A 47,687-nucleotide genomic window follows, 5' to 3' on the forward strand; every position below is an offset into this window, starting at 1 on the left:
CCAGCCCCGGCCCCGAGCCAGTCCAGACAGACGACGACGGCGTCGTCACGCAGGTCGGTCTCGGCGTGGTAGGCGAACAGCTCGCGCATCACCGTACCAACCGCCTCGGTCGCCGGCTGCAGCCGCGTCGACCGCATCGACCGCGCCATGGCCCGCTCGCCGTACGCCTCCTGGCCACCCGGCTGTGCGGCGTACACCCCGTCACTGACCACGAACAGCCGGTCCCCCGGTTCCAGGTCGAACTCCTGCACCGTGTACCGGGTCTCGGCGAACATGCCCAACGGCAACTGCTGCTCCAGTTCGATCCGGCTGACCGCCGCGCCGCGCAGCCGCAGCAGGTGTGGCGATCCGGCGTCCACGGCACGGACCCGACCGGTCGTCGTCTCCACCGCCAGCAGCAGCGTGGCCACGTGCCGCCGCCCACGATGCTGGTAGAAGATCGTGTCCGAAGCCAACTCGGCCTGCTCCACCAGGCCGCCGCCGGAACGGCGGGCGTTGCGCATCGCGTTCACGGTCAGGGCGGTCAGCAGGGACGCCCCGATCCCGGCCCCGGTGCCGTTGAGCACGCTCAGGGTGAGCAACCCCTCGTCGACCGCCCAGTCGAAGTGGTCACCCCCCACCGTGTACGCCGGTTCGAGCTGCCCGGCCACCAAAAACGCCTCGTGCCGGAGGCTGCGCCCCGGCAGCAGGTCCCACTGCATCTCGGCGGCCATGCTCAACCGTTCCCGCCGCCGTACCCGCCGGTAGCGGTCGGTCTCCCGGTCGGCGGCGCGCAGCGCGGTGGCGAGGTCGCCGGCGACCTCGCCGAGCTGGGCGACCGTACCGGCCTGCGGTGGGGCGGTCAGCTCGACCAGCAACACGCCCAGCCGCTCACCCCAGGCGGTCACCGGCAACCAGAGCCGGCAGTGACCGTCCTCCCGGCCCTCCAGCACCGGCTGCTGGCTGCTGAAACAGCGCTGCGCCTGGCCCTGGCAGGCGAGGAAGCCGGCATCCGGCAGCTTCGGGTCGAGCACCGGCCACAGCCCGCTGATCCGGTAGTCGGCGAGGAGCACGTCCACCCTGGACGCGTCCAACAGCGACCGCAGGACCCGGTCGGCGGCTTCCACCAGTTGGTCGGGTGGGGCCCCGCGCAGCGCACGGGACACCGCCGCGGACGCGTCCGGCATGTTCGTCCTTCCAAGGGATTCTTGCTGTAGGGCAAGAATCATACGGAGGCTCCGACCGAACAGCGCACCGACCGGGGTCAGCCTGCCGTTGACGGCCAGCCCGCCGTAGAGCGCGTCCGGCACCGCCCCCGGTTCGCCGCGCGGCCGCCACCGCGACACCGCGACGATGCCGTCATCGGTCGGCGTCCACCGGCCCAACAGCGGCCGGAACGCCCCCGGGTCACGCATCCGGAACTGCGGCCCCACCATGGCCAGCGACGTCCACGCGGAAGTGGTGCGTCCCGCCAGCCAGAAGTCGATCATGCAGGCGGTGCTCGGCTGCTCCGGATCGGCCATCGACGAAAGGCTCCCTTCCAACGGCTGGCCGAAACGTAGCGACGCGGCCGTACCCACGGTATCGGCCCGGTGACACCCCGCAGACCGCGATACTGGCCGACAGGAGGTGGGCGGACGTGAACTCGGCGGACGGCGCGGCCGTGGTGGTGGGTGTGGACGGGTCGGAACCGGCGCTGCGGGCCGTCCGGCTCGCCGCCGTGGAGGCCGACCGCCGACGCCGGCCGCTGCGGGTGGTGCACGGGTTCATCTGGCCCCTGCTGCGGGTCCCGGTCGGCCAGCCCCCCGACGGCCCGCCCGGCAGCGGGCTACGCCACCAGGCCGAGGACCTGGTGGCGCGGGCGGTCGCCGAGGCGGAGGCGACCCGGCCCGGGTTGCGGACGACCGGGGAGATCATCGACGGTGAGGCGTCGGCGGTGCTGCTGGGCGAGTCCCCCACCGCGGCCATGATCGTGCTGGGTGACCGTGGGCTGGGCGGATTCACCGCCCTGCTGGTCGGCTCGGTCGCCGTCCAGGTCGCCACGCACGCCGACTGCCCGGTGCTGGTCGCCCGGGGCGAGGAACGCCCGGGCGGGCCGGTGGTGGTGGGGGTCGACGGCTCGCCGTTGTCCCGGCCCGCGCTGGACTTCGCCGCGGAGCAGGCCGCCTTCCGGGGCACGACCCTGCACGCGGTGCACGCGTACCGGCACCCCACCTCCGGGGGCCCCGGGGACATGCAGCCCCTGGTCTATGACCAGAACGAGCTGCGCGACGAGGAACAGCGGGTGCTCACCGAGTCGCTCGCCGGCATCGCGGAACGCTACCCGGACCTGCCGGTCACCCGGGAGGTGGTACGGGACCGGCCGGTGCCCGCGCTGACCGCCGCGTCCCGCCATGCGGCGATGGTGGTCGTCGGCAGCCGGGGACGCGGCGAACTGACCGGCCTTCTGCTCGGCTCCGTCAGTCACGGGCTGCTGCACCACAGCGCCTGCCCCGTCGCCGTGGTCCGCGCACCGGACTGAGGGTGCCGTGGTCCGCGCACCGGACCGAGCGGTTGGCGCGCGCCCAGACGGGTAGACGGCCCGGGTACGGCAGACGGTGACCGCGACCGAGGAGGCGGCGATGCCAGGACCACGGCCCGGAAGCAACGCCTACGACAAGGAACGGGCACGGCTGCGCGATGTCATCGAGCAGTCCGGCCGGGCGGCCGACCAAGAGGCGAACCAGGTCGCCAACCGGATCCTCCAGGAGGATCGCGGACAGCGGGGCGTTGTCCGGGGCGACCGGACCTTCGGCCCCAAGGGTGAGCGCGAGCCCGGCGACCCGAAGTGAGGGCACCCGGCGCCGGCCGGCTGATCGGGGTCTGGCGAACGTGGACCCCGGGCCCGAGGACCGGGCGGCCAACCGCCGCTCGGTCCTCGGTTCGCTGCTCGGTTACGAAATGGGTGCCGCCTTACGGAATGGCGGCCGCAACCACCTGGAATTGGCTGCGGCCGCCCTCGGGGCGACACCGTCAGACGTCGCTGTCGTCCTCGGCCACCGGCTCACCGGCCGGGCCGTAGGGCGAGACCTGTCCCTTGGGGACGGGCCTGCCCCGGTCACCGGTCGAGTGGGTCTTGTTGCGCGGATGGCCGGTCGGCCGGGGCCCCTTGCTGTCCTGGCTGGTGGCTCCCTTGTCGTTGCGGCGAAACTCCTCCTGCTGCGGTTGCACCACATGTCTCCTTCCGGTGGGAGCACGCGACCGGCGAGGCCGCGCACCAGTTCGGCATACCCGCCGGCGTGGCCGGCATTCTCCCCGCCGCCGGCCGGGCTGATCCGCCGCGCAGCGGGTAGACCAGGCGGATGGGGGACGAACACCGGGTGGCCCGGGCGCTGCTGGACCGGCAGGCACGCACGTACGCCGAGGAGGCCGGCATCGATCTCATCGACCGGCCCGGGCCGCTCTACCAACTGCTGGTACTCGCCACGCTGCTGAGCGCCCGGATCCGGGCGCAGGTGGCGGTGGCCGCCGCCCGGGAACTGTTCGCCGCGGGCTGGCGGACCCCGCAGGCGATGGAGGCGGCGAGCTGGCAGGAGCGGGTCGACGCCCTCGGCCGCGGGCACTACCGGCGCTACGACGAGCGGACCGCGACGATGCTGGGCACCGGGGCCCGGCTCTGCCTGGACCGTTGGCACGGTGACCTGCGGCGGCTGCACCGCGAGGCGGACGGGGAGGCGAGCCGGCTGCGCCGGCTGCTGACCGAGTTCCCCGGCATCGGCCCGACCGGCGCGGACATCTTCCTGCGCGAGGCGCAGGCGGTCTGGCCGGACGTGCGCCCGTACGCCGACCGCCGGACCCTGGCCGGGGCGAGACGGCTGGGACTGCCGGCCGACCCGCGCGGGCTGGCTGGGCTGGTCGGGGAGGCGGAGTTCGGGCGGTTCGCCTCGGCGCTGGTGCGGGTCGCGCTCGGTGAGGAGTCCGCCGGCGAGGTCAGCCGGACGGCGACGGTCGGCTGAGCGGACCCGGCCTCGTCAGTCGACCGGCTGGCCCGGCTTGGTGAGGTGCCAGACCAGCAGCGCGGCCAGCAGGGCGAGCAGCACGATCCCGCCGGAGATCCCGCCACCCTCCGCGCTGGAGTCGCGCCCGGTCATCCCGAAGTAGATCACCGCGAGCCCGGCGAGCACCGCCAGGAACGTCCGCATGCCTCGGTCCTTCACGCCCCGCACGCTACGACAGCCGGGCGGCCGAGCCGCGTGGTTGCGGGGGCGGTCACCCGTCCGGGTCAGCCGGCGACGGCAGGGCCCCGCACCCGCACCTGGCGCACCGCCCGGTCGGCCACCTCGACCACCTCGACGATCAGCCCGGGCAGCCGGACGATGTCCCCCGGACCGACCGGCAGCCGCCCCAGGCCGGCCAGGACCAGCCCGGCGACGGTGGTGTAGTCGCGCGGCAGTGGGAAGGTCAGCCGCACGCCGACGTCCGGCAGGTCGTGCAGCGGAAAGTCCCCGGGCAGCAGCAGCGCCCCGTCGGCCTCCCGGACCACCCCGCGCACGTCCCGGTCGGTCTCGTCGTACAGCTCACCGACCACCTCCTCCAACAGATCCTCCATGGTGACCAGGCCGTCGACCCCGCCGTACTCGTCGACCACCAGGGCGAGCTGTTCGTGACGTTCGCGCAGCTGCCGCATCGCCTCGGCAACCGGCAGCGTGCCGGGCAGCAGGACCGGCGGACGGGCCCGCCGTCCGGTCGTGTCCCCGTCGACGCCGACCAGGTCCCGGATGTGCACCACGCCGCACACGTCGTCCAGCCCACCGGGGCCGACCACCGGCGCCCGGGACCGGCCGGCGGCGGCGAGCCGTCGCATCGCCTCGGGCGGGGACAGATCGGCGGGGAGCATCGTCACGTGCCGGCGGGTCACCAGGACCTCACGCAGGGTACGTCCGGCGATGTCGAACGCGCCGGCGAGGATCTCCCGCTGCTGCGCCGACAGGCCCCGCTGGCTGGCCAGCATCTCCCGCAGCTCGTCCTCGGTCACCTCAGCCCGGCCGGCCCGGGGGTCGCCGCCGGCGAGCCGGACCAGCAGGTCGGTGGTGCGGCTGAGCAGCCAGACCGCCGGCCGGGACACCCCGGCCAGCAGGTCCAGCGGCACCGCGCTGAGCAACGCCCAGCGTTCCGCCCGCTGCATCGCCAGCCGTTTCGGGACCAACTCCCCGACGACGAGCGTGACGAAGGTGAGCAGCACGGTCACCAGCACCACCGCCGCCGGGCGGGCAGCCGCGCCGAGGAAGCCCAGCGGGCCGACCAGCGGCTCGGCGAGGGTGACCGCCGCGGCCGCCGAGGCGAGGAAACCGGCGAGCGTGATGCCGAGCTGGATGGTGGCCAGGTAGCGGTTCGGCTCGCGGGACAGCCGGGCCAGCCGGACGCCGGAGCGCCCCGCCCGGCCAAGCCGGCGCAGTTGCCCCTCGCGCAGCGTCACCAGGGCCATCTCGCTACCCGACAGGGCGGCGTTGACCAGTACCAGCACGACCACCAGCGCGAGCTGACCGCCCATCGCACCCCTTTCCGGTCAGTCGGTCTCCAGGTCGTCCAGGGAGATGGCGTGGGTCATCAGCCAGCGGGCCAGCGCCGCCATGCCGAACAGCCACAGCGGAGCGGACTCGGTGGTGCCGTTGGTGGCGAAGATGGCGAACCTCAGGTCCGGCGCCCGGTACGCCTCGATCCGCCAACGGTGGTTCTTGTCCCGCCAGACCGCTGAAGGGTCCATGGCGTCACGGTAGGCGACACGGAGGCACCGGCGGAGCGGCTTCGGCGCAGACGGCCGGGACGGCGCCGGGCAGGGTACGCGGCGGCGCGACCAGCCGCCGGGCGTTGTCGGGAAGCCGGCGGGTCGCCCCGAGCCGGTCCAGCAGCTCCAGCAGCGGCACCGTCACCCGGCGGGTGGTGTCCAGCGCCTGCCGGACGGCGCTGAGCGTGAACGGCTGTGGCAGGGCCGCCAGCACGCGGACCGCCTCGTCGAGCGCGCCGGGCAGCAGCACCACGTTGTCGGCGAGCTTGAGCAGCTCGCCGGCGCGGACCGCCGCGCCGACCTCGCGGGGGCCGAGGCCGAGGGCGGCGAGCCGGTCGGCCTCCGGCGCGCGGAACGGGTGGTCGACGTTCTCGGCGCGGAGCCGCCGCACGGCCCGGGCCACGCCGCTCACAGGCGGATCGGTCCAGTGACTCAGTGGCTGGGAACCATCCACCTGACTCGGCTACTGGGCCGTGCCGGCTGCGGGCACGCCGAAGTCGACCGCTGGCCGGCACCCCGTGCGGGGTGCCGGCCAGCGTGTGCGCATGTGGGTGTGGGTCAGCTGTTCCAGTGCTCGGCGACGAGGTCGGCGGCCTGCTGCTCCCACTGGGCGTAGTGGTCCGGGTAGGCCGAGACCTGCACGGTCTGCGCGGCCCGGGTCAGCGGCATGTCCTGCCAGCCGTCGACCTGCTTCAGGCCCTTCAGGAACGCCGTGGTCGAGTACTCGGGGTCGGTGATCTGCTCCACCGTGCCCCAACCCGAGGACGGACGCTGCTGGAACAGGCCCTGCGAGTCGTGGTCGTTGCGGTCACCCAGGTGACCCAGGTTCTCCAGCTTCGACTCCTGCAACGCGGTCGCGATCGACACCACCGCGGCCCGCTCGTCCATCCCGGCCTTCTTCGTCGCCGCGATGATCGCCTTCACGTTGGCGCTCTGCTCGTCCGACAGGTCGATCCGCGACTGCGTGCCCTGCACACCGTGCGGGATCAGCCGGCCACTGTCGGGCTTGTCGGCCTGCGCCACCGCGACCAGCCCGCTGCCGACGGGGGCAGCGTGGGCCTCGGCCACCGGGCCGGCGAACACGCCACCGGCGAACGCCAGACCAGCGATACCCAGAACGCTCCTACGCATGATCGTGTTCATCAGGAAGCTCCTTCACGGGGGTCGACACACACGAGCCGTGGGGGACGACATCGCGTGCGGGCACCTCGACAGGCGCTCAACCAAGGGGAAAAGTCGATGTCCGGCTCCTCGCAAACCCCGAAAGGGCTCGCGGTCACGCCAAGCACGAGGCTCGCGGCGCCGGGACCATGTGTAACGACCGCCGGCCCACCATCATTCCGGCCCGGCACCACCCCGGGCCGACCCTCGGGCCAGACAGCGAGGCGTGCTGCTGCGGTCGTACGCAGGGTGTAACGACCTCGGGCCCGCCACCATTCCGCCACCGGGGTGCCGCCGGTCACCGGACGCCGAGACCCACGTGGCCCGAACCGGGCACAGGCACCCCGAAGACGCGACCGTCCGAGACGAGCACGGCCGATCCACGTACCCAGGAACCGACAAAGCGGACGCCACGCGCACCGGTGCGCAACCGATCACGACGGGCGGTGTCGCCCAGCCGGCCACAGGGGCAGGCAAACCAGACCCCTCCGGGTACGGCTGGCAGCAGGACCGGCAGCAGGGGACATGGTTCATCCTCGGGGTCTGGCCCAGGTGAGGAAGCGTTCCGTCAGGTCGGCGTGCTGGTCGGGGTTGAGTTGGGTGAGTTGGTCGCGTGCCTCGGTCATCTGTTGGGCGAGGTAGACCATCAGGGCGGTGCGGTCGTGCCGGTACTCGACCAGCAGGGAGAGTCGGGCCGGCTGGCACGGCCACTGCGCGCCGCAGTTGCGGCACCGCCACAGCGGGCGCATCGGCAGGTGGGGGATCATCCGGCCGGCCATCAGCGCATCCGCAGGGCGATGGCGCGGGCTTCCTCATCATTGAGCGGCAGGAACCACAGGAAACGTTTCACGATCTCCGGCGGCTGCGGTCCCTCCGGTCGGCCCCGCAGGTCGCGGATGGCGCGGCGCAGCACGCACGACATCACCGGGATCAGGGCCGTGCCGTCGAGCCGGTCCCGCGGGATCGCCCGGAAGGACGGGCAGGGCCACGGCTCGCCGCAGGTCTCACAGTCCCAGCTCGGGTGGTAGCCGATGTGGCCGGTTACCGCAAGCACGGTGCCGAACACACTCACCAGCGGCCCCCGTTGGCCCGGAACTGCCGCCCCGGCGTCAGCCAGCCGGCGCGGCCGGGACTCTGCACCGGTATCGGTTGGGCCGACTGGCGCATCCACTCGGGCAGGTTGGTGCCGGCCTTGCGTTTCGGCAGGGCGGGCAGGGCATGGGATCGGCACCGAAACCACCGGATACGCACGTCGACCTCCTTCACGAGTGGGAAAGGGGCCGCCCCTGCACGGGGGGAGCACGAGCGGCCCCGGGACGGAGTCCGCCCCAGCCCTCCTCGGCGTGGAGCGGGTCCGCATGAGTGACAGTCTGGTGAGGACAGGACTACTGTCGGAAGGCATAGACGCTGGTCCAGGCGATGGTCCGGCGATCACACGCCGTAGCCGGCGACACTTGGCGATCTTGGCGAATCTCTGGAGGTTCGATGGAAGGTGAGCAGACGGTCGATTTGATCCGCGCCCAGCTCCGCAGGCAGCGGACCTTGGCCGGAATGAATCAGGAGGAGTTCGGTAAAAGAACGAACTACTCGGCGTCGACCGTGTCCGCCGTTGAGACGGGCACCAGGCCCATCGACCTGCCGTACGCCCGCCGGGCGGACGAGATGCTGGAAACCGGAGGACTGTTCGAGTCCCTGCTGCGGATGGCGGAGCGGGACGGCCAGCCAAGCTGGTTCAGGCCCTGGCTGGAGGCTGAACGCTCCGCCAAGCAACTCCGCTACTTCAACCCGACACTGATCCCCGGCCTACTCCAGACGGAGAACTACGCGCGCGCGGTGCTGCGCTTCGACGCCACCAGGCCGGAGGAAGAGGTCGAGAAGCATGTGGCCTCGCGGCTCGAACGGCAGGAGATCCTGACAAGGGACCACCCGCCCCTGGTGGTCGCGGTCATCGATGAGTCGGCGCTCCGCCGCCGGGACGCGATCATGGGCGAGCAGCTTGCCCACCTACTGCGCATGGCCGAGCGACCGCACATCCAGATGCACATCATCCCCGCCGACGCGGGCCTGCATGTGGGGCTCTCCGGGCCGCTGGCGCTGGCCAGGTCAGCCGAAGGCGGCTGGGTCGGACACCTAGAGAACCAGCTTGCAGGGCTTGTTGTCGATGGAGAGGATGGGATGGCTACGCTTCTGGCCAGATGGGAAGGCGTGCGGGGCGTCGCCCTCCCGCAGTCCCTGTCGATCGCCCTGGTGAAGGAAGTCGAGAGCCAGCATGGACCTCAGTAACGCAATCTGGAAGAAGTCCACCCGCAGTGGCACGAGCGGCGGCGACTGCGTTGAGGTCGCGGACAACCTGCCCGGCGTCGTCGCCGTGCGCGACAGCAAGGACCCGGCGGGCCCGGTGCTCGCCTTCGACCCGAAGACCTGGAAGTCGTTCGTCGGGTTCGCCAAGCAGCACTGACCCGGGGAACGCCGGAGCGGCCCCTCAGCCTTCGCTGGGGGGCCTCCTTCGTTCCGCCTACCTCACACGGGAGCCACCCGCACATTCCTCGTCGATGCCGTCAGCCATCAGCGTGTTCGTGGCCGCGCGGAACATGACGCCGCCCGCGCCTGCTACCGACCAGACCGCAGGATCCCGCTGGAGAACCTGAGTACCCATACGGGTCAACCGGCGGACGGACGGGGGACTCCGCAGGCGTCGTCGCGCTGAGATCATCACGCGGTGCATGTGAAGAATCGTCGTGTCGCGCTCGTCGCCGGGGTGGTGGCGCTTTTCGCCGTCGGCGGTTTCGTCCTCGGTCCGACGCCCCTGCGCGTCCCGGTCGGCGCGGCCGTCGGGGCCACCGCCCCGACCGGCGGCACAGCGGATGGCTCCTGGCAGGACGCCGGCCCCGGGACCAGCCCTGGCTCGCCGCCAGCGAATCCGGCGCGGACCCCGGGGCCCGTCCGGTCGACGGACGGTGGGACCGCGCCGGGCGGAACCGCCACCGGCCCGGCGGTGCCGGGCGCGACCGTGCCGGGCAGTCTGCCGCCGGTGGTGGACCACGGGCCGCGTACGGGCCGGAAGGTGGCCCTCACCTTCGACGCGGACATGACCGACGCGATGCGCCGGCAGTTGCGCGGGCCGAACCCGCCCTCGTACGCGAACCTGGCGATCGTGGACCTGTTGGAACGGCAGGGCGTGCCGGCGACCTTCTTCCTCACCGGCAAGTGGGTGGAGGAGTACCCGCAGCTGACCCGGCGGCTGGCCGCCAATCCCCGGTTCGAGCTGGCCAACCACAGCTACGGGCACGACGCGTTCACCCCGGACTGCTACCACCTCAAGCCGCTGCCCCGCCGGGAGATGACCGCCGACGTGGCGCGCACCTTCGACACCATCACCCCGTACGGCGGCCGACAGACCCGGTACTTCCGCTTCCCGGGCCTCTGCCACGACCGGACGGCGCTGACCGAGCTGGCCCCGCTCGGGCTGACCGTGGTCGACGGCGACGTGGTCAGCGGCGACCCGTTCGCCCGGTACTGGCAGCCGATCGTCCGGGCGGTGCTGAGCCAGGTCCGCCCCGGCTCGGTGATCGTCCTGCACGTGACCGAGGCGAACGCGCCGATGACCGACGAGGCGCTGCCGCACATCCTCGCCGGGCTGGCCGAGCGTGGCCTGGAACCGGCCCCGCTCTCCGAGGTGCTGGGGGGCACCGCCCCGGGTGCGTCCCCGTCCTAGTGCACAAGTACGAAAGTGGGTCGGGAGCGTGTCCGCCGGCCGGCTCTCGCCAGCCGGCCCTCGCTGGTTCTCCCCGGGCCCGCCCTCGCCGGCTGGCCCGCGCTGCCGTGCGCCCGTCAGGTGGCCGGCGGTCACGGGTTCCGGCTGTGGTTGTCCGTGCCGGGGTGCGGGTGGCCCTGAGTCATCTGTGTACTCAAGTCCACTGGGGAGACAGGAGCCGACCTGCGGTCATCCGTCCGAGCCGATCACGGCACCGAAGAGCGCCCATCAGCTACGACGGCTCTGCCGGCCGGCGCTTGACGCCGTACCGGGTGACGACGGGCCGAAGCCGCCCGACAAAACCCTGCAAATGCCTACCATCGGGGCAGAAGATGAGAAGGAGGGCCGTCATGACCGCTGCCATCGAGATGCCCCGGGTCGAGGAGTGCGTCGTCTCGTCCTGCGCCTACAACCACACCAACGACTGCCACGCGTTCGCGATCACCATCGGCAGCAGGGATCACGCCCACTGCGGCACCTTCATCGAGCTGCCCGTTCGCGCCGGAATCGAGCAGCTCATCGCGCAGGTCGGCGCCTGCCAGCGGGCGGACTGCCGACACAACTCCGAGCTGGAGTGCCACGCTCCGGCGATCACCGTCGGTCCCGACACTGACCTGGCCGACTGCATGACGTACCAGAGCCGCTGAACGGCCCGACCCGGGAGCGACCCGACCCGGCCCGCCGGCCCCGGGGACGCGGGGCCGGCGGGCCGCTCAGCCGGCCAGGCCGTTGGCCTCCCGGATCACGCTGACCAGCTCGTCGATGATGCCGGTCAGGGCGAAGTCCTTCGGGGTGAAGACCCGGGCCACCCCGGCCGCGCGCAGCGCGTCGGCGTCCCTGGCCGGGATGATGCCGCCGACCACCACCGGCAGGTCACCCCGCCCGGCGGCGCGCAGCCCGTCCAGCACCGCCGGCACGGCGGCCAGGTGCGAGCCGGAGAGCACCGACAGGCCGACCAGGTCCACGTCCTCCTCGACGGCGGCGGCCACGATCTGCCCGGCGGTGAGCCGGATGCCCTGGTAGACCACCTCGAAGCCGGCGTCGCGGGCGCGTACCGCGATCTGCTCGGCGCCGTTGGAGTGCCCGTCCAGGCCGGGCTTGCCGACCAGCAGTCGCAGCCGGCCGCTGCCCAACTCCCGGGCGGTGGCGACGACCCGCGCACGGACCGCGCCCAGCGTCGCGTCGCCGCCGACCCCGGCCGCGCCTGCCAGTCCGGTCGGCGCCCGGTACTCGCCGAAGACCTGCCGCAGCGCGCCGGCCCACTCGCCGGTGGTCACCCCGGCCCGCACGCACTCCAGCGTCGCGTCCATCAGGTTCGTCGTGGTCGCGGCGTCCGCGCGGAGCCGGGCCAGCGCCGCGTCCACCGCCGCGCCGTCCCGGCCGTCGCGCCACCGGCGTACGGCCGCCGCGGCGGACGCCTCGACGGCCGGGTCGACCTGCTCGACGGCCTCGGCGCCGGCGGCGGTCAGCGGCGACGGCTCGGTCTCGGTGAACCGGTTGACCCCGACCACCACGTCGGTGCCCACCTCCATCCGGCGACGCCGGTCGGCCAGCGAGGCGACCAGCGCGCTCTTGAGGTAGCCGGTCTCCACGGCGGCGACCACGCCGCCCATCTCCAGCACCTTCTCCAGCTCGACCCGCGCCCCGGTGACGATCTCGTCGACCAGCGCGGTCATCACGTGCGAGCCGGCGAAGAGGTCCGGGTACTCCAGCAGGTCCGACTCGTACGCGAGCACCTGCTGCATCCGCAGCGACCACTGCTGGTCCCAGGGGCGGGGCAGGCCGAGCGCCTCGTTCCAGGCGGGAAGCTGCACGGCGCGGGCCCGGGCGTCGCGGGAGAAGGTGACGCCGAGCATCTCCAGCACGATGCGCTGGATGTTGTTCTCCGGCTGCGCCTCGGTCAGGCCGAGCGAGTTGACCTGGACGCCGTAGCGGAACCGGCGGTGCTTCGGGTTCTCGACGCCGTAGCGCTCGCGGGTGATCTCGTCCCACAGCGCGCCGAAGGCACGCATCTTGGCGACCTCCTCGACGAAGCGCACCCCGGCGTTGACGAAGAAGCTGATCCGCGCGACGACGTCACCCATCCGTTCGGCGGGCACCTGGCCGGAGTCTCGCACCGTGTCGAGCACGGCGACCGCGGTGGCGAGCGCGAAGCCGACCTCCTGCACCGGCGTCGCGCCGGCCTCCTGGAGGTGGTACGAGCAGATGTTGACCGGGTTCCACTTCGGCATCTCGCGCAGCGTGTACGCGATGATGTCGGCGGTGAGCCGCAGGGACGCCGCCGGGGGAAAGATGTACGTCCCCCGGGACAGGTACTCCTTGATGATGTCGTTCTGGGTGGTGCCGGCGCAGCGGGCCAGCTCGGCGCCCTGCTCGGCGGCGACGGTGCCGTAGAGGCCGAGCAGCCACATCGCCGGCGCGTTGATCGTCATTGAGGTGTTCATGTCGGCGGTCGGGATGCCGTCGAACAGCGCCCGCATGTCGCCCAGGTGGGCCACCGGCACGCCGACCCGGCCGACCTCGCCGGCGGCCAGCTCGTGGTCCGGGTCGTACCCGGTCTGGGTGGGCAGGTCGAAGGCGACCGAGAGCCCGGTCTGCCCCTTCGCCAGGTTGCGGCGGAAGAGCGCGTTGGTGGCCGCGGCGGAGGAGTGCCCGGCGTACGTGCGCATCACCCAGGGGCGGTCGCGCTCCGGCAGCCGGCCCGGGAGAGCCTTCTCGTCCATGGCCGGAGTTTAAGTTACCGTTCAGTAAAACGGGCTGTGGAAAATTGCACAGGTCCACGCAGCCGACCACCAGGGACAGCCGGCGCAGGCCGTCCGACACCACCACACCCCGGCGCCAGGCCGAGCCCCGCCTGGTCGCACACTGGACGACATGGATGACCAGCTCGCGATCTCCGTTCGGGGACTGCGCAAGGCGTACGGCGACACCGTCGCGGTCGCGGGAGTCGACCTCGACGTCCACCGGGGCGAGGTGTTCGCCCTGCTCGGCCCGAACGGCGCCGGCAAGACGACCACGGTGGAAATCCTTGAGGGCTTCCGGCAGCGCGACGCCGGTGAGGTACGCGTGCTCGGCAGCGACCCGGCCAACCCCGAGGCGAACTGGCGTGCCCGGGTCGGCATCGTGCTCCAGGGCACCGGCGAGTTCGACGAGCTGACCGTCGGCGAGGTGGTCCGGCACTTCGCCGGCTTCTACCCCGACGCCGACGACCCGGACAAGGTCGTCGAGCGGGTCGGTCTGGCCGGCAAGGCCAAGGCCCGCACGCACACCCTCTCCGGCGGGCAGAAGCGCCGGCTCGACGTGGCGTTGGGCATCATCGGCCGCCCCGAGCTGCTCTTTCTCGACGAGCCGACGACCGGCTTCGACCCGGAGGCCCGGCGCGAGTTCTGGGAGCTGATCCGGGATCTCGCCGCCGCCGGCACCACCATCGTGCTCACCACCCACTACCTGGACGAGGCGGAGGCGCTCGCCGACCGGGTCGGCGTCATCGTCGGCGGGCGGCTGGTCGAGGTGGCTCCGCCGAAGGAGCTCGGCCACCGACAGGAGGCTCTGGCGACAATCTCCTGGCGTACTCCGGACGGGACGCCGGAGACGGCGCAGAGTGCCACGCCGACGGCGCTCGTCACGGAGCTGGCCGCGCGTTTCGGCGGTGAGGTTCCCGGCCTCACGGTGACCCGGCCGACCCTGGAGGATGTGTACCTGACGATGATCGGACACCGATGACGACCACGACGAAGCCGGCCACGCCGGTCGCCGCCCCAACCCGGAGGCTCGGCGCAGGCGCCCTGGCGCTGCGGCAGGGCCGGTTGGAGATCACCCAGTTCCTGCGCAGCCGGGAGTCCGTCGTCTTCACGCTGGGCTTCCCGATCATCATGATCGTTCTCTTCGCGGCGATCTTCAGCGGGGAGATCGCCCCGGGGGTCAGCTACACCCAGTACTTCATCACGGGCATGATCGCGACCGGCCTGATGACGGTGAGCTTCCAGAACCTCGGCATCTGGATACCCACCGAACGGGACCGGGGGGTGCTCAAACGCTACCGGGGCACACCGATGCCGAAGTGGGTCTGGTTCGCCGGCAAGGTGCTCATGGTGGTGGCGATCGGTGTCGCCGAGACCGCGCTGCTGCTCGCCGTATCGGTGGCGCTGTTCGACCTGACCCTGCCAGCCACCGTCGGCAGGTGGCTCACCTTCGGCTGGGTCTCCGGGCTCGGTGTCACCGCCTGCACCCTCTGCGGCATCGCCATCTCCTCGCTGGCCCGCACCGCCCGCAGCGGCTCCGCGGTGGTCACCCCGGTGGCGCTGGTGCTCCAGTTCGTCTCCGGGGTGTTCTTCGTCTTCACCAACCTGCCCGGCTGGATGCAGCAGGTGGCGGCGCTCTTTCCGCTCAAGTGGATGTGCCAGGGGCTGCGCGCGGTTTTCCTGCCGGACAGCTTCGCCGCCCGCGAACCGGGCGGGTCGTTCGAGCTGGACCGGGTCGCCCTGGTGCTCGCCCTCTGGTGTGTCATCGGTCTGGCGCTCTGCCTGACGACCTTCCGCTGGACCACGAAACGCGACGGCTGAGCCATGGCACACGGCAAGGGGCCGGGCGCGTCCGGCCCCTTGCCGTGCCATCTGGTTCCGGCCCGTGGCCGGCAGCCCCGGCTCCGGCCCCGGCCCGATGTTGCCGCCGGGCTCGGCCGGGGGCTCAGTACTGGTAGAAGCCCTGGCCGGTCTTGCGGCCCAGGTCACCGGCGGTGGCCATCCGCTGGAGCAGCTCCGGGGGGAAGAACTTCCCGTCGGCGGTGTCGGTCCAGATGTTCATGGTGGCGTTCAGCAGCACGTCCACGCCAGTCAGGTCGACCGTGGCCAGCGGGCCCATGGCGTGGCCGAAGCCCAGCTTGCACGCGGTGTCCAGATCCTCGGCGGAGACCACGCCGGACTCGACCAGCTTGACCGCCTCCATGGCCAGGGCGCAGATCAGTCGGGTGGTGACGAAACCGGCGATGTCCCGGTTCACCACCACGACGGTCTTGCCGATCCCCTCGGCGAACGCCTTCGCCGAGGCCAGGGTCTCGTCGCTGGTCTTGAAGCCGCGGACCAGCTCGCAGAGCCTCATCATCGGCACCGGCGAGAAGAAGTGGGTGCCGACGACCGCCTCCGGCCGCTCGGTCACGGTGGCGATCTGGGTTACCGGGATGGCCGAGGTGTTGGTCGCCAGAATGGCGTCGGACTTGCAGATCTTGTCCAGCGCGCGGAACACCTCGTGCTTGATCTCGATCTTCTCGAAGACCGCCTCGATCACGATGTCCGCGTCGGCCGCCGCCTCCAGGTCGGTGGTCGTGGCGATCCGACCCAGGGTCGCCTCGACCTCGGAGTCGTCGATCCTCCCCTTCTCGGCGAACTTCTCCAGCGACTTCCGGATGCCGGCGACGCCCCGCCGGGTGGCCGCGTCGTCCAGGTCGCGCAGCGTCACCTGCCAGCCCGCCTGGGCCGCCACCTGGGCGATCCCCGAACCCATCAGCCCGGCACCGATGACCGCGAGTCGACCCGCCATCTGCTTCTCCCTCGCTGCGATGTGAGTGTCTGCCAGCACCCTAGTCGCCAACGCTGAACGAGGGCTAAGGCCCTGGGCGGCTCAGATGGTCAGCTCCGGCGTCCGCGCGACGCTGCCCCGCTCGACCTCGACGCCCAGCGCCCGCAGGTCCGCCACCAGGTCCGGGTACCCCCGGTCGACGTGGTGCACGTCGGAGACCTCGGTGATCCCGTCCGCGCAGAGCCCGGCGATGATCAGCCCGGCGCCGGCACGGATGTCGGTGGCCCGCACCGGTGCGCCCGAGAGCCGTTCCCGCCCACGCACCACCGCGTGGTGCCCGTCGGTCTTGATGTCCGCGCCCAGGCGCATCATCTCGTTGGCGAACATGAACCGGCCGTCGAAGATGTTCTCGGTGATCAGCGAGGCCCCGTCGCTCACCGCCGCCAGCCCGATCGCCATCGGCAGCAGGTCGGTGGCGAAGCCCGGGTACGGCAGGGTGACCACGTCCACCGCCCTCGGCCGGTCGTCGGCGCGAATCCGGAAGGCGTCACCGCGGGTCTCCACCAGTGCACCGGCCGACACCAGCTTGTCCAGTGCCACCTCCAGCAACACCGGGTCGATGCCGCTGACGGTGACGTCCCCCCGGGTCATCGCCGCGCCGAACGCCCACGTCCCGGCGACGATCCGGTCCCCCACCGTGACGTGCCGCACCGGACGCAGTTCGGGCACCCCGACGATGCGCAGCGTGGAGCTGCCGGCGCCCGAGATCCTGGCGCCCATCTCGTTGAGCATCGTGCAGATGTCGACGATCTCCGGCTCGCGGGCGGCGTTGTCGATGACCGTCACGCCCCGGGCCAGCACCGCCGCCATCACCAGGTTCTCGGTGGCACCGACGCTGGGGAAGTCCAGCACGACCTCCGCGCCGCGCAGCCCGTCCGGGGCCGCGGCGATGACGAAGCCGTGCTCGCCGGAGATGTCCGCGCCCATCCGGGCCAGCCCGCCGATGTGCATGTCCAGGCCACGGGAGCCGATCGCGTCCCCACCGGGATGCGCCACCCGGACGTACCCCCGGCGGGCCAGCAGCGGACCCAGCACGCAGATCGACGCGCGCAGCCGCCGGACAAGGTCGTAGTCGGCCTCGGCACCCGGTTCCTCCGGCACGTCGATGACGACCGAGCGGGATCGGGCCGTCCCGCCGTCGGCCACCATCGGGTCGACCGGGTCGTCCGCCTCGAAACGCACCCCGCAGCCGAGCCGGCGCAGCACCTCACCCATGATCGCGATGTCGGTGATCCGGGGGACATTGGTGATCACCGTCCGACCCGGGGCCAGCAACGCCGCCGCCATCAGCTTCAACGCCGAATTCTTCGCGCCCACCACGTGCACGGTCCCGGCCAGGCGGGCCCCGCCGTCCACCCGGATCACGTTGACGTCGTGGCCGCCCGGCGCCCCGGCGTCGCCCACGCACCCGGCGGCCGGGTCCGGCCGTGCCGGGATCGTCAGGTCCGGTATCCGTAGGCTGTGCGTCATGGCCGTCCACCTCACGCGCATCTACACCAAGGCCGGCGACGCCGGCATGACCAGGCTGAGCAACAACGAGCAGGTGCCGAAGACCGATCCACGCATCACCGCGTACGCGGACGTCGACGAGTGCAACGCCGCGATCGGCGTCGCGATCGCCCTCGGGCAGCTCCACGACGAACTGCGGGCGGTGCTGGGGTCGATCCAGAACGACCTGTTCGACGTGGGCGCCGATCTGTCCACCCCGGTCGAGCCGGCCCCGAAGTACCCGCCGCTGCGGGTCACCGAGGAGTACGTGGAGCGCCTCGAGGGCTGGTGCGACGAGTACAACGCGCGCCTTGGCAAGCTCGACTCCTTCATCCTCCCCGGCGGCACCGCCGGCGCGGCGCTGCTGCACGTGGCACGGACGATCGCCCGGCGCGCCGAGCGGGCGGCGTGGGCCCTGGTCGCTCACGATCCGGATCGCACCAGTTCCCTTCCGGCAAAGTATCTCAACCGTCTCTCGGATCTGCTCTTTATCCTGTCAAGAACGGCAAATCCGGACGGAGATGTGCTATGGGTGCCGGGCGGTCAGCGCTGAACCTCGGCACGCTGCACCACGTCGAGGTCTGGGTACCGGACCTCGCCCTCGCCACGGCGAGCTGGGGCTGGCTCCTCGGCGAGCTGGGCTGGACGCGCCCGGAGACGCCGCTGGCCGGCACCCCGGTTCTTGGGGTGCCGGCCAGCGTTCGTTCCTGGGTCAGCTGTTCCAGTACTGGGTGACGATGTCGGCGGCCTGCTGCTCCCACTGCGCGTACGCATCCGGGTAGGCGGAGACCTGCACGGTCTGGGCGGCCTCGGTCAGCGGCATGTCCTGCCAACCGTCGACCTGCTTCAGGCCCTTCAGGAACGCGAGCGAGGAGTACTCCGGATCGGTGATCTGCTCCGGCGTGCCCCAACCCGAGCTCGGACGCTGCTGGAACAGGCCCAGCGAGTCGTGATCGTTGCGGTCGCCGAGGTGGCCCAGGTTCTCCAGCTTCGACTCCTGCAGGCTGGTGGCGATCGAGATGACGGCGGCGCGCTCGGGCAAGCCGGCCTTCTTCGTCGCCGCGATGATCGCCTTCGCGTTCGCGGTCTGCTCGTCGTTCAGGGTGATCCTGGACTGCGCGCCCTGCACGCCGTGCGGGATCAGCTTGTCGCCCTGCACGGTCACGGCCACCGGCTTGGTGTCCACCGGCTCCGTGGCGTGGGCGGCGATCGGACCGGCGAACACACCACCGGCAAAGGCAAGACCAGCAATACCGAGCACACTCTTACGCAGCATCGTGTTCATGGGAAAGCTCCATTCGGGGGTTGGCGCGTCACCCGCCGACGGGGATCGGCGATCTGGTGTGCGCAAGCACCACGTCAGGCGCTCGAAGTAAAGTCTTGGGGGATCATCCGGCGCGCGGGGCCGAGCCTCTGCATCGCTCCGGGACCATGTACAACGACCGGCGGCCCACCATCATTCCGGGCCTTGCGCCGCCATCGGCGGGCCGTCTTCCGCGGTCGTTCACGGGGCTACAACGACCCGCGCCCGCCCGTCATTCCGCCGGCAGAGCGCCGCCGGTCACGCCGGTCACCGGCACGAAACGGACACACCGCGCAGGATGGGCCATCGGTGGAACACCGCTCACCATGCCGGATCGGCGTCGATCGGGCGGCCGGCGCGGGAGGTCAGGCGGCGGGCCAGTCCTGGGAGGCAGCCAGACGCGGCGAGGCCGCCCCGGGCGGGGCGGCCTCGAGCCAGGAGAGGAATCCGGTCACCGTGGAACGTGCCATGGCGATCTCGACCGGCGCGTGGTGACTGGTACAGCGGAGGATGACCCAGTCCGCGGGCATCGAGAGCCGCTCCTGCCCCTCGGGCAGGCGCCGTCGCTCCACGACGAGCTCCTTGCGGGAGAGCACCCGGTTGGGCCGGAGGGCGAAGCTGAACATCCGGTACCACCGGAGCTCGTCGCCGACGAAGCGGCCGAAGCCGGGAGACCAGCCCCGCCCGTCGAGGACCGTGGTGACCCGGACGCTGAGTCGGATGATGCCTCCGCTACGGGCGACCACGGCCCGGCGGATGAAAAGGATCACGAGCGCGGCGAGCAGCACCGCGATGCCGACTCCGATCCCTTCCACGATCTCCATCGGCGGGTCGGCTCAGCGTGCCGCGGTGGCCGGGGTGGCGCTCTCGGCGAGGACGGTGACACCCTCGCCGGTCACCGACAGAAAGCCGCCGGCGACGTCGTAGGCGATCTGCTCCCCGCCGGCCTGCTTGATGCGAACCTGGCTGGGCTCCGCGAGCTGGCCGAGCAGGGGCGCGTGCCCCGCCAGCACACCCAGCTCACCCTCGGTCGTCCGCGCGACGACCATCTCGGCGTCGCCGGACCAGACCTTCTCCTCGACGGCTACGAGCTCGACGTGAAGCTGCTGTGCCACGCTGTCTCCTTGCTGCGGCGGCGGATTGTGGAAAGTCTAGTCCCGCGCCCGAAGGCTCCCCAACGCGGGTGGCGAGACCTGCACCATCGTGGGTGCGTTGCGCCGTGGCGGGGCCGATCCGGCACCGACCCGGCCCGACCTGGTTACTTGTTCCGGTTGCGGAACTCCGGGTGCTCCAGCAGGAAGCCGTCGAGCTGTTCGTCCTTCAGGGCGGCGAAGAAGTCGTCCGCGGCGGGCAGCAGCCGCTCCCCCCGGTACGCCGCACCCGTGCCGATTCCCTCGCCGGGCAGCTTGATCAGCTCGACGTTCTCCGGCCGGACGTCCTTGAGCGCGAGGGCGAAGTCGACGACGCTGTTGCCCCGGCCGTTGAAGGTCAACGACTGGCCGGCCGCCCGGACCACCCGGTCCAGCTTGATCGGGTTGGTCACCACATCGGCGCTCACCGCCTGATTCGCCATCGCCTTGATGAACTGCTGCTGGTGACGCTGGCGGCCGTAGTCGGCGTCCGGGACGCCGTTCTTCGGATACCGCTGCCGGACGTAGTCCAGCGCCTGCCAACCGCTGAGGTGCTGGGTGCCCTTCTTGTACTCCGCCTGCGGGCCGATGTAACCCTCGCCGTACGGGTTGCCCTTGCGGTGTTTGCCGTCGGGCTCCCGGTGCTCGGACCTCACGTCCCGCTCGATGTACATGGTGACGCCGCCCATGGCGTCGACGATCTTCTGGAAGCCGGTGAAGTTGATGATCGCGCCGGCGTCGAACCGCTCGATCCCGATGACCTGCTGCACGCTCTTGGCGAGCAGCTCGAAGCCCTGCGCGGCGCTCGGATTCTGCCCCTGCACGATACTGCCGCGCGCCATGGCGCCGTTGAGCTTGCCCCTGCCGCCGGAGTAGTTGGCCTTGTCGAATCTCGGGATGTCGACGACGAGGTCGCGCGGCATGGAGAAGAGGTAGGCCCGGTCCAGCGTCGAGGGCACGTGCAGCACCATGATCGAATCAGCCAGCGGCGGATCCTCGGGTTTGCGCGGGTCGATGCCGACCAGCAGGATGTTGAGCGGCCCCTTTATGTCGCTCTTGCGTTCCTGTGCCCCGGCGGCCTGGTCGCCGAAGAGGTCGGCCTTGCCCACCGCGCCCTCGTAACGAGCGAGCAATGCCTCGTAACCGACCAGGACGACGCCGCTGAGCAACATCAGCACGGCGCCGAGGACGGTGCACGCCCGCGCCCACCGCGGCACGCCCGCCCAGCGGGACGGCCTGCGCCCCTTCTTGCCGGCCTTACCCACCGGGAACTCCATTCGTCGTCGCGCCCATGACTCTCAAGACGGGCGGACGCGGCCGAAAAGTTGCTGCGGATCGACGCCTGTTCGCGAGTATCGCGCTGGAAACGGTACCGCGCCGCGGCGGGAATCGCTCACCCGCGGCTCGGGCACGGGCCCCGAAGCCGTGAACGGCTGGAAGGCCACCCCAGCTCCCGCCGGGGTGGCCTTCGCGGATGTGGTGGAGGTCTCAGCCCTCCGCCATCAGCTCCTTCGCCTTCTTCTCCAGGTCCTCCAGACCACCGCACATGAAGAACGCCTGCTCGGGGAAGTGGTCGTACTCGCCCTCGCTGATCTTCTTGAACGCCTCGATGGTCTCGGTGATCGGCACCGTCGAGCCCGGCACGCCGGTGAACTGCTCGGCGGCGTAGGTGTTCTGCGACAGGAAGCGCTCGATCCGCCGGGCTCGGGCCACGGTGATCTTGTCTTCCTCGGAGAGCTCCTCGATGCCGAGGATGGCGATGATGTCCTGCAGATCCTTGTACTTCTGCAGGATCCGCTTCACCTCGGTGGCGACCGCGAAGTGCTCCTGGCCGACGAACTCCGGGGCGAGGATCCGGGACGAGGACGCCAGCGGGTCCACGGCCGGGTAGATGCCCTTGTCGGAGATCGACCGCTCCAGGTTCGTGGTCGCGTCGAGGTGGGCGAACGTGGTGGCCGGCGCCGGGTCGGTGTAGTCGTCGGCGGGCACGTAGATCGCCTGCATCGAGGTGATGGCCTGGCCCCGGACAGAGGTGATCCGCTCCTGCAGCTCACCCATCTCGTCGGCCAGGGTCGGCTGGTAGCCCACCGCGCTCGGCATCCGGCCGAGCAGCGTGGAGACCTCGGAACCGGCCTGGGTGAAACGGAAGATGTTGTCGATGAAGAGCAGCACCTCCTGCTTCTTCACGTCGCGGAAGTACTCCGCCATGGTCAGCGCGGAGAGCGCGACCCGCAGCCGGGTGCCCGGCGGCTCGTCCATCTGGCCGTAGACCAGCGCGGTCTTGTCGATGACACCGGACTCGGTCATCTCGGCGATGAGGTCGTTGCCCTCGCGGGTCCGCTCACCCACGCCGGCGAAGACCGAGGTGCCACCGAAGTTCCGGGCGACCCGGGTGATCATCTCCTGGATGAGCACCGTCTTGCCCACGCCGGCGCCGCCGAACAGGCCGATCTTGCCGCCCTTCACGTACGGGGCGAGCAGGTCGATGACCTTGATGCCGGTCTCCAGCATCTCGGTCTTCGGCTCCAGGTCCGCGAAGGCCGGGGCCTTGCGGTGGATGCCCCAGTGGTCGTCGGGCTGGAGCGTCTCGCCCTCGGTGAGGTTGAGGCACTCGCCGATCGCGTTGAACACGTGACCCTTCACCGCGTCGCCCACCGGCACGGTGATCGGCGAACCGGTGTCGCGTACCTCGGTGCCGCGGACCAGGCCGTCGGTCGGCTGCATCGAGATGGCCCGGATCACGTTGTCACCCAGGTGCTGGGCGACCTCCAGGGTCAGCGTCTTCTCGCCGCCGGACAGGGTCACGTCCACGTGCAGGGCGTTGAACAGGGCCGGCATGGCGTCGCGCGGGAACTCGGCGTCGACGACCGGGCCGATGACCCGGACCACGCGACCCGTGGCCGTCCTGGTCTCAGCTGGTCCACCAGCAACTGCGGATACAGTCATCACACTTCACTTCCCGACGCGGCCAGCGCGTTCGCGCCGCCGACGATCTCGCTGATCTCCTGGGTGATCCCGGCCTGCCGGGCCGAGTTCATCTCGCGCGTGTACTTCTCGATCATCTCTTCGGCGTTGTCGGTGGCGCTCTTCATCGCCCGCCGCCGGGCAGCCGACTCACTCGCCGCCGACTCCAACAACGCCGCGTAGATCCGCGTGTTGATGTACTTCGGCAGCAGCGCGTCGAGCAACGCCTCCGCCTCCGGCTCGAACTCGTACGCCGGGAGCGCGCCCTCGGACCGGGGCCGGTCCTCGACCTGCATCGGGCCGATGATCTTGGCCACCGGGGTCTGGGTCATCAGGGACTTGAACTCGGTGTAGACGATGTGCAGCTCGTCGATACCGCGCGTCCCGTCCGGCCCGGGGTCGCCGTCGACGTCGTCCGCCCCGGCGGAGAACGCCCGGATCAGCGTCTCCCCGACGGTGCGGGCGTCGGCGAACGTCGGCTGCTCCGAGAAGCCCGTCCAGTTCGCCTCGATCGGCCGGTCCCGGAACCGGAAGAAGCTCAGGCCCTTGCGACCGATGACGTAGAGCACGGGCTCCTTGCCGTCGGCGCGCAGCCGGGCGATCAGCGACTCCGCGGTCTTGATGGCGTTCGAGCTGTAACCGCCGGCCAGACCACGGTCGGCGGTCACCAGCAGGACACCGGCCCGCCGGACCCGCTCACGCGGGGTCAGCAGCGGGTGGTCGATCCGCGCGTTGGAGGCCAGCGCCGTGAGCACGCCGGTGATGGCCTGGGCGTACGGCAGGGACGCCTCCACCCGGGCCTGGGCCTTGGCGATCCGGCTCGTCGCCACGAGCTCCATCGCCTTGGTGATCTTCTTCATCCCCTTCGCCGAGCGAATGCGTTGACGAAGAACGCGTACCTGGGCCGCCATCCGTCAGCCCTACTGCTTCTCGGTGGTGTCGGCGTAGCGGGTGACCGTCTCGCGGTTCTCCTCGCCCTCCAGCGGCTTGGCCGGGGCCTCGTTGATCCGCCGCTCCTCCTCCTTGCCGAGGAAGAGCTGCTTGAACTCGGTGATCGCCGACTCGAGCGAGCCGATGATCTCGTCGTTCCACTGGTGGGCGGCGATGCCGGCCAGAACGCCGTCGTGCTTGTGCCGCAGGTACTGGAGGAACTCCGACTCGAAGCGGCGAATCTCGCCCACCGGGACGTCGTCGAGCTTGCCCTCGGTGCCGGCCCAGACGGAGACGACCTGCTCCTGCACCGGGTACGGCGAGTAGTTCGGCTGCTTGAGCAGCTCGACCAGGCGGGCGCCGCGCTCCAGCTGGGCCCGGGAGGCCCGGTCCAGGTCGGAGGCGAAGGCGGCGAACGCCTCCAGCTCGCGGTACTGGGCCAGGTTGAGCCGCAGCGAACCGGCGACCTTCTTCATCGGCTTCACCTGCGCGGCGCCACCGACCCGGGAGACCGAGGTGCCGACGTTGATGGCCGGCCGGACGCCCTGGTTGAACAGGTCGGTCTCCAGGAAGATCTGGCCGTCGGTGATCGAGATGACGTTGGTCGGGATGAAGGCCGAGATGTCGTTGGCCTTCGTCTCGATGATCGGCAGGCCGGTCATCGAGCCGCCGCCCATCGCGTCGGAGAGCTTGGCGCAGCGCTCCAGCAGCCGGGAGTGCAGGTAGAAGACGTCACCCGGGTAGGCCTCGCGGCCCGGCGGGCGGCGCAGCAGCAGCGACACGGCCCGGTACGCCTCGGCCTGCTTGCTGAGGTCGTCGAAGACGATCAGGACGTGCTTGCCGCCGTACATCCAGTGCTGCCCGATGGACGAGCCGGTGTACGGGGCGAGGTACTTGAAGCCGGCCGGGTCGGAGGCCGGGGAGGCGACGATGGTGGTGTATTCCATCGCGCCCGCCTCCTCCAGGATGCCCTTGATCGAGGCGATCGTGGAGGCCTTCTGGCCGATGGCGACGTAGATGCAGCGGACCTGCTTCTTCGGGTCGCCGGAGCGCCAGTTGTCCCGCTGGTTGAGGATGGTGTCCAGCGCGACCGTGGTCTTGCCGGTCTTGCGGTCACCGATGATCAACTGACGCTGGCCACGGCCGATCGGCGTCATGGCGTCGACGGCCTTGATGCCGGTCTGCAGCGGCTCGTCGACCGACTGCCGGGCCATCACGTTCGGGGCCTGGAGCTCCAGCTCGCGGAAGCCCTCGTTGGCGATGTCGCCGAGCCCGTCGATCGGCTGGCCGAGCGCGTTGACCACGCGGCCGAGGAAGGCGTCGCCGACCGGTACGGAGAGCACCCGGCCGGTGCGCTTGACGCGCTGCCCCTCCTCCAGCTTCGCGGAGTCACCGAGAACGACGACACCGATCTCCCGGACGTCGAGGTTCAACGCCACGCCGAGCGTGCCGTCCTCGAACTCCAGGAGCTCGTTGGTCATGGTCGAGGGCAGGCCCTCGACGTGGGCGATGCCGTCGCCGGTGTCGGCGACGGTGCCGACCTCCTCGCGGGAGACGTCGGACGAGTAGGAGGAGACGTAGCGCTCCAGGGCGCCGCGGATCTCCTCCGTCGAGATGGTCAGCTCGGCCATCCTCTGCTTCCTTAAGTATCAGGGGCCCGGGATACCTAGTACCGACCGGTCCGAATGGCGTCGATCAAAGGGCTGCGAGGACGCTGGTCAGCGCTTCGCGAGCGCGTTGCGGGTCTCGTTGAGGCGGCGCAGGACGGTGCCGTCGTACAGGTCGGAACCGACCCGCACGCTCACGCCACCGAGCACCTCCGGGGCCACCGTCTGCTTGACGGAAACCTCTCGACCGTACATGGCGGAGAGGCGGGCACCGAGGCGTCGCTCCTCCTCGTCGGTCAGCGGAGCGGCGACGGTCACGTAGGCGACCTGCCGGTCCCGCCGGTCGGCGACCATCTCGACCAGTCGGGTGAGCGCCCCGGTCAGGGAGCGTCCCCCGAACCCGCTGAGCGCGACCCCGACGAGGTAGCCGGTGACCGGCCGGGCCTTGCCGACGAGGAGCTGGTCGACCAGGGTGGCCCGCCGCGCGACCGGGGCCGTCGGGTCGGACAGCGCGTTGGACAGCTCCGGGGAACCCGAGACGACCTGCCCGAAGCGGAACAGCTCGTCCTCGACCTCGCCCAGTTCGCCGGCCTTGTCGCTGCCGGCCAGCAGCGCCTCCACGCCGAGCCGCTCGACGCCGTCGAGCAGCTCCGACGGCGTGGACCACCGGCCGGAGACCAGCACGGCGAGCAGGTCGAGCGCGCCCGCGCCGATCTGGCCGCGCAGCACGTCACCGAGCAGGCCGGCCCGGTCGGTACCCGAACGGGCCGGGTCGGAGAGCGCCCGACGCAGCCGCGGCTCGCGCCGCAGCACGGCGGCGACGGACAGGAGTTCGTCCGCGGTGGCGGCCACCGCCGACGGCTCCGCGCCCCGGACGTACTCCTCGAGGCGCTCGGCCGCGATCTTGTACGACTCCCGGCTGGCGGCCTGCATCAGCGAGCCCCCGCGCTCTCGAGGCCGCTGAGGAACCGGTCCACGGTGCCCTTGCGACGGGCCTCGTCGGCGAGCGACTCTCCGACGATCTTGCTGGCCAGGTCCACCGCGAGCGTGCCGACCTCGGTGCGCAGCTCGCGCACGATGGTGGCCCGCTCGGCGGCGAGCTGCTCCTTGCCGGCCGCGATGATCCGGTCGGACTCCTCCCGCGCCTTGCCGAGGATGTCCTGGCGGATGCCCTCCGCGTCGGACCGGGCGTCGTCCCGGATCTTCGCGGCCTCGGTCCGCACCTCGGCGAGCTGCGCACGGTACTGCTCGAGCACCTGGTTCGCCTCGGCCTGCGCCGCCTCGGCGCGCTTGAGGCCACCCTCGATCGCGTCGACCCGCGCCTGGTACATCGCCTCCATGCGCGGCATGACGAACTTCAGCAGGACGAAGCAGAGCAGACCGAAGGCGATCGTCCCGATGACCAGCTCCTGCCAGATCGGCACGAGCGGGTGGTGATCCACATCTGTGGCGGCGATGAACATCTCAGACCTCCGGGTCGAGGAACGGACGGTCAGCTGACGGCGAAGGCGAGCACCAGGCCGAACAGCGCGAGCGCCTCGACCAGGGCGAAGCCCAGCACCAGCCAGGTGCGGTTGTAGCCGGCGGACTCCGGCTGGCGGGCGCTCGACTGGATGTAGGCCGCGAAGACCAGGGCGACACCGATGCCGGGGCCGATGGCGGCGAGGCCGTAGCCGATGGTGTTGACGTTACCGTTGATGGCGGCAAGAACGTCCATTGCGGGTATTCCTCCTAGTTCACGCGTGAGGTCTCACGCGTACGCGGTTCGGTACCAGAAGCTTGGTCGGGCCGGGTGCCCACCGAGCCCGATCTCAGTGGTCGTCGGCCAGCGACGTTCCGATGTAGTTGGCGGTCAACGTGACGAAGACGTAGGCCTGCAGCAGGGCGACCAGCACCTCGAAGAAGGCCATCAGGATCGCCATCGCGAAGGAGAAGACCGAGGTCACCTGGACGAACACGTTGTCCGAGGCGAGCATCACGAAGCCGCCGAGGGTGAACACCAGCAGGATCAGGTGGCCGGCGAACATGTTGGCGAAGAGTCGCACCGCCAGGGTGACCGGCCGGTTGATGAAGTTCTGCAGGAACTCGATCGGGATCAGCAGGAAGTGCATCGGCCACGGCACGCCGGGGATGATCAGGCTCTTCTTCAGGTAGCTGCCCAGGCCGTCCTTGCGGACACCGATGTAGAGGTACATCACGTAGGAGATCGCCGCGAGCACGATCGGGAACGCGATGTGCGAGTTGGGCGAGATCTGCAACCCGGGGACGATGCCGAAGAGGTTGGTCAGCGCGATGAAACTGAACAGCACCGTGAGGTAGGGCGCGAAGCGGATGCCGGCGTTGCCCATCTGCTCCCGGGCGATGTTGTCCCGGACCAGCCCGTAGAGCGACTCGGCGTACCACTGGGTCTTGCCGGGCACCAGCGTGGGCTTCCGGTAGGCCAGCATGAAGAAGATGATCAGCAACGCGACCGCGAGCCAGACCATGATGCCGAACTTGGTGACCCAGGGGCCGGCCACGTTCGGCGGATAGAAATCTCCGACGCTGGGGGGCCAGGGGATCCCCTGGGCGACGACCAGCTGTCCGCTCACCGTGTCATCCTCCGCACTCGACAGACCCGCGCGTGCTGGCACTCAAGCACTGAGCCTCTTCATGATCAGGTAGATCGCTCCGGCTGCGCCGAGCATCATGCCGACGGCGACCCCGATGCCGGTTCGCAGATCGAAGAACCGCTCCGCCAACCACCCGAGGAAACCCCACGCCACGATGCCGGCGAGCAGGTAGCCCAGGACAGCACCGGCCACGCCCTCCGACGAGTGTTCGTCGGACTTGCGGGTGTGGGGGTCATCGGCCATGACGTCGCGAACAATATCAGCAGAGGCGCACGGGAGTGTGCGGCACCCCCCACACTGCGGGCAGCGTGCGGGCCGTGCGGCGTCGGAGCAGTCGTCGCTCAGGTTACTCCCCACCGGCCCACCACAACAGCCCGACGTACCGGCGGCGAACCCCGGATTCGTTCAGTCGTCGCGCCGGCCGAAGGTCGGCAGCGGCGACCGCAAGGCCCAGGTCAGATGTGCTCCGGTCCAGACCACCACCGCCGCGATGACGGCCACCCCCAGATCCGGCAGCCCGGCCCAGCCGCTCGCCGCGACGGCGGCCATCACCACCCCGAGGAACACGATCTTCGTGGCGTAGGTGACCAGCCCGACGGACATGATTAACCGAGGATTCACCGCGTCGGCCCAGGCCACCGAGACGCCGGAGATCAGGTAGCTGAGCACGACCAGCGTGATCCCGGCGGCCACGCCGGCCGCTCCGGTGGGCCCGCGCAGCACCGCCGCCGCCGGAACCGCGACCACGGCCAGCGCCGCACACGCCGCCAGCGGCAACCGCAGGTACGGCAGCCGGGCCCGGATCGCCCCCGGCTCCCCCGCCCGTGGCGCGGTCATCGGGGGTACGCCGGGAAGGCGGCGACCAGCTCGGCGACCTCGCCGGCGATCCCGGCGAGCCGGTCGGCGCCGCCGGGGGCGGTGGGATCGGTGCGCACCGCACCGGCGACCAACGAGGCGACCTGCCGCATCTCCCCCTCCCGCATACCCTGTGTGGTGACGCTCGGGGTGCCCACCCGGATCCCGGAGGCCACCGTCGGCGGCTGCGGGTCGTACGGGATGGCGTTCTTGTTCAGGGTGATGCCCGCGGCGTCGCAGCGGGCCTCGGCGTCGGCGCCGCTGACCCCGACCTCGCGCAGGTCGACCAGGGCCAGGTGGGTGTCGGTGCCGCCGGAGACCGGCCGCATCCCCTCGGCGGCGAGCCCGGCCGCGAGCGCCCGGGCGTTGGCGACCACCTGCGCGGCGTACGCCCGGAACTCGGGCTGCGCGGCTTCGCGCAGCGCGACCGCCTTGGCCGCGACGGCGTGCATCAGCGGGCCGCCCTGGGTGAACGGGAAGACCGCCTTGTCGATCCGCGGGGCCAGCGACTCGCGGCACAGGATCATGCCGCCCCGGGGACCGCGCAGCACCTTGTGGGTGGTGAGGCAGACGACGTCGGCGTACGGCACCGGGGACGGGATCGCCCCGCCGGCGACCAGGCCGATGAAGTGCGCGGCGTCCACCATGAGGTACGCCCCGACCTCGTCGGCGACCGCCCGGAACCGGGCGAAGTCGATCAGGCGCGGGTACGCCGTCGCACCGCAGATGATCATCTTCGGGCGGTGGGCCAGGGCGAGCTCCCGTACCTCGTCATAGTCGATCAGCTCGGTGTCCCGTCGGACGGTGTACCCGACGGTGTGGAACCACTTCCCGGAGAAGTTCACCCGGCTGCCGTGGGTGAGGTGCCCGCCGTGCGGCAGCTCCATCGCCAGCACGGTGTCCCCCGGCTGCACCAGGGCGGCGTACGCGGCCAGGTTTGCGCTGGCCCCGGAGTGCGGCTGTAGGTTGGCGTGCTCGGCGTCGAAGAGCTCCTTCGCCCGGGCGATGCCAATCTCCTCGGCCCGGTCCACCTCGGCGCAGCCGCCGTAGTAGCGCCGGCCGGGATAGCCCTCGGCGTACTTGTTGGTCAGCGTCGAGCCGAGCGCGGCGAGCACCGCCGGGGAGGTGAGATTCTCACTGGCGATCAGTTGCAGACCGCCGCGCAGCCGGTCCAGTTCCCCGAGCACCACCCCGGCGATCTCCGGGTCGACTGCGCTGAGCTGCTCGAAGTCCGGCCCCCAGAAGGTGCCTGTCGCGTTGTCCACACTGAGCGAGTCTACGGAGCCGCCCAGCGGAAGCCGTGGCTGACTCAGTTGAAGTCACGGCCGGTGGTGTGCCGGTAGGCGACGGTGTCACTGGGCGGGACGAAATCACGGATCGGCTGGTCGCGCAGGGCGTGGCCGAGGACCCGACCGACCGCGTCGACCAGCCGGCTCTGCACCGCCCCGCCGACCGCGTCCCGCGGATCGTCGGGGTTCGCCGCGATCTGGGCGATCGCGAGCTGCGGGGTGACGGCCACCACCGAGGTCGTCTCGTCCCGCTCGGAGGTGCCGGTCTTGCCGGCAACCGGCCGGCCCAGCGCCCGGCTCAGGTCCTCCGCCGTGCCCCCGTCGCAGGCGCCGTACATGGACTGGTCGCCGACCGGGCACCGGGCCGCGTCGGCCGCCGCCCGGGCCACGTCGGTCTCGACGACCTGCCGGCAGTCCGGGCGGCCGGCGGCGACCTCGTGTCCGGCGTTGTCGGTGATCGACACGACCGGAAGCGGGGCACACCAGGTGCCCTCCGCCGCCACCGTCGCGTACGCGTTCGCCAGGTCGAGCGGGGTGGTGGAGGAGACGCCGAGGGTGAACGCGCCCCAGTGCTTCGCGTTGTGGCGGGCCAGCGCCGCGTCCTCCTCGGCCCGGAACACGATGCCCAGCCGCTCGGCCATCGCCACCACCCGGTCCGCCCCGACCCGCTCGATCAGCCAGGCGAAGTACGTGTTCGCCGAACGACCGAACGCGGTCCACATGGTGTGCGGTCCGTCCATCCGCGACGGGTTGGCGTTGACCGGGCACCACCGGCCGTCGCAGTTGGCTCCGGCGCCGTCGACCGGGAACCGGGTCCGGATCCGGCTGGGGGCGTCGAAGGGCGTGTCCAGGGGCAGCCCGGACTCCAGCGCGGCCAGCAGGGTGAAAAGCTTGAACGTCGAGCCCGCCTGGTAGCCGGCGATGCCGTCGCCGCCGCCGACGAGCTGGTTGACCGTGTTCGGGTAGTTCTTCTGGCCCGGTGGGTTGGCGGCGACGCTGTAGTTCCGGTTGACCGCCATGGCCAGCACCCGGCCGGTGCCGGGCTGCACCACCGCCGTGGGCGCCGCGAAGGGATCGTTGACGGCGTAGATGCCGCGCACCTCCCGCACGGCCGCCCGTTGGATGTCCGGGTCGAGCGAGGAGACGATGCGGAAGCCGCCCCTACGCAGGGTGTCCTGCCGCTCCGCCGCCGACGCCCCGAAGGCCGGTTGGGCGCTCCACCACTGGGCGAACCAGTCGCAGAAGAAGCCCCAGTCGTTCTGCTTCTCCGGCACCGCCGTGCAGTCGTTCGGCGTCTCGCTCGGGCGCAGCGCCAGCGGGGCGTCGCTCGCCTCCGCCGCCTCGGCGGGCGACACCTGCTGCGACTCCACCATCCGGTCCAGCACGTACGCCCGGCGGCTCAGCGCCGCGTCGGCGTCGCCGTTGATCGGGTCGTCGGTGTGCGGCGAGCGGACCAGCCCGGCGAGCAGCGCCGCCTGCGGCAGCGTCAGCCTCGCCGGTGAGGTGGAGAAGTAGCGCTTGCTGGCCGCCGCGATCCCGTACGCCCCGGCGCCGAAGTACGCGATGTTGAGGTAGCGCCGCAGGATCTCGTCCTTGCTCAGCTCCCGCTCCAGCGCCAGGGCGTACCGCATCTCCCGGATCTTCCGGGCGGCGGTGATCTCGGTGGCTGCCCGGCGCTGCTCCTCGGTCAGCCGCGGGTCGCCGGCCAGCACGTTACGCACGTACTGCATGGTCAGCGTGGAGGCACCCTGCCGGGGGGCACCGTCGCGCTTGTTCGCCGTGAAGGCCCGGAGCACCCCCCGCAGGTCGACGCCCGAGTGCTGGTAGAACCGGGCGTCCTCGGCGGCCACGATCGCCTGCCGCACCACCGGCGCGATCCGGTCCAGCGGAACCTCCACCCGGTCCTCGGTGTAGAAGGTGGTGATCAGGGTGCGGCCGTCGTTGGCGTACAGGCTCGACCGCTCGACCGTCGGTGGCTTGCGCAGGCTCTCCGGCAGCTTGGCGTACGGAGTGGCGAGCGCGCCGAAGCCGAGCCCGAACACCAGCGCGGCCGGGAGGGCGGCGACCGCCAGCACCAGCCCGGCGAGCACGCCGGCGATCAACACGGTGAACACCTTGTCGAGATGGGCCCGCTTCATCAGCTCTCCCCGCAGGAGCCGGTCAGGACCCGTTCAGAATGACCCTAAAACCCTCTTTCGCCCTCATGTTTCGCAAATCCGGAGGAAATTCGCGGAGGGAACGCCGCGCGCGCGACGGGACACGCCGCGCGTCGTCACCCGCCCGGGTGCCCACCGCCGCCGGTAAGCGGACGCCGGGCGACCGTGCCGCCGCGAACCCGGGCGGTCGGCGGATCAGGGCAGCAGGATGCTCGCGAGCGGGTGGACGGTCTCCTCGATCTCGTCGGCGACCCGGTTGAAGCACTGGTCGCCCCGACCCCACGGGTCGTCCAGGTCGTCCGAGCGCAACGGCGACACACCCTGCCGGGCCGCGTCGACCGCCTCCACCAGCGCCGCCCCACGCGCGTACACGGCCTCCGGGGTGGGTTGCGCCGGAGGCAGTGCGGCGGTGTCGACCAGCCCGAGCAGCCGACCGAACTCCCCCAGCACGAAGGTGCGGGAGGCGGCGTCGGGGCGCAGCGCCACCACGTACTCCTGTTGGTCGGCGGTGGCGGTGAGGACGAGGTCGGCGGCGTCGATCAGGTCGGAGCGGAGCTTGCGCGCGGCGAAGCCCTCGACGTCGCCGCCCCGACCGAGCACCTGCCGGGCCGCCGGCGGGTTCATCTCCTCGCCGGCGTGCCAGCCGCCGGTGCCCGCGCTGTGGCTGTGCAGCAGCTCGTCGCAGCGGGTCGGGTCGACGTCGAGCCGGCCCAGCCGCTCGCGAACCGCGAGCGCCAGCAGACGCTCGGCCATCGGGGAACGGCAGATGTTGCCCATGCAGACGTGCAGGACGGTGAACGGCGGCACTCAGGCCTCCTGCGCGTCGAGGATGTCCGGGACCACGTCGCGGAGCTTGTCCAGGTCGACCGCGCCGAGCCGGAGCACCCGGGGCGTCTCGCCGGTGAGGTCGACGATGGTGCTCGGCACCGGGTCGGGGCACGGCCCGGCCTCCAGGTACGCACGGACCTGGTACCCGAGCTGGTCGCGCGCCGCCTCGGCGGTCAGCGCAGGCGGCTGCCCGGCCTTGTTGGCCGAGGCCACCGCCATGGGGCCGGTCTCCCGCAGCACCTCCAGCGCGACCGGATGCAGCGGCATCCGCACCGCCACCGTGCCGCTGGCGTCGCCCAGGTCCCACGCGAGGCTCGGCGAGTGCTCCACCACGATGGTCAGCGCGCCCGGCCAGAACGCCTCGACCAGGTCACGGGCGGCGCGCGGCAGCGAGAAGACCAGGCCGTCGAGGGTGTGCCGGGAACCGATCAGCACCGGCGGCGCCTGCCGCGCGCCGCCCTTGGCGTCGGCGAGGGCCTTGACCGCGTACGGGGTGAAGGCGTCCGCCCCGATCCCGTAGACCGTGTCGGTCGGCAGCACGACCAGTTCGCCGTTCTTGACCGCCTCGATGGCAGCGGCGATGCCGCGGTCCCGGTCGGCGGGCGACCGACAGTCGTAGAGCATCACGAGTAGCCAGTCTGCCACGCCAGGCCGGTGTCGGGGCGCGGGCCGTCCCCCCGGCGGGACGCGGTGGCGAACCGGGCCCGTCCGGCGAGGTCCCGGTGCTCCGCCACCTCGGCGTACCGGCCGTCGGCGGCGAGCAGGGCCGGCACCGCCGCACCGTGCGTGTCGTCGTGCTCCACGCCCAGCGCGCCACCCGGGCGCAGCAGCGCGGCGGCGCGGGCCAACACCGGCCGGATCACGTCCAGCCCGTCCGCCCCACCGAAGATTGCCTCGTCCGGGTCATGGCCGGCCACCTCCGGCGGCACGGCCACCCCGCGTGGCACGTACGGCGGGTTGCAGAGCAGCACGTCGACCTGGCCGACCAGCCCGGCCAGCAACCGTGGATCGGTGACGTCGGCCGCCACCACCTCGACCGGCCGGTCCCCGGCCGCGACCCGGGCCGCGGCATTGCGCCGTAACCAGGCCAGCGCGGCCGGCGAACGCTCCACGGCCACCACCCGGGCCCCGGGCACCTCCTGGGCGACCGCCAGGGCGATCGCCCCGGAGCCGCTGCACAGATCGACCACCAGCGGGGCGGGGCGGCGGCGGGCCCGGTCGACGCCCCACCCGGCGAGCAGCTCGGTCTCCGGGCGGGGCACGAAGACCCCCGGCCCGACCGACAGCTCCAGGTGCCGGAACCCGGCGCGGCCGGTGAGGTGCTGCAACGGCTCCCGGTCGACCCGCCGGGCCACCAGCGCCGCGAACCGCTCCCGTTGGCAGGCGTCGAAGCCGTCGGCCAACGCCAGCCGCCCCCGGGGCACGTCCAGCACGTACGCCGCGAGCAGCTCCGCCTCGGCGCGGGCCGACTCCAGCCCGGCAGCCGCCAGGGCACGGGCGGCGCGGGCCACGGCGAGCGTGGCCCGTTCGCGTTCTGCCCCTTCGGATGGGTGGCGCGGCAGGGAGGTCACGACATAATCATGAAGCGTCGAGGGCCCCGGCACGAGCGGGTGCGTCCCGACCCACACCGACAGGAGGTTGGCAGGTGGCGTGGCTCGACCGGGTCGACGACCAGGTTGACGCACTCCACCGCGCCCGGGCCCTGCAGGAGGCGAGCCGATCCGCCGAGGCGTGCGGCGTGCTCGACCGGGTGCTGCGCACCACCACCGATCCGCACGCCCGGGCCGACGCTCTGGTCCAACGGCTCTGCGCGCTGATCAACCTCGGTCGGACGGCCGAGTTCACCCGGGCCATCGAGGACGCGTCGGGAGCCGTCCGGGACCTGCCCGAGCCGTACCTGCACGGGCACCTCAACGCGCTCGCCGCGCTCGCCGCCCACCACCAGGGCGCGCTGGACCGCTGCGTCACCCACCTCGTCCGGGCCGCCCGGGCGCTGGGCGCGGCCGAGGATGAGGACCGGGACACCGCCTGGGGCTGGCACGACCTGGCGATGGCGTACTCGTACCTCAGTTTCCACGGGCACGCGCTCGGTGCGATCGAGCGGGCCCGCCAGCACGGGTTGGCCGCCGGGCTGCCCGAGGAGTCCTTCGCCGCCCCGGGCATCCGGCTACGCAACGCCGTCGCCCTCGACCACCACGGCGACAGCGACGGCTGCCTGCGGGTGCTCCGGGACATCGCCGCCGACCTGGCCCGGTTCGCCCGGGACGGCCGGGGCGACCGGATCCGGCCGAGCAGTCTCGCCGCGTACGGCTACGCAGCGGCCCGTCGGGCGGCGTTCGGAGACCCGGCGGATAGCGGCACGGGGGCCGACCCGGTCCGGCTGCTCGGCCACGGCGGGGACAGCGCCCGTGCCCGGGACATGCGCCAGCTCGGGCAGGTCTGCCTCGCGGTGGCGGGTGGCCGGCCGATCGAGGCGATCACCCGGCTCGACACCGCCCTGGTCTCCACCGAGACCCTCGGCGCGGCCGAGCCGGCCCGGCTGCGTAGCATCGCCTTCGCCCGGGCCGGCGACCACGCCGCCGCACACCGGGCCGACCGCCTGGCGTTCCGCCTCGCCGCCCAGCGCAACGACCGGCTGCGGGACGTTTACATCGACGGCATCGCCGCCCGGATCGACCACGAGGAGTTGCGCCGGGAGGCGGCCCGGTACGAGGGCGAGGCGCTGACCGACCCGCTGACCGGCCTGCCGAACCGGCGTCGCCTGGAGCGGTACATCGGCTCGGCGACGGCCCAGGGCGAACGGGTGGTGATCGGCGTCTGCGACCTGGACGGCTTCAAGGCGGTCAACACCCAGCACGGCCACCACTCCGGCGACCTGGTCCTGCAACGGATCGCCGGAGTGATCAACCGGGTGATGCGCCGGGGCGACTTCGTGGCCCGCTACGGCGGCGACGAGTTCGTGGTGGTGCTGCGCGGCGCCGGGATGGCAGAGGCGGCGGAGGTGGCCCGACGGATCGACGCGGCGGTCCGCACCGAGGACTGGGAGTCGCTGGTGCCGGGCACCCCGGTCGGGGTGAGCATCGGCTTCGCCGAGGTCGACGGTGCGCACGGCGCGCTGCGCGACGCTCTCGGCGCCGCCTTCGAGACCGCCGACCGGGAGATGCTCCGGGCCAAGGCCCGTCCCCGGGCCTGCTGACGTCGTCGCCCGACCGCCTCACCGGCACCCCGCCCGCCGGGCCGGTGCCGGTCAGCCGCGAACGAGTTCCGGGCCGGTCAGCCGCGAACGAGTTCCGGCTCAGCGGCGGGCGAGTTCGGTGTCGCCGGCCAGCCGGGCCGCCCGGTCGGCCTCGGCGAGGGCGTCCAGGACGCCGTCCAGGTCGCCGGCGAGCGCCAGGTCGAGGTTGTACGCCGTGTAGCCGATCCGGTGGTCGGTGATCCGGTTCTGCGGGAAGTTGTAGGTGCGGATCCGTTCCGAGCGGTCCACCGTGCGCACCTGCGCCTTTCGGGCGTCGGAGGCGGCGGCGTCGGCCTGCTCCTGCGCCACCGCGAGCAGCCGGGCCCGCAGGATGCGCATCGCCTGCTCACGGTTCTGCAGCTGCGACTTCTCGTTCTGGCAGGAGACCACCACACCGGTCGGCAGGTGGGTGATCCGGACCGCCGAGTCGGTGGTGTTCACCGACTGGCCGCCCGGCCCAGACGAGCGGAACACGTCGATGCGCAGCTCGTTCGGGTCGATGGTGACGTCGACGTCCTCCGCCTCGGGGAGCACCAGCACGCCGGCGGCGCTGGTGTGGATGCGCCCCTGCGACTCGGTGACCGGGACCCGCTGCACCCGGTGCACGCCGCCCTCCCACTTCAGCCGGGACCACACCCCGTTGCCGCCCTCCGGAACGCCCTTGCTCTTGATCGCCAGCGAGACGTCCTTGACCCCGCCCAGGTCGGAGTCCTGCGCGTCGATCACCTCGGTGAGCCAGCCGCGGCGCTCGGCGTACCGGGTGTACATCCGCAGCAGGTCGCCGGCGAAGAGTGCGGACTCCTCGCCGCCCTCGCCGGCCTTGATCTCGATGATCACGTCCTTGGCGTCGTGCGGATCGCGCGGGATCAGCAGCTCGGCGAGGCGCTCCTCCAGCGCCGGCAGGGTCGCCGCGATCGACTCGGCCTCGACGGCGAAGGACGGGTCCTCGGCTGCCAACTCCCTCGCCGCCACCAGGTCGGCTCGGGCCTGCTCCAGCTCACCGGCGGCCTTGTGCAGCGGCACCAGCTCGGCGTAGCGGCGGCCGACCCGGCGAGCGGTGCCCTGGTCGGCGTGGATGGCCGGGTCGGCGAGCCGCTTCTCCAGGTCGGCGTACTCGTCGAGGAGGGCGGCCAGGCGCTCGCTGCTCATGCGGTGATGCTCCTTCGACGATCAGGTGGAAAGGGGGCGGAACGGACGAACGCCCGCGCCCGGCGGGAAGCCGGACACGGGCGTCGTCGGTGCAGCTACTTGGCCTTCTTCGCCTGAACCTTGGCGTACTTCTGCTGGAACTTGGCGACCCGGCCGGCGGTGTCGAGGACGCGCTGCTTGCCGGTGTAGAACGGGTGGCAGGCGCTGCAGGTCTCGACATGGATGGCGCCGCCCTTGGCGGTGCTGCGGGTCGTGAAGGTGTTGCCGCAGGAGCAGGAGACCTCGGTGGTCACGTACTCCGGGTGGATGTTGGGCTTCATGTCGCCTCGGTCCTCTCGTCGGTGGTCGCCGGGTCGCCGCTGATCTCCCCGCCGCCTGCTGCGCGACGGACTCGGGCGTGAACCGGAACCGGTGGCCGATTGACCAGTGTGCCATGGGCGTGAGCCGACCCGTCAGCCGGGCCGCACGATCGGTCCACCCCCGCCAACGCCCGGGTCTCCACACGCATTCCCGCCGCACCCGAGCAGCATTCACCTCGACCGCGTACGGTGGATGTGTGTCCGATTCGTCCCCGAACCGGAGCGGAACGGGCGGAACGCCCCGGCTGGTTGCCACCCGTGGGCTGCCCGCCTCCGGCAAGACCACCTTCGCCCGTACCCTCCAGCCGGCCGTGGTCCGAGTCAACCGCGACGACCTGCGTCGGATGCTGCACGGTGAACGGCTCTTCACCCAGCGGGCCGAGTACCAGGTGACCCTCGTCCAGCGGGCCCAGGTGGAGGCGCTGCTGCGGGCCGGCGCCAGCGTCTGCGTCGACGACACCAACCTGCGCTCCCGCACCCTGCGCGAGTGGGCGGACCTGGCCGCCCGGCACGACGCGCGGTTCGAGGTGCACGACTTCACCGACGTGCCCCTGGACGAGTGCCTGCGCCGCGATGCCACACGCGCAGAGGGCGACCGGGTCGGCGAGGCCGCGATCCGCCGGCTGCACGAGCGTTACCTGGCGAACCGGCCGCTACCGCTGCCGGTGCCCACCGCACGCGCCGGCCGACCGGGGGCGGTGACGGCCACCCCGGCCGCGCCGCCGGAGATCGTGCTGGTGGACATCGACGGCACCGTCGCGCTGAACGTCACCCGCAGCCCGTACGACATGACCCGGGTCGGCGAGGACGCGCCGAACGGGGCGGTGATCGCGGCGGTGCGGGCGATGCACGCCGCCGGGTACGGGGTGGTCTTCTGCTCAGGTCGGGACGCGACGGCCCGGGACGCCACGGTGGCCTGGCTGGCCCGGCACGTCCGGGTGCCGTACCTCGGGCTGCACCTGCGGGCCGTCGGCGACCACCGGAAGGACGCCGTGGTGAAGCGGGAGATCTACGAGCGCGAGGTACGCGACCGGTACCAGGTGGTCGGCGTCTTCGACGACCGGCAGCAGGTGGTGCGGATGTGGCGGGCGCTCGGGCTGACCGTCTTCCAGGTCGCCGAGGGCGACTTCTGACCGGACCTCAGGTGATTGAGGAGCGAGGCGCCCTGCCAGTCCCCGAAAGCCCTGGACGACCCTCGACCGTCCGCTGCCGCGAGCGGCCACGACGAAGGGCACGGCCGATGCGGCCGTGCCCTTCGTCGGGTCTCATCCGAAAGAGGTCACTCCCCCGGCGTGGACTTGGCGATCTGCATCAGGAACTCGATGTTGGTGCGGCTCTGCTTGAGCCGGTCCAGCAGGAGGTCGAGAGCCGCCTGCGAGTCCAGCGAGTGCAGCACCTTGCGGAGCTTGTGGATGATGGCCAACTCCTCCGGCGCGAGCAGGATCTCCTCCTTGCGGGTGCCGGACGGGTGGATGTCGATGGCCGGGAAGGTCCGCTTGTCAGCGATCTTCCGGTCCAGCTTCAGCTCCGCGTTGCCGGTGCCCTTGAACTCCTCGAAGATGACCGTGTCCGCCATGGAACCGGTCTCCACCAGCGCGGTGGCGAGAATGGTCAGGGAGCCGCCGTTCTCGATGTTGCGGGCCGCACCCAGGAAGCGCTTCGGCGGGTAGAGCGCGGTGGAGTCGATACCACCCGACATGATCCGGCCGCTGGCCGGCGCCGCCAGGTTGTACGACCGGCCGAGCCGGGTCACCGAGTCGAGCAGCACGACGACGTCGTGCCCCAGCTCGACCAGGCGCTTGGCCCGCTCGATCGCCAGCTCCGCCACCGTGGTGTGGTCCTGCGGCGGACGGTCGAACGTGGCCGCGATGACCTCGCCCTTCACCGACCGCTGCATGTCGGTGACCTCTTCCGGCCGCTCGTCCACCAGCACCACCATCAGGTGGCACTCCGGGTTGTTGTGCGTGATCGCGTTGGCGATGGCCTGCAGCACCATCGTCTTACCGGCCTTCGGCGGCGACACGATCAGCGCGCGCTGGCCCTTGCCGAGCGGCATGACCAGGTCTATCACCCGGGTGGTGAGGATGTGCGGCTCGGTCTCCAGCCGCAGCCGCTCCTGCGGATAGAGCGGGGTGAGCTTGTAGAACTCGGGGCGGCGCTTGGCCTCGTCCGGCTCCATGCCGTTGATGGTGTCCAGGCGGACGAGCGGGTTGTACTTGTCCCGCCGCTGTTCACCGTCCCGAGCGGCCCGCACCGCACCGGTGATCGCGTCACCGCGGCGCAGGCCGTACTTCTTGATCTGAGACATCGAGACGTACACGTCGTTCGGGCCGGCCAGGTAGCCGGTGGTCCGGACGAAGGCGTAGTTGTCCAGCACGTCGATGATGCCGGCCACCGGGACGAGCACGTCGTCCTCGCCGACCTGCGGCTCCCGACCGCCACTCTCGACGCCCTCGCTCCGCTCGCCCCGGCCCCGCCGGCGGTCCCGGAAGCGGCTGCGCCGGCCGCGCCGGCCGCCACCCTCGCCGTCCTCGTCGGAGTCGTCGTTGCGTTGGGCTCGTTCGACGCCCCGCTCGTTGCGGTCGCCACGGTCGCCCCGCTCGGTGCGCTCGCCACGGTCGGTGCGGTCGGTGCGCTCAGCACGCTCGCTGGTGCGCTCGCCACGGTCGGTGCGCTCGCCACGGTCGGTGCGCTCGCCACGGTCGGTGCGCTCAGCACGCTCGCTGGTGCGCTCGGCACGGTCGGTGCGCTCGCCACGGTCGGTGCGCTCGGTGCGCTCGCCACGGTCGGTGCGCTCGGTGCGCTCGCCGGTGCGCTCAGCACGCTCGCTGGTGCGCTCGGCACGGTCGGTGCGCTCAGCACGCTCGCTGGTGCGCTCGGCACGGTCGGTGCGCTCAGCACGCTCGCTGGTGCGCTCGCCACGGTCCCGGCCGCCACGGCCCTCACCACGCTCGGTGGTCTCCGGGGCGGCGGCCTCCTCGGCCCCCACCTCGGGGGTACGGGCCTCGGCCGGACGCGCCTCGGAGGCGGCCCGACTGCGGCGGGTCCGGGTACGCCCCTCGGCCGAACCGGCGGCCGGCGCGGCGGATGCCTGCTCCGCGGGTTCACGCACCTCGGCGTGGACCTCCTGACGGGCCGGGGCGGTCGCGGTCGCGGCGGCAACCTCGGCCCGCGGTCGAGGGGTGCCGGTCGCGGCGCCGCCCTGCTGCCGCTCGGTGATCGCGCTGATCAGCTCGCCCTTGCGCATCCGCGCGGTACCGGAGATGCCGAGCGACGCTGCCAGGCTCTGCAGCTCCGGCAGCAGCATCGCCGACAGACCGGTGCCGCTGCGCCGACGGCGGGCGGGGGCGGCGGTGGTGGCATCGCCAGCGACGTTGGAAACATCCGACGTCACGTCGGTGGTGTCGCTCAATGGATTCCTTCCCTCGATAGGCCGGGACTGCCCGGAGTCGACAAACTCAGGTGGCCGGGCGGCCTCGGTGCACCCGCCTCGCACTGACGCGTCGCGGGAGTCTGTGGCACAGCAGCCGGTCGGTCTCCCGACTCACCAACATTGGTGAGCAGGTCTCGCCGTCTGCGACGACCTGCGGAAACTGCGGTGCGGCGTGAGCCTTTGGCAGAGGTGACGGGCTGACCGCCGAGAGCTTCGGGGGTGCGCCGACCCGCAGGAAGATCGCATGCTTCGCGGCTGTGCTGAGTCTAGAGCGTAATCAACTCTTCCGACCTGCGGCAACAGGACCCCGCTCGGCGTGTCCCAGTCTACCCCGCGAGACGGTCGCGCCGCTCGCCTCTATCGCCAACCGCCAGACCTGCCATTCTGTTCCCGGTCGGAAATCGGCGGGCGGTTCGGTCAGTGCCAGCACGGTCGGCCCCGCCCCACTGACCACGGCGGCCACACCCGCCGCACGCAGGGCCCCGACCAGGGCCGCCGTCTGCGGCATGCCGGGGGCCCGGTAGTCCTGGTGCAGGCGGTCGACGGTGGCCGGCATCAGCAGCGCCGGCTCGGTGGTCAGGGCGTGCACCAGCAGCGCGGCCCGGCCCGCGTTCGACGCGGCGTCGGCGTGCGGGACGGTGGGCGGAAGCGCCGCCCGGGCGGTCTCGGTGAGGCCCCGCTCGGCCGGTACGAACACTGTGGGCCGGACGCCCTCGGCGACCGGCAGCGACACTGCCCGGGCCCCGGACGGCTCCGTCCAGGCGACGGTGAAGCCGCCCAGCAGGCAGGGGGCCACGTTGTCCGGATGGCCTTCGATCTCGGCGGCCAGCCGCAGCGCCGCGTCGTCGTCGAGCCGCTCCCCGCCGTCGGTCACCAGTGCGCGGGCCAGCAGCACCCCGGCCACGATCGCCGCCGAGGAGGAACCCAGCCCCCGCGCCTGCGGGATCCGGTTGACGCATTCCAGCACCAACCCGGACGGCTGACCGCCCAACGCGTCGAAGGCGACCCGCATGGCGCGGACCACCAGGTGGCGGTCGTCGTCCGGCAGCTCGCCGGCGCCCTCGCCGCCGACCGTGACCCGGACGCCGCCGGCGGTCACCTCCGCCGCCACGTCGTCGTACAGCCCGAGGGCCAGGCCCAGCGCGTCGAAGCCCGGCCCCAGGTTGGCGCTGGTGGCGGGAACCCGGACCCGGACCGGCCCGGCGGCGAATGTCAACGGCACCGGCTCATGCTAGGGCCCCGGGCCGACGTCACGGAGTGCCGCCCGGCGGGTGGGACGTGATCGTTACCCACCGGGCGTGGCCGTCGCCGCCGGCGCGACGGCCGGGTCGGCGAGCGACAGCCGGCGCGTGGCGAGCCGCCAGCCGACCGCGTACACCAGGGTCACCAGACCGCAGCCGGCCAGCACCACCCGCTCGTCCACCACGTCCACCAGCGCGGCGACCACGAGCTGGCTCACCGAGATGGCCAGCGTCGCCAGCATCATGTCGGTGGCGAAGACGCGGCCGCGCAGCCGGTCCGGCACCTCGCCCTGGAGGGCGAAGTTGGACAGCACCCAGTTGCTGCCGCCGCCGAAGTGCGCGACGAAGACCAGCAGCAGCACCAACGGGAACCAACCGGCCACCGAGGCGCCCAGGTAGGCCAGGCCGTACAGCGACATCGACACGGCCAGCCCGGGCAGCAGCCAGGCCCGGTTGGTGAGCACCCGACGCATCAGGATCGGCCCGACCAGCGCCCCCGCGCCCCGGGCGGCGAAGAGCAGACCGGTGCCGACGGCGCCGGCGCCGTACACCCCGGCCAGCAGCGGGAAGACGGTGAGGACGCCGTTGCCCAGGCCGACCGCCGACTTCACGGTGACCAGCGCCAGCACCCGGGGCCGGCGGCCGATGTGGCCGAGCGCCTCGCCGATCGCCGCCCAGGTGCGCGGGGCCGGCCGGTCGGCGTCGCGGGGGGCCTGCAACGGCCGGCGGATCAGCGCGGCGAGGCCCGCGGCCAGCACCAGGCCGGCCGCGGCCACCCAGAAACTGGTGTACGGTCCGGTGGCCGCGCTGAGCACGCCGCCGAGCGAGGCGCCGACCACCGTCATCGTGCCCCACGCGGAGCCGGCGACCGCGTTGCCGGCGGCCAGTTCCCGGGGCTGGAGCACGTTGGGCAGGGCCGCCTGCGCGGCCGGCGAGTAGAACGCCTTGGCGACCGCGACTGTGGCGATCGCCACCATGGCCAACCAGGCGGTGCCGGCGCTGCGGACCCCGAGCAGGAGCAGCACGCCGACCAGGGCGGCCAGGTTCGCCGCCATCATGATCTTTTTGCGGTCGAAGCGGTCCGCGATCGTCCCGGTGTACGGCAGCAGCAGGGCCACCACGCCGGTGTCCAGCGCCAGCACCAGGGCGCCCCAGACACCGCTGCCGGTCAACTCCGGGAGCAGCACGAGCAGCGGCACCATGACGAACCAGTCCGCGCCGAAGACGACCAACTCGGCCAGGAACAGGTTGCGGAAGTCCCGGTTGCGGGTCAGGACCTCAAGGGTGGAGGACACGTGCCGGAACCCTACCCCGGCCGGTCACCCCCTCGACGTGGTCCCACGGTCCGCCACCGGCCTCGCGACCCGCGTACCTACGGCCGACGACCCGGACGGTGGCGTACCGCGGCAGGCCGGCGACGGTGACGAGGCGGAGCCGCCCTCGCGGGCCCGGAGCGCGGCGGACCCGGACGACGCCTGGGCGCGGCAGGGGCGGGTCGCCGACGCGGCCCGCCCCTGCCGGCGCGGGTCGACGTTACTGAGTCGGGGGCAGCGGCGACTTCCTGCTCCTCGGCAGGCGCAGCACCTCGAACTGGTCGGTGCCGTCCATGAGCGCCGCCGAGGGAGCCGGACTGGCCGGCGTGCGCTCCGTGCCGGCGCCGGCCGGCTCACCGCTGTGGACGCCGGCCGGGACGAGCGCTTCAGCCTCGGTCCCTGCGGCGTCCAGCACCGAACGCGGGACCGGGCCCGCCCGGCCGGAGCGGCGGGCCCACCACTGCCGCAGCGACTCCTTGGTGTGCTCCACCATCGTGTAGAGCGTCGGCACCAGCACCAGGGTCAGCAGCGTGGAGCTGAGCAGGCCGCCGATCACGACCACAGCGAGGGGCTGAGAGACGAATCCACCCTCGCCGGTCAGCCCGAGGGCCATCGGCAGCAACGCGAAGATGGTGGCGACCGCGGTCATCAGGATCGGACGCAGTCGACGCCGGGCGCCCTCGACCACCGCCTCCGCCACCCCCATGCCCTGCGCCCGGTACTGGTTGACCAGGTCGAGCAGGACGATCGCGTTGGTCACCACGATGCCGACCAGCATCAGCACGCCGATCAGCGCCGGCACGCCGAGCGGGATGCCGGTGGCCAGCAGCAGCGCGATCGCGCCGGTCGCGGCGAACGGCACCGAGATCAGCAGGATCAGCGCCTGGGTGATGCTGCGGAACGTGACTACCATGATCAGGAAAACGATCGTGATCGCCGCCAGCACCGCCAGCCGCAGGTCGGCGAAGGCCTCCCGCTGGGCCGCGCTCGCGCCGCCGACGGTGAGGGTCGCGCCCGGCACGTCGATGTCGTCCAGCCGCTGCCTCAGCTCCCGGGTGGTGGCGCCGAGGTCGGCGCCAGTGGCGGTGCCGGTGACCGTGACGCTGCGCTCGCCGTCGATCCGGGTGACCTGCGGCGGGCCGTAGACCGTGCTCAGTTTCGCGATCGCGCCCAGCTTCACCGGGCCGACCGGCAGCGCGAGCAGCTGGTCCACCGTCGCCGGCGGGGTGGCAGTGCTACGCAGCACCACGTCCTGCCGGCCGCCGTCGAGCGACACCTCACCGATCGGGGCACCCCGGTACGCCTGGGCCACCAGCTGCCCGACCGCCGCCTCGCTCAGCCCGACCCGTGCCGCGGCCAGCCGGTCGATCCGCACGTCGACCCGTGGCACCCGGGCCGCCAGGCTGGACCGCACCTCCTCGACACCCGGTGTGCCGGTCATCGCCGCCTCGGCGGCCTGAGCGGCCCGCGCCAGCGTCTCCGGGTCGGCCGCCTGGACGAGCACCTCCAGCCGGTCGCCCTGCCCCTGGCCGAAGGTCAGCGCGCCGACCTGGTCACCCAGCGGCGCGAACCGCTCACGGAGGGACTCCTTCATCTGCCTGGCGTCGGTGTCGCCGCCGAGTGTCACCGTCCAGCGGGCGGTGTTGGAGCCGCCGCCGCCCTCCCACGGCCGGTCACTGCCCCCGACAGTCACCTGGTACGTCTCGACGCCATCGGTGCGGGCCAGCACCTCCTCGACCCGACGGGCCGCCAGGTCGGTGGCCGCCAGGCCGGCGCCGGCCGGCAGCTCCTGGTTGATGGTCAGGGTGTCCTGACCCGAGTCGTCGAGGAAGTTGGTCTCCAACTGGCGGGAGAGACCGACGGTGCCGAGCAGCACCAGCAGGCCCGCCGCCACGGTGGCCCAGCGGGTCGCCCGGGACCGGGTGGCGAACCCGATCGCGGGCAGGTACGCCCGCTGCAACGGGTCGCGCAGCTCCCTCTCCTCGGCGATACGGCGAACCTCGGCGGCGTTTCCGCCGGTGCCACGCGGCGTGAGGAACCAGTACGCCAGCACCGGGATCACGGTCAGCGACACCAGCAGCGAGGCGAGCAGGGCCACCGTCACCGTGATCGCGAACGGCGCGAGGAGCTGCCCGACGAAGCCACCGACCAGCGCGATCGGCGCGAACACCGCGACCGTGGTGAGAGTGGACGCGGTCACCGCGCCGGCCACCTCGCGGACCGCGGTGACGATCGCCTCCCGCTTCGGCTCGCCGTACTCGAGGTGGCGCTTGATGTTCTCCAGCACCACGATCGAGTCGTCGACCACCCGGCCGACGGCGATGGTGAGCGCGCCGAGGGTGAGCAGGTTGAGCGAGTGGTCCCCGATCCAGAGCGCGATCAGCGCCACCACCACCGACAGCGGGATGGACACGGCGGTGACCACCGTGGAACGTACCGACAGCAGGAAGACCAGGATCACCACCACGGCCATCACCAGGCCGAGCAGGCCCTCGGTGGTGAGGCTCTCGATCGACTTCTCGACGAACGGCGCCTGGTCGAAGACGACGGTCAGCTCGGCGCCGGAGGCGGTTCGCAGGTCGGCCAGCCGGTCCCGGATGTCGTGGGAGATGTGTACCGTGTTGCCGTCCGGAGCGGCGGTGACCTGGATCCCGATGCTCTCCTCGCCGTTGGTACGGGTGATCGCGGTGGCCGGGGCGAGCCGCTGCTCGACCGTCGCCACGTCGCCGAGGCGAACCGGGGGCGCCTTCGGCGCGGTGGAGGTCAGCACGATGCCGCGCAGCTCGTCCAGGGTGGTGACCGGTGTGCCGACCTGCACCGGCAGGTCCCTGGTGCCGTCGCTCACCGCGCCCGCCGGGACGGCGACCCCGTTGTTCCTCAGCGCCGCGCCGATCGCGGTCGGGTTCAGCCGGGCGGCGGCGAACTTCGCCCGGTTCGGCGTGATCGTCACGACCTGCTGGCGGGTGCCGGTCACCGCGACGGCGCTGACCCCGTCGATCCGCTCCAGCACGGGTACGACGGTGGTGCGCAGCCTTTCGGCGAGCCCCTGCTCGTCGCCGCCGGTGGCGGCGAGCACCACCGCCGGCAGGTCGTCGGTGCTGCCGGTGAGCACCTGCGGGTCGACGCCCTCCGGCAGCTGCGACTCGATCCGACCCAGGGCGGTCCGCATCCGATTGGCCGCGTCGTCGACGTCGGTGCCGAAGGCGAACTGCACCGAGACGGTGGCCGAGCCCTCGCGGGAGATGGAGGTCATCCTCTCCAGGCCGGCGAGGCCCTGGAGGCTGTTCTCGATCGGCTCGGTGACCTGCGACTCGACGATCTCCGGCCCGGCGCCCGAGTAGCCGGCGACGACGAACGCGCCCGGGAACTCCAGCGACGGCAGGAGCTGCTGCTTCAGGGAGGGCACCGCGAACACCCCGAAGACCGCGAACACCACTGCGATCATGGCGACAAGCCCTCGGTTGGCGAGACTGGATCTGGCGAGCAACGACATCGGCGTGACTCACTCCTGAGTGGGGGGGTAGGCGAGGACCTGAGTCTGCCCGATCAGATTGGTGCCCCAC

The 47,687-nt window shown here is 72.0% G+C and carries 49 protein-coding genes and 1 pseudogene; 13 read left to right on the forward strand and 37 right to left on the reverse strand.

Annotated elements, in window-relative coordinates:
• Window positions 1-1,166 (reverse strand): PP2C family protein-serine/threonine phosphatase (locus E1193_RS07885; RefSeq protein WP_132181759.1); only part of this gene is annotated, 1,166 nt, incomplete at its 3' end.
• 452 nt (window positions 1,167-1,618) lie between these two features.
• Between E1193_RS07885 and E1193_RS07890 the strand changes: the two genes are divergently transcribed.
• Complete coding sequence (locus E1193_RS07890) at window positions 1,619-2,500, forward strand: universal stress protein (RefSeq protein WP_132181677.1); 882 nt, start codon at window positions 1,619-1,621, stop codon at window positions 2,498-2,500.
• Window positions 2,501-2,600: 100 nt separating this feature from the next.
• The gene (locus tag E1193_RS07895) at window positions 2,601-2,810 is read left to right on the forward strand and encodes a phosphatidylethanolamine-binding protein (protein WP_132181679.1); all 210 of its coding nucleotides are present in this window, start codon (window positions 2,601-2,603) and stop codon (window positions 2,808-2,810) included.
• A 181-nt stretch (window positions 2,811-2,991) separates the two neighbouring features.
• On the opposite strand, the gene E1193_RS07900 is transcribed toward E1193_RS07895, so the two are convergent.
• On the reverse strand, window positions 2,992-3,189 hold the full coding sequence (locus tag E1193_RS07900) for a hypothetical protein (protein WP_243707381.1): 198 nt from the start codon (window positions 3,187-3,189) through the stop codon (window positions 2,992-2,994).
• Window positions 3,190-3,320: 131 nt separating this feature from the next.
• Between E1193_RS07900 and E1193_RS07905 the strand changes: the two genes are divergently transcribed.
• Window positions 3,321-3,974 carry a hypothetical protein gene (locus E1193_RS07905; RefSeq protein WP_132181683.1) on the forward strand — a complete coding sequence of 218 codons (654 nt, stop codon included), beginning with the start codon at window positions 3,321-3,323 and terminating at the stop codon, window positions 3,972-3,974.
• 15 nt (window positions 3,975-3,989) lie between these two features.
• Here the strand turns inward: E1193_RS07905 and E1193_RS31765 are convergent, their stop codons facing one another.
• The 8 genes and pseudogenes from E1193_RS31765 to E1193_RS07940 all read right to left on the reverse strand — a co-directional run bounded on the left by E1193_RS31765 (window position 3,990) and on the right by E1193_RS07940 (window position 8,155).
• Complete coding sequence (locus tag E1193_RS31765; protein ID WP_165945677.1) at window positions 3,990-4,160, reverse strand: hypothetical protein; 171 nt, start codon at window positions 4,158-4,160, stop codon at window positions 3,990-3,992.
• Window positions 4,161-4,240: 80 nt separating this feature from the next.
• A complete protein-coding gene (locus tag E1193_RS07910) occupies window positions 4,241-5,509 on the reverse strand; it encodes a hemolysin family protein (protein ID WP_132181685.1) in 1,269 nt (422 codons plus the stop codon).
• 15 nt (window positions 5,510-5,524) lie between these two features.
• Window positions 5,525-5,722 carry a hypothetical protein gene (locus tag E1193_RS07915; protein ID WP_091574389.1) on the reverse strand — a complete coding sequence of 66 codons (198 nt, stop codon included), beginning with the start codon at window positions 5,720-5,722 and terminating at the stop codon, window positions 5,525-5,527.
• A 4-nt stretch (window positions 5,723-5,726) separates the two neighbouring features.
• Window positions 5,727-6,146, reverse strand: a pseudogene (locus tag E1193_RS07920) (SelB C-terminal domain-containing protein); the annotation flags it as partial.
• A gap of 155 nt (window positions 6,147-6,301) precedes the next feature.
• Complete coding sequence (locus E1193_RS07925) at window positions 6,302-6,886, reverse strand: hypothetical protein (protein WP_132181689.1); 585 nt, start codon at window positions 6,884-6,886, stop codon at window positions 6,302-6,304.
• A 548-nt stretch (window positions 6,887-7,434) separates the two neighbouring features.
• The gene (locus E1193_RS07930) at window positions 7,435-7,683 is read right to left on the reverse strand and encodes a flavin reductase (protein ID WP_132181691.1); all 249 of its coding nucleotides are present in this window, start codon (window positions 7,681-7,683) and stop codon (window positions 7,435-7,437) included.
• Window positions 7,683-7,970, reverse strand: a complete 288-nt coding sequence (locus tag E1193_RS07935; protein WP_243707388.1) for a hypothetical protein — start codon at window positions 7,968-7,970, stop codon at window positions 7,683-7,685. Before E1193_RS07935 ends, E1193_RS07930 begins: the two co-directional genes overlap by 1 nt.
• A gap of 2 nt (window positions 7,971-7,972) precedes the next feature.
• Complete coding sequence (locus E1193_RS07940; protein ID WP_132181693.1) at window positions 7,973-8,155, reverse strand: hypothetical protein; 183 nt, start codon at window positions 8,153-8,155, stop codon at window positions 7,973-7,975.
• 234 nt (window positions 8,156-8,389) lie between these two features.
• Between E1193_RS07940 and E1193_RS07945 the strand changes: the two genes are divergently transcribed.
• From E1193_RS07945 to E1193_RS07960, 4 genes are all read left to right on the forward strand, one after another.
• Entirely contained in the window at window positions 8,390-9,187 is a 798-nt protein-coding gene (locus tag E1193_RS07945; protein ID WP_132181695.1) for a helix-turn-helix transcriptional regulator, read from the forward strand.
• Window positions 9,174-9,362 carry a DUF397 domain-containing protein gene (locus E1193_RS07950; protein ID WP_132181697.1) on the forward strand — a complete coding sequence of 63 codons (189 nt, stop codon included), beginning with the start codon at window positions 9,174-9,176 and terminating at the stop codon, window positions 9,360-9,362. The genes E1193_RS07945 and E1193_RS07950 overlap by 14 nt, the downstream gene beginning before the upstream one ends.
• A 261-nt stretch (window positions 9,363-9,623) precedes the next feature.
• Window positions 9,624-10,619 (forward strand): polysaccharide deacetylase family protein, encoded by a 996-nt coding sequence (locus tag E1193_RS07955; protein ID WP_243707395.1) that lies wholly within the window; start codon window positions 9,624-9,626, stop codon window positions 10,617-10,619.
• Window positions 10,620-11,008: 389 nt separating this feature from the next.
• Window positions 11,009-11,305 (forward strand): DUF1540 domain-containing protein, encoded by a 297-nt coding sequence (locus E1193_RS07960; RefSeq protein WP_132181699.1) that lies wholly within the window; start codon window positions 11,009-11,011, stop codon window positions 11,303-11,305.
• A 66-nt stretch (window positions 11,306-11,371) separates the two neighbouring features.
• Here E1193_RS07960 and E1193_RS07965 read toward each other — a convergent pair whose 3' ends face one another.
• Window positions 11,372-13,381 (reverse strand): protein meaA, encoded by a 2,010-nt coding sequence (locus tag E1193_RS07965; protein ID WP_132181701.1) that lies wholly within the window; start codon window positions 13,379-13,381, stop codon window positions 11,372-11,374.
• Between the two features lie 151 nt (window positions 13,382-13,532).
• On the opposite strand from E1193_RS07965, the gene E1193_RS07970 reads away from it, so the two are divergent.
• Both E1193_RS07970 and E1193_RS07975 read left to right on the forward strand, forming a co-directional pair.
• Entirely contained in the window at window positions 13,533-14,381 is an 849-nt protein-coding gene (locus E1193_RS07970) for an ABC transporter ATP-binding protein (protein WP_132181703.1), read from the forward strand.
• Window positions 14,378-15,220, forward strand: coding sequence for an ABC transporter permease (locus E1193_RS07975; protein ID WP_132181705.1), 843 nt, complete (start codon window positions 14,378-14,380; stop codon window positions 15,218-15,220). Before E1193_RS07970 ends, E1193_RS07975 begins: the two co-directional genes overlap by 4 nt.
• 124 nt (window positions 15,221-15,344) lie before the next feature.
• Here E1193_RS07975 and E1193_RS07980 read toward each other — a convergent pair whose 3' ends face one another.
• Together E1193_RS07980 and murA are read right to left on the reverse strand one after the other, a co-directional pair.
• Window positions 15,345-16,193 carry a 3-hydroxyacyl-CoA dehydrogenase family protein gene (locus E1193_RS07980; protein WP_132181707.1) on the reverse strand — a complete coding sequence of 283 codons (849 nt, stop codon included), beginning with the start codon at window positions 16,191-16,193 and terminating at the stop codon, window positions 15,345-15,347.
• Window positions 16,194-16,274: 81 nt separating this feature from the next.
• Window positions 16,275-17,702 (reverse strand): UDP-N-acetylglucosamine 1-carboxyvinyltransferase, encoded by a 1,428-nt coding sequence (gene murA, locus E1193_RS07985; RefSeq protein WP_132181709.1) that lies wholly within the window; start codon window positions 17,700-17,702, stop codon window positions 16,275-16,277.
• On the opposite strand from murA, the gene E1193_RS07990 reads away from it, so the two are divergent.
• Window positions 17,701-18,273: a cob(I)yrinic acid a,c-diamide adenosyltransferase gene (locus E1193_RS07990; RefSeq protein ID WP_132181711.1), complete on the forward strand. Its 573-nt coding sequence runs from the start codon at window positions 17,701-17,703 to the stop codon at window positions 18,271-18,273. The two genes, murA and E1193_RS07990, sit on opposite strands and share 2 nt — an antisense overlap.
• Window positions 18,249-18,455: a VOC family protein gene (locus E1193_RS33010; RefSeq protein ID WP_243707397.1), complete on the forward strand. Its 207-nt coding sequence runs from the start codon at window positions 18,249-18,251 to the stop codon at window positions 18,453-18,455. The genes E1193_RS07990 and E1193_RS33010 overlap by 25 nt, the downstream gene beginning before the upstream one ends.
• On the opposite strand, the gene E1193_RS08000 is transcribed toward E1193_RS33010, so the two are convergent.
• The 18 genes from E1193_RS08000 to prmC all read right to left on the reverse strand — a co-directional run bounded on the left by E1193_RS08000 (window position 18,433) and on the right by prmC (window position 34,965).
• Entirely contained in the window at window positions 18,433-19,005 is a 573-nt protein-coding gene (locus E1193_RS08000; protein ID WP_132181713.1) for a hypothetical protein, read from the reverse strand. The genes E1193_RS33010 and E1193_RS08000 overlap by 23 nt on opposite strands.
• 383 nt (window positions 19,006-19,388) lie before the next feature.
• Entirely contained in the window at window positions 19,389-19,847 is a 459-nt protein-coding gene (locus tag E1193_RS08005; protein WP_132181715.1) for a DUF2550 domain-containing protein, read from the reverse strand.
• A 12-nt stretch (window positions 19,848-19,859) separates the two neighbouring features.
• Window positions 19,860-20,138 carry a F0F1 ATP synthase subunit epsilon gene (locus E1193_RS08010; protein ID WP_132181717.1) on the reverse strand — a complete coding sequence of 93 codons (279 nt, stop codon included), beginning with the start codon at window positions 20,136-20,138 and terminating at the stop codon, window positions 19,860-19,862.
• Window positions 20,139-20,281: 143 nt separating this feature from the next.
• On the reverse strand, window positions 20,282-21,418 hold the full coding sequence (locus tag E1193_RS08020) for an LCP family protein (RefSeq protein ID WP_243707404.1): 1,137 nt from the start codon (window positions 21,416-21,418) through the stop codon (window positions 20,282-20,284).
• A 223-nt stretch (window positions 21,419-21,641) separates the two neighbouring features.
• Entirely contained in the window at window positions 21,642-23,099 is a 1,458-nt protein-coding gene (atpD, locus tag E1193_RS08025; RefSeq protein WP_132181721.1) for a F0F1 ATP synthase subunit beta, read from the reverse strand.
• Window positions 23,099-24,028 (reverse strand): F0F1 ATP synthase subunit gamma, encoded by a 930-nt coding sequence (locus E1193_RS08030; RefSeq protein WP_132181723.1) that lies wholly within the window; start codon window positions 24,026-24,028, stop codon window positions 23,099-23,101. Before E1193_RS08030 ends, atpD begins: the two co-directional genes overlap by 1 nt.
• Window positions 24,029-24,037: 9 nt before the next feature.
• Complete coding sequence (gene atpA / locus E1193_RS08035) at window positions 24,038-25,678, reverse strand: F0F1 ATP synthase subunit alpha (protein WP_132181725.1); 1,641 nt, start codon at window positions 25,676-25,678, stop codon at window positions 24,038-24,040.
• 87 nt (window positions 25,679-25,765) lie between these two features.
• Complete coding sequence (locus E1193_RS08040; RefSeq protein WP_132181727.1) at window positions 25,766-26,587, reverse strand: F0F1 ATP synthase subunit delta; 822 nt, start codon at window positions 26,585-26,587, stop codon at window positions 25,766-25,768.
• Window positions 26,587-27,117 (reverse strand): F0F1 ATP synthase subunit B, encoded by a 531-nt coding sequence (locus E1193_RS08045; RefSeq protein ID WP_132181729.1) that lies wholly within the window; start codon window positions 27,115-27,117, stop codon window positions 26,587-26,589. The genes E1193_RS08040 and E1193_RS08045 overlap by 1 nt, the downstream gene beginning before the upstream one ends.
• 29 nt (window positions 27,118-27,146) lie before the next feature.
• Entirely contained in the window at window positions 27,147-27,371 is a 225-nt protein-coding gene (gene atpE, locus E1193_RS08050) for an ATP synthase F0 subunit C (protein WP_091078493.1), read from the reverse strand.
• A 94-nt stretch (window positions 27,372-27,465) separates the two neighbouring features.
• Window positions 27,466-28,287 (reverse strand): F0F1 ATP synthase subunit A, encoded by an 822-nt coding sequence (gene atpB / locus E1193_RS08055; protein ID WP_132181731.1) that lies wholly within the window; start codon window positions 28,285-28,287, stop codon window positions 27,466-27,468.
• Window positions 28,288-28,509 (reverse strand): hypothetical protein, encoded by a 222-nt coding sequence (locus E1193_RS08060; RefSeq protein WP_132181733.1) that lies wholly within the window; start codon window positions 28,507-28,509, stop codon window positions 28,288-28,290.
• Between the two features lie 162 nt (window positions 28,510-28,671).
• Window positions 28,672-29,103 (reverse strand): hypothetical protein, encoded by a 432-nt coding sequence (locus E1193_RS08065; RefSeq protein WP_132181735.1) that lies wholly within the window; start codon window positions 29,101-29,103, stop codon window positions 28,672-28,674.
• A complete protein-coding gene (gene glyA / locus E1193_RS08070) occupies window positions 29,100-30,386 on the reverse strand; it encodes a serine hydroxymethyltransferase (protein ID WP_207922623.1) in 1,287 nt (428 codons plus the stop codon). The genes E1193_RS08065 and glyA overlap by 4 nt, the downstream gene beginning before the upstream one ends.
• A 44-nt stretch (window positions 30,387-30,430) precedes the next feature.
• Entirely contained in the window at window positions 30,431-32,548 is a 2,118-nt protein-coding gene (locus E1193_RS08075; RefSeq protein ID WP_132181739.1) for a transglycosylase domain-containing protein, read from the reverse strand.
• A gap of 213 nt (window positions 32,549-32,761) precedes the next feature.
• A complete protein-coding gene (locus tag E1193_RS08080; RefSeq protein WP_132181741.1) occupies window positions 32,762-33,373 on the reverse strand; it encodes a phosphotyrosine protein phosphatase in 612 nt (203 codons plus the stop codon).
• On the reverse strand, window positions 33,374-34,018 hold the full coding sequence (locus E1193_RS08085; RefSeq protein WP_132181765.1) for an L-threonylcarbamoyladenylate synthase: 645 nt from the start codon (window positions 34,016-34,018) through the stop codon (window positions 33,374-33,376).
• On the reverse strand, window positions 34,018-34,965 hold the full coding sequence (prmC, locus tag E1193_RS08090; protein ID WP_132181743.1) for a peptide chain release factor N(5)-glutamine methyltransferase: 948 nt from the start codon (window positions 34,963-34,965) through the stop codon (window positions 34,018-34,020). Before prmC ends, E1193_RS08085 begins: the two co-directional genes overlap by 1 nt.
• Window positions 34,966-35,039: 74 nt before the next feature.
• Between prmC and E1193_RS08095 the strand changes: the two genes are divergently transcribed.
• Complete coding sequence (locus tag E1193_RS08095) at window positions 35,040-36,590, forward strand: GGDEF domain-containing protein (RefSeq protein ID WP_132181745.1); 1,551 nt, start codon at window positions 35,040-35,042, stop codon at window positions 36,588-36,590.
• A 99-nt stretch (window positions 36,591-36,689) separates the two neighbouring features.
• Here the strand turns inward: E1193_RS08095 and prfA are convergent, their stop codons facing one another.
• Both prfA and rpmE read right to left on the reverse strand, forming a co-directional pair.
• Window positions 36,690-37,778 carry a peptide chain release factor 1 gene (prfA, locus tag E1193_RS08100; protein WP_132181747.1) on the reverse strand — a complete coding sequence of 363 codons (1,089 nt, stop codon included), beginning with the start codon at window positions 37,776-37,778 and terminating at the stop codon, window positions 36,690-36,692.
• A gap of 95 nt (window positions 37,779-37,873) precedes the next feature.
• Window positions 37,874-38,098: a 50S ribosomal protein L31 gene (gene rpmE, locus E1193_RS08105; protein ID WP_088975813.1), complete on the reverse strand. Its 225-nt coding sequence runs from the start codon at window positions 38,096-38,098 to the stop codon at window positions 37,874-37,876.
• Window positions 38,099-38,334: 236 nt separating this feature from the next.
• Between rpmE and E1193_RS08110 the strand changes: the two genes are divergently transcribed.
• Complete coding sequence (locus E1193_RS08110) at window positions 38,335-39,270, forward strand: AAA family ATPase (protein WP_243707406.1); 936 nt, start codon at window positions 38,335-38,337, stop codon at window positions 39,268-39,270.
• Between the two features lie 146 nt (window positions 39,271-39,416).
• On the opposite strand, the gene rho is transcribed toward E1193_RS08110, so the two are convergent.
• From rho to E1193_RS08130, 4 genes are all read right to left on the reverse strand, one after another.
• A complete protein-coding gene (gene rho / locus E1193_RS08115; protein WP_132181751.1) occupies window positions 39,417-41,549 on the reverse strand; it encodes a transcription termination factor Rho in 2,133 nt (710 codons plus the stop codon).
• A 298-nt stretch (window positions 41,550-41,847) separates the two neighbouring features.
• Window positions 41,848-42,792, reverse strand: coding sequence for a homoserine kinase (gene thrB, locus E1193_RS08120; RefSeq protein WP_132181753.1), 945 nt, complete (start codon window positions 42,790-42,792; stop codon window positions 41,848-41,850).
• Between the two features lie 63 nt (window positions 42,793-42,855).
• A complete protein-coding gene (locus tag E1193_RS08125) occupies window positions 42,856-44,106 on the reverse strand; it encodes an MFS transporter (RefSeq protein WP_132181755.1) in 1,251 nt (416 codons plus the stop codon).
• 238 nt (window positions 44,107-44,344) lie between these two features.
• Window positions 44,345-47,617, reverse strand: coding sequence for an efflux RND transporter permease subunit (locus E1193_RS08130; RefSeq protein WP_132181757.1), 3,273 nt, complete (start codon window positions 47,615-47,617; stop codon window positions 44,345-44,347).
• Window positions 47,618-47,687 lie beyond the last annotated feature (70 nt).

The sequence above is a fragment of the Micromonospora sp. KC606 genome (assembly GCF_004348675.1).
GTDB lineage: Bacteria > Actinomycetota > Actinomycetes > Mycobacteriales > Micromonosporaceae > Micromonospora.

What these genes read in the sequence shown, in the direction of transcription:
- E1193_RS07895 (WP_132181679.1), top strand. Translation starts at nt 2,601, where the DNA reads ATGCCAGGACCACGGCCCGGAAGCAACGCCTACGACAAGGAACGGGCA.
- E1193_RS07905 (WP_132181683.1), top strand. Translation starts at nt 3,321, where the DNA reads ATGGGGGACGAACACCGGGTGGCCCGGGCGCTGCTGGACCGGCAGGCA.
- E1193_RS31765 (WP_165945677.1), bottom strand. Translation starts at nt 4,160, where the DNA reads ATGCGGACGTTCCTGGCGGTGCTCGCCGGGCTCGCGGTGATCTACTTC.
- E1193_RS07910 (WP_132181685.1), bottom strand. Translation starts at nt 5,509, where the DNA reads ATGGGCGGTCAGCTCGCGCTGGTGGTCGTGCTGGTACTGGTCAACGCC.
- E1193_RS07915 (WP_091574389.1), bottom strand. Translation starts at nt 5,722, where the DNA reads ATGGACCCTTCAGCGGTCTGGCGGGACAAGAACCACCGTTGGCGGATC.
- E1193_RS07925 (WP_132181689.1), bottom strand. Translation starts at nt 6,886, where the DNA reads ATGAACACGATCATGCGTAGGAGCGTTCTGGGTATCGCTGGTCTGGCG.
- E1193_RS07930 (WP_132181691.1), bottom strand. Translation starts at nt 7,683, where the DNA reads ATGGCCGGCCGGATGATCCCCCACCTGCCGATGCGCCCGCTGTGGCGG.
- E1193_RS07945 (WP_132181695.1), top strand. Translation starts at nt 8,390, where the DNA reads ATGGAAGGTGAGCAGACGGTCGATTTGATCCGCGCCCAGCTCCGCAGG.
- E1193_RS07950 (WP_132181697.1), top strand. Translation starts at nt 9,174, where the DNA reads ATGGACCTCAGTAACGCAATCTGGAAGAAGTCCACCCGCAGTGGCACG.
- E1193_RS07960 (WP_132181699.1), top strand. Translation starts at nt 11,009, where the DNA reads ATGACCGCTGCCATCGAGATGCCCCGGGTCGAGGAGTGCGTCGTCTCG.
- E1193_RS07965 (WP_132181701.1), bottom strand. Translation starts at nt 13,381, where the DNA reads ATGGACGAGAAGGCTCTCCCGGGCCGGCTGCCGGAGCGCGACCGCCCC.
- E1193_RS07970 (WP_132181703.1), top strand. Translation starts at nt 13,533, where the DNA reads ATGGATGACCAGCTCGCGATCTCCGTTCGGGGACTGCGCAAGGCGTAC.
- E1193_RS07975 (WP_132181705.1), top strand. Translation starts at nt 14,378, where the DNA reads ATGACGACCACGACGAAGCCGGCCACGCCGGTCGCCGCCCCAACCCGG.
- E1193_RS07980 (WP_132181707.1), bottom strand. Translation starts at nt 16,193, where the DNA reads ATGGCGGGTCGACTCGCGGTCATCGGTGCCGGGCTGATGGGTTCGGGG.
- E1193_RS07990 (WP_132181711.1), top strand. Translation starts at nt 17,701, where the DNA reads ATGGCCGTCCACCTCACGCGCATCTACACCAAGGCCGGCGACGCCGGC.
- murA (WP_132181709.1), bottom strand. Translation starts at nt 17,702, where the DNA reads ATGACGCACAGCCTACGGATACCGGACCTGACGATCCCGGCACGGCCG.
- E1193_RS33010 (WP_243707397.1), top strand. Translation starts at nt 18,249, where the DNA reads ATGGGTGCCGGGCGGTCAGCGCTGAACCTCGGCACGCTGCACCACGTC.
- E1193_RS08000 (WP_132181713.1), bottom strand. Translation starts at nt 19,005, where the DNA reads ATGAACACGATGCTGCGTAAGAGTGTGCTCGGTATTGCTGGTCTTGCC.
- E1193_RS08005 (WP_132181715.1), bottom strand. Translation starts at nt 19,847, where the DNA reads ATGGAGATCGTGGAAGGGATCGGAGTCGGCATCGCGGTGCTGCTCGCC.
- atpD (WP_132181721.1), bottom strand. Translation starts at nt 23,099, where the DNA reads ATGACTGTATCCGCAGTTGCTGGTGGACCAGCTGAGACCAGGACGGCC.
- E1193_RS08030 (WP_132181723.1), bottom strand. Translation starts at nt 24,028, where the DNA reads ATGGCGGCCCAGGTACGCGTTCTTCGTCAACGCATTCGCTCGGCGAAG.
- atpA (WP_132181725.1), bottom strand. Translation starts at nt 25,678, where the DNA reads ATGGCCGAGCTGACCATCTCGACGGAGGAGATCCGCGGCGCCCTGGAG.
- E1193_RS08040 (WP_132181727.1), bottom strand. Translation starts at nt 26,587, where the DNA reads ATGCAGGCCGCCAGCCGGGAGTCGTACAAGATCGCGGCCGAGCGCCTC.
- E1193_RS08045 (WP_132181729.1), bottom strand. Translation starts at nt 27,117, where the DNA reads ATGTTCATCGCCGCCACAGATGTGGATCACCACCCGCTCGTGCCGATC.
- atpE (WP_091078493.1), bottom strand. Translation starts at nt 27,371, where the DNA reads ATGGACGTTCTTGCCGCCATCAACGGTAACGTCAACACCATCGGCTAC.
- E1193_RS08060 (WP_132181733.1), bottom strand. Translation starts at nt 28,509, where the DNA reads ATGGCCGATGACCCCCACACCCGCAAGTCCGACGAACACTCGTCGGAG.
- E1193_RS08065 (WP_132181735.1), bottom strand. Translation starts at nt 29,103, where the DNA reads ATGACCGCGCCACGGGCGGGGGAGCCGGGGGCGATCCGGGCCCGGCTG.
- E1193_RS08075 (WP_132181739.1), bottom strand. Translation starts at nt 32,548, where the DNA reads ATGAAGCGGGCCCATCTCGACAAGGTGTTCACCGTGTTGATCGCCGGC.
- E1193_RS08085 (WP_132181765.1), bottom strand. Translation starts at nt 34,018, where the DNA reads ATGCTCTACGACTGTCGGTCGCCCGCCGACCGGGACCGCGGCATCGCC.
- prfA (WP_132181747.1), bottom strand. Translation starts at nt 37,778, where the DNA reads ATGAGCAGCGAGCGCCTGGCCGCCCTCCTCGACGAGTACGCCGACCTG.
- rpmE (WP_088975813.1), bottom strand. Translation starts at nt 38,098, where the DNA reads ATGAAGCCCAACATCCACCCGGAGTACGTGACCACCGAGGTCTCCTGC.
- E1193_RS08130 (WP_132181757.1), bottom strand. Translation starts at nt 47,617, where the DNA reads ATGTCGTTGCTCGCCAGATCCAGTCTCGCCAACCGAGGGCTTGTCGCC.